This is a genomic window from Amycolatopsis sp. NPDC024027, assembly GCF_040638975.1.
GTDB lineage: Bacteria > Actinomycetota > Actinomycetes > Mycobacteriales > Pseudonocardiaceae > Amycolatopsis.
The window spans coordinates 227039-282954 of record NZ_JBEZYY010000009.1; the positions used below are offsets into that span (position 1 = coordinate 227039).

At 71.7% G+C, this 55916-nt stretch carries 55 protein-coding genes (2 of these 55 running past the window's edge); 23 read left to right on the forward strand and 32 right to left on the reverse strand.

All coding sequences use genetic code 11. The annotated features are described in order from the left end of the window. Positions 1-520 carry the 5' portion of a CbtA family protein gene (locus AB0F52_RS23365; RefSeq protein ID WP_360174590.1) on the reverse strand. The gene continues 233 nt to the left of window position 1, outside the view, so 520 of the gene's 753 nt are visible here — the first part of the coding sequence; the start codon lies at positions 518-520; its stop codon lies beyond the left edge, outside the window. A 19-nt stretch (positions 521-539) separates the two neighbouring features. After that, positions 540-749, reverse strand: a complete 210-nt coding sequence (locus tag AB0F52_RS23370) for a CbtB-domain containing protein (protein WP_003069169.1) — start codon at positions 747-749, stop codon at positions 540-542. A gap of 193 nt (positions 750-942) precedes the next feature. Here AB0F52_RS23370 and AB0F52_RS23375 point away from each other — a divergent pair, with 193 nt between their 5' ends. Then, complete coding sequence (locus tag AB0F52_RS23375; protein ID WP_103337642.1) at positions 943-1839, forward strand: ROK family protein; 897 nt, start codon at positions 943-945, stop codon at positions 1837-1839. A 52-nt stretch (positions 1840-1891) separates the two neighbouring features. On the opposite strand, the gene AB0F52_RS23380 is transcribed toward AB0F52_RS23375, so the two are convergent. After that, a complete protein-coding gene (locus tag AB0F52_RS23380; RefSeq protein WP_360174594.1) occupies positions 1892-3292 on the reverse strand; it encodes a Dyp-type peroxidase in 1401 nt (466 codons plus the stop codon). Positions 3293-3567: 275 nt separating this feature from the next. After that, complete coding sequence (locus AB0F52_RS23385) at positions 3568-4140, reverse strand: helix-turn-helix domain-containing protein (protein ID WP_360174597.1); 573 nt, start codon at positions 4138-4140, stop codon at positions 3568-3570. An 83-nt stretch (positions 4141-4223) separates the two neighbouring features. Here AB0F52_RS23385 and AB0F52_RS23390 point away from each other — a divergent pair, with 83 nt between their 5' ends. Further along, complete coding sequence (locus AB0F52_RS23390) at positions 4224-5096, forward strand: SDR family oxidoreductase (protein WP_360174600.1); 873 nt, start codon at positions 4224-4226, stop codon at positions 5094-5096. A 57-nt stretch (positions 5097-5153) separates the two neighbouring features. Here the strand turns inward: AB0F52_RS23390 and AB0F52_RS23395 are convergent, their stop codons facing one another. Together AB0F52_RS23395 and gltB are read right to left on the reverse strand one after the other, a co-directional pair. After that, the gene (locus tag AB0F52_RS23395) at positions 5154-6605 is read right to left on the reverse strand and encodes a glutamate synthase subunit beta (protein ID WP_360174603.1); all 1452 of its coding nucleotides are present in this window, start codon (positions 6603-6605) and stop codon (positions 5154-5156) included. Beyond that, a complete protein-coding gene (gene gltB, locus AB0F52_RS23400) occupies positions 6598-11148 on the reverse strand; it encodes a glutamate synthase large subunit (protein ID WP_360175031.1) in 4551 nt (1516 codons plus the stop codon). The genes AB0F52_RS23395 and gltB overlap by 8 nt, the downstream gene beginning before the upstream one ends. A 578-nt stretch (positions 11149-11726) precedes the next feature. On the opposite strand from gltB, the gene AB0F52_RS23405 reads away from it, so the two are divergent. Together AB0F52_RS23405 and AB0F52_RS23410 are read left to right on the forward strand one after the other, a co-directional pair. Next, the gene (locus AB0F52_RS23405) at positions 11727-12371 is read left to right on the forward strand and encodes a YigZ family protein (protein ID WP_360174606.1); all 645 of its coding nucleotides are present in this window, start codon (positions 11727-11729) and stop codon (positions 12369-12371) included. A 311-nt stretch (positions 12372-12682) separates the two neighbouring features. Then, positions 12683-15385 carry a GH92 family glycosyl hydrolase gene (locus AB0F52_RS23410; RefSeq protein ID WP_360174609.1) on the forward strand — a complete coding sequence of 901 codons (2703 nt, stop codon included), beginning with the start codon at positions 12683-12685 and terminating at the stop codon, positions 15383-15385. On the opposite strand, the gene AB0F52_RS23415 is transcribed toward AB0F52_RS23410, so the two are convergent. The 3 genes from AB0F52_RS23415 to AB0F52_RS23425 all read right to left on the reverse strand — a co-directional run bounded on the left by AB0F52_RS23415 (position 15376) and on the right by AB0F52_RS23425 (position 16868). Then, on the reverse strand, positions 15376-15975 hold the full coding sequence (locus tag AB0F52_RS23415; RefSeq protein ID WP_360174612.1) for a GNAT family N-acetyltransferase: 600 nt from the start codon (positions 15973-15975) through the stop codon (positions 15376-15378). The genes AB0F52_RS23410 and AB0F52_RS23415 overlap by 10 nt on opposite strands. Positions 15976-16015: 40 nt before the next feature. Beyond that, positions 16016-16273, reverse strand: a complete 258-nt coding sequence (locus tag AB0F52_RS23420; RefSeq protein ID WP_360174615.1) for a hypothetical protein — start codon at positions 16271-16273, stop codon at positions 16016-16018. A 139-nt stretch (positions 16274-16412) separates the two neighbouring features. After that, positions 16413-16868: an Lrp/AsnC family transcriptional regulator gene (locus AB0F52_RS23425; protein WP_360175034.1), complete on the reverse strand. Its 456-nt coding sequence runs from the start codon at positions 16866-16868 to the stop codon at positions 16413-16415. Positions 16869-16948: 80 nt separating this feature from the next. Between AB0F52_RS23425 and AB0F52_RS23430 the strand changes: the two genes are divergently transcribed. Next, positions 16949-18010, forward strand: a complete 1062-nt coding sequence (locus AB0F52_RS23430) for a Glu/Leu/Phe/Val dehydrogenase dimerization domain-containing protein (RefSeq protein ID WP_360174618.1) — start codon at positions 16949-16951, stop codon at positions 18008-18010. Here the strand turns inward: AB0F52_RS23430 and AB0F52_RS23435 are convergent. The 8 genes from AB0F52_RS23435 to AB0F52_RS23470 all read right to left on the reverse strand — a co-directional run bounded on the left by AB0F52_RS23435 (position 17952) and on the right by AB0F52_RS23470 (position 25665). Continuing rightward, positions 17952-19202: an ABC transporter substrate-binding protein gene (locus AB0F52_RS23435; RefSeq protein WP_360174621.1), complete on the reverse strand. Its 1251-nt coding sequence runs from the start codon at positions 19200-19202 to the stop codon at positions 17952-17954. The genes AB0F52_RS23430 and AB0F52_RS23435 overlap by 59 nt on opposite strands. Then, a complete protein-coding gene (locus tag AB0F52_RS23440; RefSeq protein WP_360175037.1) occupies positions 19199-20341 on the reverse strand; it encodes a branched-chain amino acid ABC transporter permease in 1143 nt (380 codons plus the stop codon). Before AB0F52_RS23440 ends, AB0F52_RS23435 begins: the two co-directional genes overlap by 4 nt. Before the next feature lie 7 nt (positions 20342-20348). Continuing rightward, positions 20349-21227, reverse strand: coding sequence for a branched-chain amino acid ABC transporter permease (locus AB0F52_RS23445; RefSeq protein ID WP_360174624.1), 879 nt, complete (start codon positions 21225-21227; stop codon positions 20349-20351). Next, positions 21224-22069 carry an ABC transporter ATP-binding protein gene (locus AB0F52_RS23450; protein WP_360174627.1) on the reverse strand — a complete coding sequence of 282 codons (846 nt, stop codon included), beginning with the start codon at positions 22067-22069 and terminating at the stop codon, positions 21224-21226. The genes AB0F52_RS23445 and AB0F52_RS23450 overlap by 4 nt, the downstream gene beginning before the upstream one ends. Beyond that, entirely contained in the window at positions 22057-22866 is an 810-nt protein-coding gene (locus tag AB0F52_RS23455) for an ABC transporter ATP-binding protein (RefSeq protein WP_360174630.1), read from the reverse strand. Before AB0F52_RS23455 ends, AB0F52_RS23450 begins: the two co-directional genes overlap by 13 nt. 195 nt (positions 22867-23061) lie before the next feature. Continuing rightward, positions 23062-23883, reverse strand: a complete 822-nt coding sequence (locus AB0F52_RS23460) for a PHP domain-containing protein (protein ID WP_360174633.1) — start codon at positions 23881-23883, stop codon at positions 23062-23064. 13 nt (positions 23884-23896) lie between these two features. Continuing rightward, positions 23897-24529 (reverse strand): response regulator transcription factor, encoded by a 633-nt coding sequence (locus AB0F52_RS23465; RefSeq protein ID WP_360174636.1) that lies wholly within the window; start codon positions 24527-24529, stop codon positions 23897-23899. Continuing rightward, positions 24526-25665 (reverse strand): GAF domain-containing protein, encoded by a 1140-nt coding sequence (locus AB0F52_RS23470; RefSeq protein WP_360174639.1) that lies wholly within the window; start codon positions 25663-25665, stop codon positions 24526-24528. Before AB0F52_RS23470 ends, AB0F52_RS23465 begins: the two co-directional genes overlap by 4 nt. A gap of 84 nt (positions 25666-25749) precedes the next feature. On the opposite strand from AB0F52_RS23470, the gene AB0F52_RS23475 reads away from it, so the two are divergent. Further along, positions 25750-28485 carry an FAD-binding and (Fe-S)-binding domain-containing protein gene (locus AB0F52_RS23475; protein WP_360174642.1) on the forward strand — a complete coding sequence of 912 codons (2736 nt, stop codon included), beginning with the start codon at positions 25750-25752 and terminating at the stop codon, positions 28483-28485. On the opposite strand, the gene AB0F52_RS23480 is transcribed toward AB0F52_RS23475, so the two are convergent. The 4 genes from AB0F52_RS23480 to AB0F52_RS23495 are packed head-to-tail and all read right to left on the reverse strand — an operon-like array spanning position 28486 to position 31025. Continuing rightward, positions 28486-29058, reverse strand: a complete 573-nt coding sequence (locus AB0F52_RS23480) for a TetR family transcriptional regulator (RefSeq protein ID WP_360174645.1) — start codon at positions 29056-29058, stop codon at positions 28486-28488. Positions 29059-29102: 44 nt separating this feature from the next. Beyond that, positions 29103-29300, reverse strand: a complete 198-nt coding sequence (locus tag AB0F52_RS23485; RefSeq protein ID WP_360174648.1) for a ferredoxin — start codon at positions 29298-29300, stop codon at positions 29103-29105. Between the two features lie 4 nt (positions 29301-29304). Beyond that, a complete protein-coding gene (locus AB0F52_RS23490) occupies positions 29305-30519 on the reverse strand; it encodes a cytochrome P450 (RefSeq protein ID WP_360174651.1) in 1215 nt (404 codons plus the stop codon). Beyond that, positions 30516-31025: a PadR family transcriptional regulator gene (locus tag AB0F52_RS23495; protein ID WP_360174654.1), complete on the reverse strand. Its 510-nt coding sequence runs from the start codon at positions 31023-31025 to the stop codon at positions 30516-30518. Before AB0F52_RS23495 ends, AB0F52_RS23490 begins: the two co-directional genes overlap by 4 nt. A gap of 175 nt (positions 31026-31200) precedes the next feature. Between AB0F52_RS23495 and AB0F52_RS23500 the strand changes: the two genes are divergently transcribed. The 8 genes from AB0F52_RS23500 (at position 31201) to AB0F52_RS23535 (ending at position 40842) form a co-directional block, all read left to right on the forward strand. Beyond that, positions 31201-32370 (forward strand): hypothetical protein, encoded by a 1170-nt coding sequence (locus AB0F52_RS23500; protein WP_360174657.1) that lies wholly within the window; start codon positions 31201-31203, stop codon positions 32368-32370. Then, entirely contained in the window at positions 32367-33710 is a 1344-nt protein-coding gene (locus tag AB0F52_RS23505) for a hypothetical protein (RefSeq protein WP_360174660.1), read from the forward strand. Before AB0F52_RS23500 ends, AB0F52_RS23505 begins: the two co-directional genes overlap by 4 nt. Before the next feature lie 495 nt (positions 33711-34205). Then, positions 34206-34868, forward strand: a complete 663-nt coding sequence (locus tag AB0F52_RS23510) for a hypothetical protein (protein ID WP_360174663.1) — start codon at positions 34206-34208, stop codon at positions 34866-34868. Further along, positions 34865-35737: a hypothetical protein gene (locus AB0F52_RS23515; protein ID WP_360174666.1), complete on the forward strand. Its 873-nt coding sequence runs from the start codon at positions 34865-34867 to the stop codon at positions 35735-35737. The genes AB0F52_RS23510 and AB0F52_RS23515 overlap by 4 nt, the downstream gene beginning before the upstream one ends. After that, complete coding sequence (locus tag AB0F52_RS23520; RefSeq protein ID WP_360174669.1) at positions 35734-38790, forward strand: CHAT domain-containing protein; 3057 nt, start codon at positions 35734-35736, stop codon at positions 38788-38790. The genes AB0F52_RS23515 and AB0F52_RS23520 overlap by 4 nt, the downstream gene beginning before the upstream one ends. A gap of 96 nt (positions 38791-38886) precedes the next feature. Further along, on the forward strand, positions 38887-40077 hold the full coding sequence (locus AB0F52_RS23525) for a cytochrome P450 (protein WP_360174672.1): 1191 nt from the start codon (positions 38887-38889) through the stop codon (positions 40075-40077). A 3-nt stretch (positions 40078-40080) separates the two neighbouring features. Then, positions 40081-40296, forward strand: a complete 216-nt coding sequence (locus AB0F52_RS23530) for a ferredoxin (RefSeq protein WP_103337614.1) — start codon at positions 40081-40083, stop codon at positions 40294-40296. Between the two features lie 105 nt (positions 40297-40401). After that, entirely contained in the window at positions 40402-40842 is a 441-nt protein-coding gene (locus AB0F52_RS23535) for a hypothetical protein (RefSeq protein ID WP_360174675.1), read from the forward strand. On the opposite strand, the gene mtnA is transcribed toward AB0F52_RS23535, so the two are convergent. After that, a complete protein-coding gene (gene mtnA / locus AB0F52_RS23540; RefSeq protein ID WP_360174678.1) occupies positions 40830-41825 on the reverse strand; it encodes an S-methyl-5-thioribose-1-phosphate isomerase in 996 nt (331 codons plus the stop codon). The genes AB0F52_RS23535 and mtnA overlap by 13 nt on opposite strands. 47 nt (positions 41826-41872) lie before the next feature. Between mtnA and AB0F52_RS23545 the strand changes: the two genes are divergently transcribed. Continuing rightward, positions 41873-42271, forward strand: a complete 399-nt coding sequence (locus AB0F52_RS23545; protein WP_360174681.1) for a RidA family protein — start codon at positions 41873-41875, stop codon at positions 42269-42271. A 253-nt stretch (positions 42272-42524) separates the two neighbouring features. Here the strand turns inward: AB0F52_RS23545 and AB0F52_RS23550 are convergent, their stop codons facing one another. After that, a complete protein-coding gene (locus AB0F52_RS23550; protein WP_360174684.1) occupies positions 42525-43319 on the reverse strand; it encodes a PIG-L family deacetylase in 795 nt (264 codons plus the stop codon). Positions 43320-43393: 74 nt separating this feature from the next. Here AB0F52_RS23550 and AB0F52_RS23555 point away from each other — a divergent pair, with 74 nt between their 5' ends. Beyond that, on the forward strand, positions 43394-43852 hold the full coding sequence (locus AB0F52_RS23555; protein ID WP_360174687.1) for a DinB family protein: 459 nt from the start codon (positions 43394-43396) through the stop codon (positions 43850-43852). On the opposite strand, the gene AB0F52_RS23560 is transcribed toward AB0F52_RS23555, so the two are convergent. Further along, positions 43849-44640, reverse strand: coding sequence for a DNA-formamidopyrimidine glycosylase family protein (locus AB0F52_RS23560; protein ID WP_360174690.1), 792 nt, complete (start codon positions 44638-44640; stop codon positions 43849-43851). The two genes, AB0F52_RS23555 and AB0F52_RS23560, sit on opposite strands and share 4 nt — an antisense overlap. A 15-nt stretch (positions 44641-44655) precedes the next feature. Further along, positions 44656-45807: an MFS transporter gene (locus tag AB0F52_RS23565; protein ID WP_360174693.1), complete on the reverse strand. Its 1152-nt coding sequence runs from the start codon at positions 45805-45807 to the stop codon at positions 44656-44658. 47 nt (positions 45808-45854) lie between these two features. Between AB0F52_RS23565 and AB0F52_RS23570 the strand changes: the two genes are divergently transcribed. Next, entirely contained in the window at positions 45855-47246 is a 1392-nt protein-coding gene (locus tag AB0F52_RS23570) for a PLP-dependent aminotransferase family protein (RefSeq protein ID WP_360174695.1), read from the forward strand. Between the two features lie 7 nt (positions 47247-47253). On the opposite strand, the gene AB0F52_RS23575 is transcribed toward AB0F52_RS23570, so the two are convergent. Further along, positions 47254-47880 (reverse strand): glyoxalase, encoded by a 627-nt coding sequence (locus AB0F52_RS23575; protein ID WP_360174698.1) that lies wholly within the window; start codon positions 47878-47880, stop codon positions 47254-47256. Between the two features lie 249 nt (positions 47881-48129). On the opposite strand from AB0F52_RS23575, the gene AB0F52_RS23580 reads away from it, so the two are divergent. Together AB0F52_RS23580 and infA are read left to right on the forward strand one after the other, a co-directional pair. Then, positions 48130-48828 carry a GNAT family N-acetyltransferase gene (locus tag AB0F52_RS23580; protein WP_360174701.1) on the forward strand — a complete coding sequence of 233 codons (699 nt, stop codon included), beginning with the start codon at positions 48130-48132 and terminating at the stop codon, positions 48826-48828. Then, positions 48828-49049: a translation initiation factor IF-1 gene (infA, locus tag AB0F52_RS23585; protein ID WP_103337604.1), complete on the forward strand. Its 222-nt coding sequence runs from the start codon at positions 48828-48830 to the stop codon at positions 49047-49049. Before AB0F52_RS23580 ends, infA begins: the two co-directional genes overlap by 1 nt. Positions 49050-49119: 70 nt before the next feature. Here the strand turns inward: infA and AB0F52_RS23590 are convergent, their stop codons facing one another. Then, positions 49120-49581 carry a phage tail protein gene (locus AB0F52_RS23590; protein WP_360174706.1) on the reverse strand — a complete coding sequence of 154 codons (462 nt, stop codon included), beginning with the start codon at positions 49579-49581 and terminating at the stop codon, positions 49120-49122. Positions 49582-49636: 55 nt separating this feature from the next. Next, complete coding sequence (locus AB0F52_RS23595; protein WP_360174709.1) at positions 49637-50245, reverse strand: methyltransferase domain-containing protein; 609 nt, start codon at positions 50243-50245, stop codon at positions 49637-49639. Between the two features lie 114 nt (positions 50246-50359). Here AB0F52_RS23595 and AB0F52_RS23600 point away from each other — a divergent pair, with 114 nt between their 5' ends. The 3 genes from AB0F52_RS23600 to AB0F52_RS23610 all read left to right on the forward strand — a co-directional run bounded on the left by AB0F52_RS23600 (position 50360) and on the right by AB0F52_RS23610 (position 53616). Next, entirely contained in the window at positions 50360-50683 is a 324-nt protein-coding gene (locus AB0F52_RS23600) for a YciI family protein (RefSeq protein ID WP_360174712.1), read from the forward strand. Next, on the forward strand, positions 50680-51903 hold the full coding sequence (locus AB0F52_RS23605; protein ID WP_360174715.1) for a sigma-70 family RNA polymerase sigma factor: 1224 nt from the start codon (positions 50680-50682) through the stop codon (positions 51901-51903). Before AB0F52_RS23600 ends, AB0F52_RS23605 begins: the two co-directional genes overlap by 4 nt. Before the next feature lie 84 nt (positions 51904-51987). Further along, a complete protein-coding gene (locus AB0F52_RS23610) occupies positions 51988-53616 on the forward strand; it encodes a hypothetical protein (protein ID WP_360174718.1) in 1629 nt (542 codons plus the stop codon). A gap of 1 nt (position 53617) precedes the next feature. On the opposite strand, the gene AB0F52_RS23615 is transcribed toward AB0F52_RS23610, so the two are convergent. The 4 genes from AB0F52_RS23615 to AB0F52_RS23630 are packed head-to-tail and all read right to left on the reverse strand — an operon-like array spanning position 53618 to position 55499. Continuing rightward, positions 53618-53782: a hypothetical protein gene (locus AB0F52_RS23615; RefSeq protein WP_360174721.1), complete on the reverse strand. Its 165-nt coding sequence runs from the start codon at positions 53780-53782 to the stop codon at positions 53618-53620. 19 nt (positions 53783-53801) lie between these two features. After that, positions 53802-54050 (reverse strand): GntR family transcriptional regulator, encoded by a 249-nt coding sequence (locus AB0F52_RS23620; protein WP_360174724.1) that lies wholly within the window; start codon positions 54048-54050, stop codon positions 53802-53804. A gap of 40 nt (positions 54051-54090) precedes the next feature. Beyond that, positions 54091-54825, reverse strand: a complete 735-nt coding sequence (locus AB0F52_RS23625; protein ID WP_360174727.1) for a phosphatase PAP2 family protein — start codon at positions 54823-54825, stop codon at positions 54091-54093. Continuing rightward, positions 54822-55499, reverse strand: a complete 678-nt coding sequence (locus tag AB0F52_RS23630; protein ID WP_360174730.1) for a dienelactone hydrolase family protein — start codon at positions 55497-55499, stop codon at positions 54822-54824. The genes AB0F52_RS23625 and AB0F52_RS23630 overlap by 4 nt, the downstream gene beginning before the upstream one ends. Positions 55500-55564: 65 nt before the next feature. Here AB0F52_RS23630 and AB0F52_RS23635 point away from each other — a divergent pair, with 65 nt between their 5' ends. Beyond that, a protein-coding gene (locus AB0F52_RS23635) for a TrpB-like pyridoxal phosphate-dependent enzyme (RefSeq protein ID WP_360174733.1) crosses the window boundary here: on the forward strand, positions 55565-55916 show its start. 1001 nt of this gene lie beyond the right edge of the window; only the first 352 of its 1353 coding nucleotides appear in the window; its start codon is at positions 55565-55567; its stop codon lies off the right edge, out of view.

The window sequence follows — 55916 nt, forward strand, 5'->3', positions numbered from 1 at the left end:
CCAGGCGGTCGGCCAGCTTGCGGCCGAACACCGTGGCGAAAATGCCCACCAGCAGGGAGACCGCGACGAAGCCGAAGTACAGCTCGGTCCGGGAGCCGATCGTGCCCGGCTGGCCCACCGCCGGCGGGTTGGCCGGGTACTTCAGGAACGGCACCAGGAACACCACCGTGAACGCGCCCGCCGTGAGCAGCAGCGCCGTCAGCCGGGGGCGCAGCGAGCCGAGCCGTCCCTGGGCGAACGCGAACGCCAGCGACAGCAGGCCGCCGATCGCGACGCCGTAGACGAGTACGCCGGTCAGCAAGCCGAGGGTGCTCTGGATGTCGCGGGGGACGAGCTCTTCCTCTTCCGAGGACGGAGCAGGAGCGGGAGCGTCGCCGTGGGAGTGCGAGTGACCGCCGGACTCCTCGAGGCCGATGGCGGCGTTCACCGATGGCTCACCGAAGGCGTAGGCGAACCCGAACGCGAGCACACCGGCGATCAGGCCCGCGAGCATGCCGCGGACCAGCAAGGTCTTCATCATGGGAGTACGTGCCCGCCGATCAGTGGCAGGGGAAGGCCAGCAGGTGCCGGCCGTCGTGCACGAACTCGTGGACGTACATGTTCGCGAACACCGCCGTGGCGCCCTGCTCGGCGCTCACGAAGTAGAGCGCGATCAGCGCCAGGAGCACCACGAACACCGCCCACGGCACGATCTCACGGATCGGGATGCGGATCGGGAGCGGAACGGCGGGAGCTGCCGTCTGGGTCATGGCGTGGCCTCCTCGGGCTTTCGCGGCCTCATCGGGGTCTCTCACGACGGTCCGGGTCTGGCTTCCCCCTGGCGGGGGTCACAGTGGCGCGACCGCGCGGACTTGCACCGCGTTCCGGAATCCGTCGTCTGGCCGGTTGAGCGTAGGTCCGCCGTTTGGGCTGCGTCAATGTGACAATGCCGCGGTGACTCGAATGGTGGCCGCCCTCGATGTGGGCGGGACGACGATCAAGGCCGCGTTGCTCGACGAGCAGCTGCAGCCCAAGGCGGCACTGCGCGCGGAGACCGCCCGCAGCGCGGACGGGACGGCGCTGGCCGCGCAGACCGCGGACATCGTGGCCGCGCTGGCCGAGCAGGCGGGGACCGGGCGACCGGCGGCGGTGGGGGTGGTGGTGCCGGGGATCGTCGACGAGGAGACCCGCGTCTGCCACTTCTCGGCCAACCTCGACTGGCGCGAAGTCCCCTTCGGGGAGCTCCTGGAAGACCGGCTCGGGCTGCCCGTCGCCTTCGGGCACGACGTCACCGCGGGCGGCATCGCCGAATTCCGCGTGGGCGCCGGGCGCGGCGCGACGAACGCGGCGTTCATCCCGGTCGGCACCGGCATCGCGGCCGCGCTGTTGCTCGACGGCCGGATCCACCGCGCGCACGGGCAGGCCGGCGAGGTCGGGCACATCGACGTCGGGCACGCCGGCAAGTGCGGCTGCGGTGCGACCGGCTGCCTGGAGGCGATCTCGTCGGCGGCCGCGATCGCCCGCCGCTACACCGAGCGCACCGGCCGCCCGGCCGACGGCGCCCGCGAGGTCGTCGAGCTGGCGCGACGCGGTGACGAGGTCGCGGTCGCCGTCGTCCAGGACGCGCTCGACGGGCTGGGCCACGGGATCCGGACGCTGCTGACGCTGCTCGGCCCGGAGGTGATCGTGCTGGGCGGTGGCCTGTTCACCGCGGCCGACTACGTGCTGGAGCCGGTGCGCGAGTGGCTGGCCGCGCACCTGACGTTCCAGCGGATGCCGGAGCTGCGGATCGCCGAGCTGGGCGACGAAGCCGGGCGGCTGGGCGCCGGGCTGCTGGCCTTCGACCTGCTCGACGCCTGATTCCTCCGAAGGCCACCACCGGGCGAACCCGGTGGTGGCCTTCGCCCCCAGCTCAGAGTGACCGCAGGAAGGCCAGCGACGGCATGAAGAAGTACTCGCCGCCCCGCAGTGTCACCGCCTGCGGCACCGGGCCGGCCGTCCGCTGCGCGGAGCCGCCCCACTCCACGGTGTAGTCCGACGAGCCGCGCTCGCCCTGGCCGATCACCGGGTCCAGCCCCGGCGTGACGCCTTCGACGATCGGGAAGCCCGGGTTGTCCGCCCAGACCGCCTGCGTGAACTCGAACTGGTTGCCCAGTTGTGAGTTGAAGGCCATGAACAGCAGCCCGACGCCGCCGCTCGGCCGGGCCGCGGGCGGCACGTCGGCGTTCGGGTCGTCCGGGCGCTCCCCGTACGTGACGCCGCGGCGGGCCATCAGGTGGCGCCGCTCGGCGGCCGGGTCCTGGGCGTTGCCGGAGCCGCGCGGGTTCGTCTTGCGGATGTGCGCCTGGAACGGGCACTTCAGCGCGGCGCGGTCGCTGTCGTAGGTGAAGTTGTTCGACACCGGGCTCTCCGCGCCGTCCTCCCGCTGCGTGGTCAGCGGCGTGCCGTCCTCGAAGCGGCCGATGATCATCGCCCCGGCCCGCTCGCGGTCTTCGCCGGTGAGGCCGAGCGTGTCGGCCAGATCCGCTTCGGCCTGCTTGAACCGCCGGACGTTCTGCTCCAGTTTGCGGAAAACGAAATAGCTGCCGAAATGCACGCCGGGATCCGGCGCCGCGGTGTCGGGAACCAGCACCTGCTCGAGCGGCGCCGCCGGGTTCCACACGTTGATGCCGTCGGTGTTGTTCTTCTCCGCGTCGACGTCTTCGGTCAGGAACAGCGGCTGGCTGCGGCCGTCGACGTACCCGAAGTGCTCGATGCCCTCGCCGCGCGCGTTGACGCGGCCGAGGCCGGTTTCCTCCGCGAGCACGGTGGCCGAATCCGGCAGCAGCCCGAGGATTTCGTTGCGGCGGGCGGTCATCGCCTTGTCGGTGGCGTCCCCGACGAGCACGACGGCGTGGATTTCCCCGCGGTAGCCCGGATCGAACGTCGAACGCGGCGGGTCGTTCAGCTGCTGCCGCGTGCCCGCGGCCGTCATCCCGCGCAGGAACGCCTCGTCCTGCGGCATGTTTCCGTCGACGCCGAGAGCGCGGTAGCCGGCCGCGGTGAGCCCGACGCCGACATACGGCGTGCCCGCGCCGCCGGCGGTCTTGAACGCGCTCACCTCGTCGAGGTGTGCCTTGGCGGACTTCATCTTCCCGGTGACCGAGACGAGGAAGGCGCGCGCCTCCGCCGCGTCGCCGAAGGCGAGGAACAGGGCGGACAGGTGGTCGCGGACGTGGGCCTTGAGGATGTTCGGCTGCAGTTCGCCGAGCATCGTCGCGGCATCGCCGGTCGCCGTGGTCCAGGACAGCGTGGTGGACAGATCGACACTCATTCGGGTCCCCTCCCGTGTGAAAACGCCCGCCTCTCGGCGGGCACCCGGCCGACCGGAATTCCCCCTCGGGCCGACCGGGTCCCCTGAATACAGAGTGCAGTGCCGGAGGCGGGCGATGCCACCCGATTTCCGGTTTCACACGAAAGATTAAGTTGAGCGCGAAACAGTTTCGGGGAGGAAACAAATGGCCCGGCGGCCGGATCGGTGCTCCGGCCCGGTTGGTGTCCACCAGGGAATGGGGAAACCCCGGCGGAAAGAGGGGGCGGCCCGCCGAGTCAGGCCAGTGTGGTGGTCGCCGCCAGCAACTCGGCCAGTGCCTCGCGGACGAGTTCGGCGAACTCCCGCTCGTTGCCCGGCGCGACCCAGCGGGCGAAGCCGGTCGAGAACGCCAGGCCGCCGATTTCGGCGGCGAGGCGGGCCGTCGGGTCCGGGACTCCCCGCGCGCGCAGGGCGTCGGCCATCGCGGCCCGCAACGTCGCGAGCTTCAGCAGTTCTCGCTCGTGCAGGTCGCGGTGGCCGGCGACCACCGCCCGGACCTGGCGCGCCCGCTCCCGGCGCTGCGGCCCGAACGGGGTCGTGGCCGCCGTCAGGGCCGCCGCGACCGCCTCCATCGGGGTCGCCGGGGCCGGGGCCTCCGCGATCGCCTCGGCGAAGATCCGGCTCAGCAGCTCCTGGCCCGCAAAGAGCACTTCGCGCTTGTCGCTGAAGTGGCGGAAGAAGGTCCGCTTCGTCAGCCCGGCCCGCTCCGTGATCTCGGCGACCGTGACGCTGTCGTACCCGCGCTCGCCGAACAGGTCGAGCGCGGCGTCGAGCAGGCGCTCGCGCGTGTTCGGCTCCCAGCGGCTCATGGCCCCAGCCTAGGCGATGACACCTGGTGTCATTACGGTGCTATGGTGATGGCACCAGGTGTCATCATCAAGGGAGAAACCTCATGCGTGTGTTCGTCACCGGCGCGTCCGGCTGGATCGGCCGGGCCCTCGTGCCCGGACTGCTCGGCTCAGGCCACGAAGTCGTCGGGCTCGCGAGATCGGGCGAGGCAGCCGAGACCGTCGCCGCGATGGGCGCCGACGTCCTTCGCGGCGACCTCACCGACCTCGACGTCCTGGAAAAGGGCGCGGAAAGCGCCGACGGCGTCGTCCACCTCGCCTTCGGCCACGACTTCAGCCGGATGGACGCCGCGATCCGGACCGACGCGGCTGCGGTCGGCGCCATGAGTGCGGTGCTGGCCGGCAAGCCCTTCGTCGCCGCTTCGGGGACGCCGATGGTGCCCGGCCGCCCCTCGACCGAGCAGGACGATTCGGTCTTCGCGGGTCCGGTGGCCGGCCGGGGAGACATCGCCAGGGCCGTCCTCGCGACGGCGGAACGCGGCGTCCGCGCGTCCCTCGTCCGCCTGCCGCGTTCGGTGCACGGCGAAGGCGACGCCCACGGGCTCATCGCCCGCCTGGTCACCCTCGGGCGCGAGAAGGGCATCGCCGCGTACGTCGGCGACGGGACGCAGCGTTGGCCCGCGGTCCACGTCCTGGACGCCGCGCACTTGTTCCGGCTCGCGCTCGAGCAGGCCCCGGCGGGAGCCGTGCTGCACGCGGTCGGCGACGAAGGCGTGCGGATCCGCGATGTCGCCGAGGTGGTGGGCCGCCGCCTCGGCCTGCCGGTGAAGTCCGTAGCCGCCGAAGAGCTCGGCTTCCTCGGCGCGATCCTGGCGTTCGACCAGCCGGCGTCGGCGAAAACGACCCGGGAACTGCTCGGCTGGCGGCCCACGCAGCCGGGGCTGCTGGACGACCTCGAGCAGGGCTACTACGACTGAGGGGTGGTACAGCGCCGGCGGAGGTGGCGACGATGACACCTCCGCCGGCGCCGGGTCCTACGCGATCGGCCGGTCCGTCGGCGCGATCGGGCGGGGCAGGACGTCGCGGCCGGTCAGGTACGCGTCGACGCCGGCCGCGGCGCTGCGGCCCTCCGCGATCGCCCACACGATCAGCGACTGGCCGCGGCCCATGTCGCCGGCCACGAACACGTTGTCCAGGCTCGTCTTGAACGCCTTGTCGCGGGCGACGTTGCCGCGCGCGTCCAGTTCGACGCCGAGGTCCTCGATGAGGCCCTTCTTCTGCGGCCCGAGGAAGCCCATCGCGAGCAGGACCAGCTGCGCCGGCAGCTCGCGTTCCGAGCCGGGCACCGGGACGAACTTGCCGCCCTCGTTGCGGACCTCGACCAGCTTCAGCGCGCGCACGCGACCGTCGGCGTCACCCAGGAACTCCTGCGTGTTCACCGCGTAGAGCCGCTCGCCGCCTTCTTCGTGCGCCGAGGACACCCGGTAGATCATCGGGTACGTCGGCCACGGGTGCGCGTCCGAACGCGCCTCGGGCGGCTTGGGCATGATCTCCAGCTGCGTCACCGAACGCGCGCCCTGGCGGTGCGACGTCCCGACGCAGTCCGCGCCCGTGTCGCCGCCGCCGATCACCACGACGTCGAGGCCCGCGGCGTCGAAGGGAGACGCCTCGAGGTCCCCCGAAGCGACCCGGTTGGCCGGCGGCAGGAATTCCATCGCCTGGTGGATGCCGGCCAGGTCCCGGCCGGGGATCGGCAGGTCACGCCAGTCGGTGGCGCCACCGGCCAGCACCACGGCGTCGTAAGACGAAGTCAGCTCGGAAGCGGAAATGTCCACGCCGACGTTCACCGACGCCCGGAACTCCGTCCCCTCGGCGCGCATCTGGTCGAGCCGCCGGTCGAGGCGGGACTTCTCCATCTTGAACTCGGGGATGCCGTAGCGCAGCAGCCCGCCGATCTTGTCGGCCCGCTCGAGGACCACGACGCTGTGGCCCGCGCGCGTCAGCTGCTGCGCCGCGGCGAGACCCGACGGGCCGGACCCGACGACCGCGACCTTCTTGCCGGTGAGGGCCACCGGCAGCTGAGGCTGCACCCAGCCTTCGTCGAAGGCCCGGTCGATGATCGAGATCTCGACCCGCTTGATCGTCACCGGGTCGTCGTTGATCCCGAGCACGCACGCGGTTTCGCACGGGGCGGGGCACAGCGTCCCGGTGAACTCCGGGAAGTTGTTCGTCGCGTGCAGCCGTTCGATGGCCTGCTGCCAGTCCTCGCGCCAGGTCAGCGTGTTCCACTCGGGGATGAGGTTCCCGAGCGGGCAGCCCTGGTGGCAGAAGGGGATGCCGCAGTCCATGCACCGGCCGGCCTGCTTCTGCAGCTTCGTCGTGGCGAAGTCTTCGTAGACCTCTCGCCAGTCCATCAGCCGCAGGTCGACCGGGCGGCGCTTCGGCTCTTCGCGGGTGGTGGTCAGAAAGCCCTTGGGGTCAGCCATGTGCGGCCTCCATGATCGCCTCGTTCACGTCGCGCCCGTCGCGCTCGGCCTGCACCTGGGCGGCGAGCACGCGCTTGTAGTCCTTCGGCATGACCTTCCCGAAGCGGTCGACGCCCGCGTCCCAGTCGGCCAGCAGTTCCCGCGCGACCGCGGATTCCGTTTCGTTGTAGTGCTTCTCCAGCGTCTCCCGCAGGAAGTCCGCGTCCTCGGAGTCGAGCGGGTCGAGGTCGACCATCTCCGGGTTGACGCGGTGCGCGGGCAGGTCCAGCACGTAGGCGATGCCGCCGGACATGCCGGCCGCGAAGTTGCGCCCGATCGGGCCGAGCACGACCATCCGGCCGCCGGTCATGTACTCGCCGCCGTGGTCGCCGACGCCTTCGACGACGGCCAGCGCACCCGAGTTGCGCACGCAGAACCGCTCGCCGACCTTGCCGCGGATGAAGATCTCGCCGCTGGTCGCGCCGTAGGCGATGACGTTGCCGGCGATGATCTGCTCTTCGGCGACGTACTGCGCTTCGCGAGGCGGCCGCACGATCAGCCGGCCGCCGGAGAGGCCCTTGCCGACGTAGTCGTTGCCGTCGCCGATCAGCCGCAGCGTGATGCCCTTCGGCACGAACGCGCCGAACGACTGGCCGGCGGTCCCGGTGAAGGTGACGTCGATGGTGTCGTCGGGCAGGCCTTCGCCGCCCCACCGCTTGGTCAGCTCCGAGCCGAGCATGGTGCCGACGGTCCGGTTCACGTTGCGCACGGGCAGTTCCAGCCGCACCTTGTCGCCGGAGTTCAGCGCACCCTCGGCCAGCTGGATCAGCGTGTTGTCCAACGCCTTCTCGAGGCCGTGGTCCTGCTTCGTCTGCTGCAGGCGCAGCCCGGCCGGGGCCACGTCGGGCACGTGGAAGATCGGCGACAGGTCCAGCCCGGCCGCCTTCCAGTGGTCGATGGCCTTGCGCTTGTCGAGGAACTCGGCGTGCCCGACGGCCTCGGCGATGGACCGGAAGCCCAGCTCCGCCAGGTACTCCCGCACTTCCTGGGCGATGAACTCGAAGAAGTTGACGACGTACTCGGCCTTGCCGCTGAACTTCTCGCGCAGCTTCGGGTTCTGCGTCGCGACGCCCACCGGGCAGGTGTCGAGGTGGCAGACGCGCATCATGATGCAGCCCGACACCACCAGCGGCGCGGTCGCGAAGCCGAACTCCTCGGCGCCGAGCAGCGCCGCGATGATGACGTCACGGCCGGTCTTGAGCTGGCCGTCGGTCTGCACGACGATCCGGTCGCGCAGCCGGTTGGCCAGCAGCGTCTGCTGCGTCTCGGCCAGGCCGAGCTCCCACGGGCCGCCCGCGTGCTTGATGGACGACAGCGGCGAAGCGCCCGTCCCGCCGTCGTGGCCCGAGATGAGCACGACGTCGGCGTGGGCCTTGGACACGCCGGCCGCGACCGTGCCGACGCCGACCTCGGACACGAGCTTCACGTGGATGCGCGCGTTCGGGTTGGCGTTCTTGAGGTCGTGGATCAGCTGCGCCAGGTCCTCGATCGAGTAGATGTCGTGGTGCGGCGGCGGGGAGATCAGTCCCACGCCCGGCGTCGAGAACCGCGTCTTCGCGATCCACGGGTACACCTTCGCGCCGGGCAGCTGGCCGCCCTCGCCGGGCTTCGCGCCCTGCGCCATCTTGATCTGGATGTCGTCGGCGTTGACGAGGTACTCGCTCGTGACGCCGAACCGGCCGGACGCGACCTGCTTCACGGCGCTACGACGCTCGGGGTCGTACAGCCGTTCCGCGTCCTCGCCGCCCTCACCGGTGTTCGACTTCCCGCCGAGGCGGTTCATCGCGATGGCGAGGGTCTGGTGCATCTCCATGGAAATCGAGCCGTAGGAGATCGCGCCGGTGGCGAACCGCTTGACGATCTCCGAGACCGGTTCGACCTCGTCGATCGGCACCGGCGCCCGCTTGCCGTACTTGAAGTCGAACAGCCCGCGCAGGGTCAGCAGCTTCTCGGCCTGGTCGTCGACGGCCTTGGTGTACTCCTTGAAGACCTCGTACTTCCCGGCCCGCGTGGAGTGCTGGAGCTTGAACACCGTCTGCGGGTTGAACAGGTGCGGCTCGCCTTCGCGGCGCCACTGGTAGTCCGCGCCCGTTTCGAGCTCGCGATGAGCGGCCCGGACGCCGTCGGCCGGGAAGGCGTACTTGTGCCGCTTCGCGACCTCGTCGGCGAGCGTCTCGAAGCCGACGCCGCCGAGGCGGGACGTCGTGCCGGTGAAGCAGTTGTCGATGACCTCTTCGCCGAGCCCGATCGCCTCGAAGATCTGCGCGCCGGTGTAGGACGCGACCGTCGAAACGCCCATCTTCGACATCGTCTTGCGGACGCCCTTGCCGAGCGCCTTGATCAGGTTCTGCGTCGCCTGCTTCGGCGTCACCCCGGGGATCAGGCCCTGGTGGGCCATCTCCTCGACGGTCGCCATCGCCAGGTACGGGTTCACCGCGGCGACGCCGTACCCGATGAGCAGCGCGATGTGGTGCACCTCGCGCGCGTCGCCGGCCTCGACGATGAGGCCGACCTGCGTGCGCGTCTTCTCGCGGACGAGGTGGTGGTGCACCGCGCCGGTCAGCAGCAGCGAGGGGATCGGCGCGTGGTGCTCGTCGACGCCGCGGTCGGACAGCACGATCAGCCGGGCGCCGTCCTCGATCGCCTCGGAAACCTCGGCGCGGATCTCGTCGAGCCGCTTGATCAGCGCCTCGCCGCCGCCGTGCACGTTGTAGCGGCCGAGCACGGTGACCGCCTGGAACTCCGGCAGGTCGCCGTCGTCGTTGACGTGCACCAGCTTGGCGAGCTGGTCGTTGTCGAGCACCGGGAACGGCAGCGCGATCCGCCGGCAGCTCGCGGCGTCGCCGACCAGGAGGTTCGGCTCGGCGCCGATCTGCGTGCCGAGCGCGGTGACGAGCTCCTCGCGGATGGCGTCCAGCGGCGGGTTCGTCACCTGGGCGAACAGCTGGATGAAGTAGTCGAAGATCAGCCGCGGGCGGCTCGAGAGCGTCGCGATCGGCGAGTCGTTGCCCATCGAGCCGATCGGCTCCGCGCCGGTGCGGGCCATCGGCTCGAGGATGGCTTCGAGCTCTTCCTCGGTGTAGCCGAACGCCTGCTGGCGGCGGACGAGCGCGGCGTGCAGCGGGACCTCGCGGTCGCGCTCCGGCAGGTCTTCCAGCTGCAGGAGGCCGGCCTCGACCCACTCGTCGTACGGGTGGGCGGTGGCCAGCTCGGTCTTGACCTCTTCGTCCTCGATGATCCGGCCTTCGACGGTGTCCACGAGGAACATCCGGCCGGGCTCGAGGCGTCCCTTCCGGACGATCGTCGCCGGGTCGATGTCGAGCACGCCGACCTCGGAGGCGAGCACGACGAGGCCGTCGTCGGTCACCCAGTAGCGGCCGGGGCGCAGGCCGTTGCGGTCGAGCACCGCCCCGATCTGGGACCCGTCGGTGAAGGCGACGAGCGCCGGGCCGTCCCACGGCTCCATCAGCGTCGAGTGGAACTCGTAGAACGCGCGCCGCGCCGGGTCCATCTCCTGGTGGTTCTCCCAGGCCTCCGGGATCATCATCAGGACGGCGTGGGGCAGCGAGCGGCCGCCGAGGTGCAGCAGCTCCAGGACCTCGTCGAAGCTCGCCGAGTCGCTGGCGCCGCGGGTGATCACCGGGTAGACGCGCTTGAGGTCGCCCGGGATCAGGTCGGTCTCCAGCAGGGCCTCGCGGGCGTCCATCCAGTTGCGGTTGCCGCGCAGGGTGTTGATCTCGCCGTTGTGCGCCACGTACCGGTACGGGTGCGCCAGGGGCCACGACGGGAACGTGTTGGTGGAGAAGCGGGAGTGCACCAGCCCGATGGCGCTGGTGACGCGCTCGTCGGTGAGGTCGGCGAAGAACCGCTCCACCTGGGGCTCGGTGAGCATTCCTTTGTAGACGATCGTGCGCGAGGACAGGCTCGGGAAGTAGACGTCCTCTTCGACGAGCTCGTGCTCGGCGCGCTTGCGGACGCAGAAGGCGCTGCGCTCGATGTGCAGCGGGTCCGAATGCTCCGGCTTCGGGCGGCGCGCGGCGAGGAACAGCTGCGTGAAGTGCGGCATGGTCTCGGCCGCGGTCGGCCCGCAGTGCTCGGTGTGCACCGGCAGCTCGCGCCAGCCGAGGACGCGCATGTCCTCCTCGGCGGCGATGCGCTCGATGGTCGTCATGGCCCGGCCGCGGCGCTTTTCGTCCTGCGGCAGGAAAGCCGTGCCGACGGCGTAGGTGCCCGGCTCGGGGAGCTCGAAGTCCACGACCTCGCGGTAGAACTCGTCCGGGATCTGGATCAGGAGCCCGGCGCCGTCGCCGGTGTCCGGTTCGGCGCCACGAGCCCCGCGGTGTTCCAGATTGCGCAACGCAACCAAAGCCTTGGCGACGATCGCATGATCTCGGCGCCCGGTCAGGTCGGCGACGAAGGCGACACCGCAGGCGTCGTGTTCGTAGTCGCTCCGGTAGAGGCCCGCGGCCTCGGCGTTGCTGAGCTGCTCCCCGGACGGGGGCAGGGAACTGGCACGGTGGGTCACGGCTGGCCGCCTCCCAAGGCGTTGGCGCGACCGGTACTCACTCCATCGAGTGGTTCGAGCTGAACCGGTTAACGAAGTGGTCCGGGACCGCGATGGTCAGTCGAGAACAGTTGCTGTTGTCGGCGTTGTCGAAGTGCAAGATGCCGCGCGGCACCGGCCGAGCGTCGCTGTGTTGGCCTAGTGACGCCGGAAACCGGACGCGGATCATCTGGGAGGCCGCACAACACTGGGCAGCCGAACATGTCGGGTGCTGCGAGCGCGCACAGGCCGGCCACTGTGGTGGGGGCCGTCCGGAGCGCGCGGTGTTACTCCCGGGTTCGCCGGGTCTTATGACGATAGTGTGAATTCGCTGTTATCGACATACGTCGTTGCGCCCGGGTGGGAAATGCCACGCTTGCGTTGACGACACCAGGGGTAGTCCCATATGCCGGGCCGGCTCTCCCGCAGAACGAGCGGTAATGCGCCTGACCTGCGGAAATGTCCGTCCGAAGTGGTCCCAGGTGGCTGCCTAACCCCCGGTCCGGGGTGGCAAGCTGGGTGCATGGCGGACTTGGCCGATGACTGATCGTTATCTCTCCGTGGCTCGTGCGGGCGTCCACGAGATCGAGATCAAGCGCTCCCGGTTCCTCTGCGCGCTCGCTCCGGTGACGTCGGAAGAGGCCGCGCGCGAGTTCATCGCGGCCCGCCGCCGCGCGGATCCGGGTGCACGGCACCACTGTCACGCCTTCGTCCTCGGCCCGGACGGGCGGACGCAGCGGTCCAGCGATGACGGCGAGCCGGCCGGTACCGCGGGCACGCCGATGCTGGAAGTGCTGCGCCGGCGCGAGCTGACCGACACCGTCGCGGTGGTGACGCGGTACTTCGGCGGGGTGCTGCTCGGCGCGGGCGGTTTGATCCGCGCGTACGGTCAGTCCGTTTCGGACGCTCTGGAAGTTGTTGGTGTACTAGAACACCGGCGTCTCAGGCTCGTCGAGGTCGCGGTGAGCTACGACCGCGCGGGCCGGCTGGAGAACGACCTGCGCGCGTCGCCCTACCTGCTCCACGCGACTCGCTTCGACGAGCTGGCCCGCTTCGAGATCGGTCTGGCTCCGGGTGAGGCCGGCGCGTTCCGCGGCTGGCTCGCCGACCTGACGAACGGCGAAGCGGCCACGACCCCACTTGGCGACCACTGGGTGACCTCCGGGCGCCAAGGTCGCGAATGACTCATTCGGGACCTACGACGTCCCGAATGAGTCGTTCGCGACGCTGCCGTCGGGGCTCGGGCTGCCGGGTGGTCCACCGGCGCTGAGTGGTCCGGTCGCGGAACCGGTTGGCGCACAACGAACTTTCGGTGCTTCCGCCGGCGGGTCCTGCCGTGCCACCATGTCCTGCCACCGAGTTCCGGTACCACTTCGATCCCCCTGGACGTTGCCGGCGCGGCGCGAGCCACGCTGACAACGTTGTCACCGCTCGTTCTGCTTGCCCGACAACGATGTCGCCCAGCGGAAAAGGTGCGACAAGGAGAGGAAGGGCCATGTCCAGACCACTGGCCAAACGGGTGTGCGCGGCCGCGCTCGCCGCGGTGTTCGTGGGAGCGGGGCTCGTCGCCCCGGCCGCCGGCGCCGCGACACTTGCCCTCACCCAGTACGTGAACCCCTTCATCGGCACCGACAACAGCAACTCGCCCAACCCGGTGCCCGGTGGCGCCGGCGGCAGCACCTACCCGGGGGCGGTCGTCCCGTTCGGCATGGTGCAGTTCAGCCCGGACACCCCGACCGCGTCCCCGTCCGGCTACCGCTACGGCGACAGCAGCATCGAGGAATTCAGCCTCACCCACTTCAACGGCGCCGGCTGCGCCAACAACGAAGACCTCGGCCTGCTGCCGATCACCGGCGCGATCGGCACCTCGCCGGGCACCGGCTGGACCGGGTACGCGGGCCACTACACCAAGGCGAACGAGTCGGCCGCGCCCGGCTACTACAAGAACAAGCTCGACACCTACAACACGACCGTCGAGCTGTCCGCCACCCAGCGCTCCGGCTTCATGAAGCTGACCTACCCCGGCACGACCTCCGCGCGGCTGCTCGTGAACACGAGCCGCAGCGCCACCGGCAGCCGCAGCGGGTCGATCAGCATCAACGGCAGCCAGCTCACCGGTTCGGTGACCGGCGGCGGGTTCTGCGGCTCGTCGAAGACCTACCAGATCTTCTACGTCATCCAGTTCGACCGCGCGCCCAGCGGGTTCGGCACCTGGCTCGGCGGCACCGTGAACGCCGGTTCGGCGAGCACCAGCGGTACGAACTCCGGCGGGTACGTCACCTTCGACACCACGAGCAACGCAGGAGTGCAGGCGAAGATCGGCATCTCGTTCGTCAGCCTGGCCAACGCGCAGGCGAACCTCGCCGCCGAAAACCCCGGCTTCGACTTCGCCGGCACCCGGGCCGCGGCCGACACGAGCTGGAACACCATCCTCAACCGCGTCCAGGTGACCGGGGGCGCCGCCGCGGACCTGCAGAAGTTCTACACGGCGCTGTACCACGTCTTCCAGAACCCGAACATCGCCAGCGACACGAACGGCCAGTACCGCGGGTTCGACCAGGCGGTGCACACGGCGTCCCACACCGTCTACCAGAACTATTCCGGCTGGGACATCTACCGGTCGTGGGCCGCGTTGATCGGGCTGCTCGCGCCGAACGAAGCGAGCGACATCGCGAAGTCGATGGTGCTGGACGGCCAGCAGGGCGGGTTGCTGCCCAAGTGGTCGCACAACAGCAACGAGCACTTCGTCATGACCGGTGACCCCGGGCCGATCATCGTCGGCAGCATGTACGCCTTCGGCGTCCGCGGCTTCGACACCGCGGCGGCGCTGACGCTGATGGACAAGAGCGCGAGCGGCGGCGCCACGCAGGGGCAGGCGATCCGCGGCCGGGAAAGCGGCTACCTCAGCCGGCACTACGTCTACGAAGACCCGTCGGACTCGCTCGAGTACTCGGCGTCCGACTTCGCGGTGGCGCAGTTCGCGAAGGCCGTTGGGGACACCGCGAAGTACACCACCTACATGCAGCGGGCCCAGTGGTGGCAGAACGTGTTCGGTCCCGACTCCGGCTACATCCAGCCGCGGGGCAGTGACGGGAACTGGGCGTGGCCGGTCGTGCCGTCGAGCAACAGCGGCTACACCGAGGGCAACCCCTCGCAGTACACCTGGATGGTGCCCTACAACTACCAGGGCGTGATCAACCTGATGGGTGGCCGCCAGACCGCCGTCCAACGGCTGGACCACCACTTCACCCAGCTCAACGGCGGCCTCACCCAGCCGTACTTCTACATCGGCAACGAGCCCGAGCACGGCGTGCCGTGGGCGTACAACTACGCCGCCCACCCGCAGGGCACCAGCTCCGCGGTCCGGCGCGTGATGAACGAGTCGTTCACCACCGGGGCGGGCGGCCTGCCCGGCAACGACGACCTCGGCGCCACCTCGGCGTGGTACGTCTTCGCCGCGCTGGGGATGTACCCGGCGACACCCGGCGCCGACGTCCTGGCCCTGCACGGCCCGCTGTTCCCGTCGGCTTCGATCATCCGGCCGTCCGGGACGATCCAGATCACCGGCAGCGGCGCGGGCCAGGGCGCCCAGTACGTGCAGAGCGTGAGCGTCAACGGCGTCTCGACGACGAAGTCGTGGATCCGCTACGGCGACATCGCGGGCGCGGGCACGCTGAGCTACACGATGGGCTCGTCGCCGAGCGCCTGGGGCACGAACGTGTCGGACGTGCCGCCGTCGTACAACGACGGGTTCACGCCGCCGCCCGCCGCCCCGGAGCTGGGCACGAACCTGGCGCTGGGCAAGGCGGCCACGGGCTCGGCGACGTGCAACTCGGCCGAGGGTGCGGCCAACGCGGTCGACGGCAGCCTGGCGAACAACAGCAAGTTCTGCAGCACCGCCGCGACGAAGTACCTGCAGGTCGATCTCGGGTCGGCGCAGAACGTGTCCTCGTTCGTGGTCAAGCACGCCGGCCTCGGCGGCGAAACCACGAGCTGGAACACGGGCGCTTTCACGATCCAGACGTCGACCGACGGCTCGACCTGGACGACGGTCGCGTCCGTGAGCGGGTCCCGGGCGAGCCGCACGTACCACCCGATCACCACCCGATCGGCGCGGTACGTGAAGCTCAACCTGAACACTCCGGCCAACGACGGCAACGGCGCGGCGCGGATCTACGAGTTCGAGGTCTACCGCTGATCCGGTGGCTCGTGAGCGCCGGACGCGGCGCTCGCGAGCCACTCTTCACGGGTGATCGCGTACTCGACGTCACCTTGCTCGCTGCCCGGGGCGCGTTCGTGCTCCGGGAACTCCTCGAAGTAGGTCCGGACGAGCGTCATCCCCAGCTTTTCCATCACGCGCCGCGAGCGCTCGTTCACCACCATGGTGGACGCGGTCACCCGGGTGACCCCCAGTTCGGTGAATCCCTTGGCGAGCAGTGCCGCGGAGCCTTCGGTGCCGTAGCCCTTGCCCCACGCCGTCCGGTGCAGCCGGTAGCCGAGCTCGGGCTCGTCCGGTGGGTCGTCCGGGCGGGGACGGAAATGGAACCACCCCAGGAAGTCGCCGGTGCTCTTTTCGATCGCCGCCCAGAACCCGTAGCCGGGAAAACGCTCGTAGTAGCCGAGGAAGGCGGGGAGATCCAGTGTGACGATCTCGGTGCGGTCCGCCGGCCGTCCCCCATTGAGGTACTTCATCACGGCCGGGTCGTCGTAGAGCTCGAAGAGCGCATCGGCGTCGTTCTCGGTGAACCGGCGGAGGATCAGCCGCTCGGTTTCGAGGAATACCTGCATCGGGTGATGCTGTCAGTGACCCCAGTGTGTGGCAACGCGTTTACGCGGCGGCGGCGAAGACCTCGCCCAGCGCCTGCGAGCCGGCCTCGGTGAGCAGCGCGGGCACGCGCTCGCCGCACTTGCCGGGCCGTGCGGGTGCGATCAGGCCGAGCCGCGCGAGCCGGTGCACGGTGGTCTGGTCGCAGCAGCTCAGGCCGTCGATGAAGAGGTCGGGCTCGCAGCTGCAGCTGATCTCGGCGTGGCCCCCGGCCACGGCTCTCAACGTGGCCCGCTCACGATGGTTCAATGCGGTGATCATGGCGGCGCCTCCTTCCCGTTGTACTCATTAGACGCCCTGCCACCGACAGTTTCCGCCTTTGAGCGTGCGAACCCGGGTATTCCGGGTGTTTCCCTAGGGGTGGCGTGTCGTGCCAGCCAGGGCTAGCCCCCGGATACCCCTAGGGAAGGGGTTCAAGCGTCGTCTTCCGCAGGTGCCGGAAAACGATCGACGTCCGGAACCCGACGATCTCGCGGCGCAGGGCCAGCCGGTCGGTCAGGAATGCGTGCAGCGCGTCGATGTCCGGAGTGGTCACTTCGATCAGGAAATCGTCGCTCCCCGCCGTGACGTACACCGAGAGCACCTCCGGGAGTTCGGCGATCGACCGCTGGAAGGAGTCGATCACCGCCCGGCTCAACGGCCGCACCTGCGCCGTGACGAGCGCCCGGACGCCGCGGTTGAGGCTCGCCAGGTCGACGTCGGCGTGGTAGCCGCGGATGACGCCGCGTTCGCGCAGCAGCCGGATGCGTTCGAGGCACGTCGAAGGCGCGATGCCGACCTTCCGGGCGATGTCCCGGTTGGTCTGGCGCGCGTCCTCCTGCAACAGCCGCACGATCGCCGAATCAAGTTCGTCCAGCACCGGGCCCTCCGCATCCGTACCGAATTTCGTTCGGCAGCCGAGCTTGGCCGCCGACGGTCACTCTAACTTCGGCTCTGATGACCGCACATGAGCAGCTCGTAGTCCGCCGGGGCCGTCGATCCGGCATCACCACGATGGTCGCGATCCATTCGACCGCGCTCGGCCCCGCCGTCGGTGGGTGCCGCTTCAAGCCCTACAGCACCTTGGAAGACGCCATCGGCGACGTCCTGCGCCTGTCGGCCGCCATGACGGCCAAGTGCGCCGTCGCCGGGCTGGCGTTCGGCGGCGGCAAGAGCGTCATCGCGCCCGAGCCGGGCCGCCTGCTCTCGCCCGAGGAGCGCCGGGCCGTCCTGCTCGACCACGCCGACCTGATCGCCGAGTTCGGCGGCCGCTACCAGGCGGGCCCGGACGTGGGCACCGGCCCGGCCGACATGCTGGTGCTCCGCGAAGCCTCGCCGTACGCCTTCTGCACGCCCGAGTCCGCGGGCGGAACCGGCTCCTCCAGCGGCCCGACCGCCGCCGGGGTGCTGGCCGCGCTCCGCGCCGCGGCCGGCTCGGCGGCCATGACGGGACGCCGGGTGGTGATCAGCGGCTACGGCTCGGTGGGCGCCCACCTCGCGGCGAGCCTCCACGCCGCCGGGGCCGACGTCGTCGTCTCCGACATCGATCCGGCCAAGCGGGCCGGCGCCGAAAAGCAGGGGCTGACCTGGGTCGAGCCGGCGAAGGCGCTCACCCTCACCGCCGACGTGGTCATCCCGGCGGCGGTCGGCGGGGTGCTCGACCCGGAAACCGTCGCCCGGCTCGACACGCCGCTCGTCGTCGGCCCCGCGAACAACCAGCTCACCGACGACACCGTCGCCGACGCCCTGGCGGCGCGTGGCGTGCTGTGGATCCCGGACTACGTGGCGAGCGCGGGCGGCATCCTCTACACCCTTTCGCGGGAAGCCGAAGGGCTCGGCCACGAGGCCGCGCTCGCCCGCGTCGAGACGATCGAGCAGACCGTCGCGGGCCTCCTGGTAGCCGCCGAGGCCCACGCGACCACCCCGCTGCGGGAGGCGGCCGCGCTGGCCGGGCGCCGGCTCACTTCTGGTGCGGTGCCACGTACTCCTTCGCCTCGGGCGCTTCGAACAACGGCTTGACGTACTTGACGCCGCCCTCGGCGGAGGCGTCCGGGGTGGCCGCGTACACCTGGCGCGTCGCCGGCGTCCCCGGCTTGGAGAAGTCGAGCGCCGCGACCAGGTCGTCGGTGCTGGCCGACGTCGTCTGCTTCAGGGCCGCCGCGATGCCGTCGCGGGTGAGGTCCTTGTTGTCGCAGGCCTTCTTCAGCACCGCGCCCCAGACTTCGCCCACCGCGTAGCCGTAGGGGACGCCACCGTTCGGCGTTTCCTTGTACGCGGCCTTGAACTTCGCCGCCACGTCCTTCGCCTTCGGCAGGTCCGCGGAGAACGGCACGCTGCTCGCGACGACCGTCAGCTTGTCCAGCGCCCCGGCGGCCGGGCTCTTCAGCAGCACCGGGTCGAACGTCGGGTTGTTGCCCAGCACCGGCACGTTCAGCCCGAGCGCCTTGTTCGCCGCGACGGCGGACCCGGTCTGGGCGGGTGTCGTGGTCAGCGCGATCGCCTTCACGCCGTCACCCTTGAGGCCGGTGACGACGTTCGTGAGGTCGCTGTCGGTCGAGGTGATCTTCACTTCCTTGACCGTCAGGCTGTGCTTCTTCGCGTAGAACTGCGACCCGCGCAGGCCGTTCTTGCCGTACTCGCCGTCGATGTAGACGTGCCCGATCGTGTCGCCGTCCTTGATCAGCCCCTGCTCCCGCAGGTACGACAGGCCGTCGATCATCTCGAGGTCGTAGGTGGTGCCGACGATCATCACGTACGGGTTGTCCAGCAGCTCCGACGACCACGACGCCGGCGCGGCGACGGCCTTGTCGGTGGCCAGGTTCTGCTTCAGCGCGGCCACCACCGGCGAGCCCAGCAGCTGCACGAACCCGAGCACCTTCGGTTCGATCTGCGGGTACAGCGTCTTCGCCGTGTCGGCCTTGTAGCCGTGGTCGGCCTCCTCGAGCTTCACCTGCCGCCCGCACACGCCGCCGGCGGCGTTGAAGTCCTTGGCCCACAGCTCGTTGCCCTGCGTGACGCCGAGGCCGAGGTTCTTGAACACGCCGGACTTGTCGGTCATCACGCCGAGGGTCACCTCGGTCGCCGTCACCCCCTTGCCGGTCTTGACGCCGGAGCTGTCCGAGCCCGGCGAGCCCGAGTCGCCCGCCTTCGTGCTGCACGCCGAGAGCGCGAGGACGGCCACCAGCGCCGCCGCCAGGTGTGTGCGTTTCATGGTTCCTCCGGGGGTTGACGGCGAAGACGGGTGAGCCGGCGGCCGAGCGCGGCGAGCCCGCCCGGCTCGAACAGCACGACGAGGATGATCGCGGCGCCGTAGACGAACGAGCTGACGAGGACGGGGGTCAGCGCGCCGTCGCCGGTGCCGGAGAACCAGCCCAGGTCGGCCGAATACAGGGCGAGGACCTGCGGCAGGCCGTTGACGATCAGCGCGCCGACCAGCGCGCCGGGGACCGAGCCGAGGCCGCCGATGATCACCATCGCCAGGTAGGCGATCGACACGTTGATGCCGTAGGTGCCGAACTCGCTCTCGTCCGGCTTGAGGATGTCGAACCACAGGACGGTCATCGCGCCGGCGAGGCCGCCGTAGGCCGACGAGACGGCGAACGCGCCCGCCTTCGCGCGCAGCACGCTGACGCCCATCACCGCGGCCGCGGCCTCGTTGTCGCGCACCGCTCGCCACGAGCGGCCGACGCGGCCGCGGACGGCCCCGCGCGCGATCACGAACGCGAGCACGGTGAGCAGCAGGAACAGGTACCACATGCGCTCGGCCTGCCGGATCGGCACGCCGAGCAGGGTGATCGCGGGACCGTCGTTGGTGAACGGGAAGCCGAACAGGGAGAACGGCGCGGGCGCGCGCCCGGTCGACGTCCCGCCGGTGAGCTCTTCGGCGGACTGTCCGAAGTAGAGGCCCAGGAACACCAGCGCCAGGGAGGCGACGCCGAGGTAGATCCCCCGCAGCCGGCCGGCGACCGGGGCGAAGGCCAGCCCGAGCAGGGCCGCGACGACCACCGCGCCCAGCAGCGAGAGGCCGGGGTCGAGGCCGAAGCCGATGACGCGGTCGTCCCCGGCGGGTCCGGAGAGGACGGTGTAGGCGGTGCCGCCGGCGAGCAGGAAGAACGCGTGGGCCAGGGAAAGCTGCCCGGCCTGCCCGACCACCAGCGTCAGCCCGATCGCGCCGACCGCGCCGATCATCATGTACTGCCCGGCCTTCAGCCAGGCCGCGTCGAGGTACAGCGGCAAGGCGAGCAGGACGACCAGCAGTGCGAGCCACGCGGCCTTGCGGACCAGGCTCGCCGGGCCGCGGCGCGGCCGCGGCGGCACGGCCGGTTCGGCCGGGGTGTCCACTTCGGACACGGCTTGGTCAGACACGCGTTCGCTCCCTCGTGCCGAACAGCCCGGACGGCCGCGCCACCAGGACGACCAGCATCACCAGGAACACCGCGCTCTTGGAGAAGTCGAACGAGACGTACTGCGCGGACAGCGCTTCCACCAGCCCGACGACCAGGCCGCCGACCACCGCGCCCGCCGTCGAGTCGAGACCGCCGAGGATCGCCGCGGGGAACGCGGCCAGCGCGATCGAGTGCGTCCCGCGGGACAGCCCGGCGCCGGAGAAGTCCTGCGTCGCGATGAACAGCACGGCCACGCCGGCCAGCAGCCCGGCGACGAGCCACGCGGTCGCGGTGACCCGCGAGCTGCGGATGCCCATCAGCGCGGCGGCCTCCCGGTTCTCCGCCTGGGCCCGCATGGCCACGCCCCAGTCGGAGTACTTGAAGGCCAGCCAGAACGCCGTGATGAGCACCGCGGCCACGCCGAGGGCGACCAGGTGCGTGCGGAACAGCGTGATCCCGCCGAGCTGGAACGGCTTCGCGTCCCAGGCGCCGCCGAGGAACGGGAGCGTGACGCCGAGGCGGCGGACGATCTCTTCGGTGACGATCACGTCGACGCCGATGGTGAGCAGGGCCAGGCTGTTCGCGTCGGCGTGCCGGGAGCGCGACAGCAGCAGCCGCTCCACCAGCAGGCCGAGCAGCCCGGCCGAGACGATGCCGGCGAGCGACGCGCCCACCCAGCCCAGCGCGTCCCGCGTCACCACGACGAGGTAGCCGCCGAAGAGCACGAGCGAGCCGTGCGCGAAGTTGACCACCTCGGTGGCCTTGAAGATGATGACGAACCCCAGTGCCAGCAACGCGAACACCGCGCCCTTGCCGAGGCCGTTCACCACGAGCTGCAGGAAAGTGTTCACGCCGCCTCCGTACCGAGGTAGGCCTTGATGACGTCCGGGTCGGACTGGACCTGCGCCGGGGTGCCGTCGGCGATGCGCCGGCCGAAGTCGAGCACCGTGACGCGGTCGGCGATGCCCATCACCAGGCCCATGTCGTGTTCGACGAGCAGGATCGAGATGCCCAGCTCCGCGCGGATCCCGCTGATGGTGCCGGCCAGTTCGGCGGTCTCGGCCGCGTTCATCCCGGCGGCGGGTTCGTCGAGCAGGAGCAGCACCGGTTCCACGGCCAGCGCGCGGGCGAGGTCGACGCGTTTGACCGCGCCGTAGGGCAGCACGCCGACCGGTGCGTCGACGACCGGCCCGAGCCCGAGGAACGCGCAGATCTCGCGGGCCCGCTCGGCGTGGCGGCGTTCGGCGCGGACCGTCCACGGCAGCCGCAGCCCGGTCTCCAGGAACCCGCCGCGGGTCAGTGCGTGCCGGCCGAGCAGGACGTTGTCCAGCACGGTCGAGCCGGGGGAGAGGGCGGCGTTCTGGAACGACCGCCCGACCCCGAGCCGGGCGAGCTTGTGCGGCGCGAGCCCGGTGAGCTCGGTGTCGCCGAGCCTTACGCGGCCGGTGTTGGCGCGGTAGAGGCCGCTGATCACGTTGAAGCAGCTGGACTTCCCGGCGCCGTTCGGCCCGATCAGCGCGTGCAGCGAACCGGGCGCGACGGTGAAGCTCACGTCGTCGAGCGCGCGGATCCCGCCGAACCGCAGGGACACGGCCTCGACGCACAGCTTTTCGGGGGTCCGGGTGGCGAAGCCCCCGGCCCGAGGCGAAGCCTCGGTTGTCGCCGGCAGCTCCGGCGGCGTCATCCGGCCCACCTCGACAAGCTGCGGCCGGCCAGGCGGGCCCGCGCGGTCTCCGCCTCGGCGTCGGCGGCCTCCTGCGACTCGGCGTGCCCGCCGAGGTAGAGCCGCTGGACGTCCTGGCTGGCCGCGAGCTCGGCCGCCGTCCCGGCCAGCGCGACCCGGCCGACCTCCAGCACCACGGCGTGGTCGGCGACGCCGAGCGCCATCACGGCGTTCTGCTCGACCAGCACGACGGCGGTGCCCTGGTCGTGGATCTCCCGGACGGTCCGCGCGATCTGCTCGACGACCTTCGGCGCGAGCCCCAGCGACGGCTCGTCGAGCAGCAGCAGCTTCGGCGCGGCCATCAGCGCCCGGCCGATGGCCAGCATCTGCTGCTCCCCGCCGGACAGCAGGCCCGCGCGCTGCTTGGCGCGTTCGGTGAGCACGGGGAACAGCGCGTCGACCCGCTCGCGGGCCGCGGCCCGCTCGGCCGCGGTCCGGGCGCCGAAGCCGCCGGCGCGCAGGTTCTCCTCGACGGTCATCCGCGCGAAGATCTGCCGCCCCTCGGGCACGCCGGCGACGCCGAGCCGCACGATCCGGGCGGGGTCGAGCCGGCCGAGCGCGTGCCCGGCGTAACGGATCTCGCCGTCGTCGATCGAGCCCCGGTGCATGCGAAGCGTGCCCGAGACGGCGCGGAGCAAGGTGGACTTCCCGGCCCCGTTGCTGCCCAGCACGGCCAGCACGCCGTCGGCGGAGACGTCGAGATCGATCCCGTGCAGGGCGGCCGTCGACCGGCCGTACCGCACCCGCAGGCCACGCACGGTCAGCACGAACTCACTCCGGGACGCAAGAGGCCTCCTCCACTCGTGTGACGTGAGTCACGGTCGGTGGCGGTCATCCTGCGTTCGGCGGGAGTGATCCGATACCCCCACCTGGAGACCCGTCCGGACACAAAACGGACACGGCGGCCGGGGTACCGCGGTGTCGCGAATGACTCATTCGGGGCGCTGGAGGTCCCGAATGAGTCATTCGCGACCTCTGCGTGCGGACTGCCGGAGCGCGGCCAGGACCTCGGGCGCGGTGGTGCACTCGCCGAGCCGGACCGGCTTGCGGTCGCCGTGGAAGTCACTCGACCCGGTGGTGAGCAACCCCAGCTCCGCCGCCACCGCCCGCAGCCGGTCACGGGCCTCCGGGTGCTGCTCCGGGTGGTCCACCTCGACCCCGGCGAGCCCGGCTTCGGCCAGGGCCGCCAGCTGCGTGTCCGAGACCTCCGCCCGCCGCTTGACCGAGCGGGGGTGGGCCAGCACCGCCACGCCGCCGGCCGCGCGGACCAGCGCGATCGCGTCCACAGTGGACAGGACGTGCTTGGGCACGTCGGCGCGGCCGCCGTCGGCGATCCACTCGGGGGTGAAGGCGCCGGTGACGCCCACCGCGGCCAGCGCCGCGGCGATGTGCGGGCGGCCCAGCGGCGCGCCCGCGGCGATGCCCTCGACCTGCGCCAGGGTGATCGGCGCGCCGAGTTCCCGGCAGCGCTGCACCATCCGCACCGCACGACGCCGGCGGTCGGTGCGGATCAGCTCCAGCTCGGCTCCCAGCGGCTCGTGCCCGGGATCGACGAAGAGGCCGAGCAGGTGCACCTCCGCGTCGTCGAGCCGGCAGGAGATCTCGACGCCGGGGACGATTTCGACCGCGGAGGAAGCCGCGGTGGTCTCGGCCAAGCCCGCGAAGGTGTCGTGATCGGTGAGGGCGAGCACCGTCAGCCCGGCTTCGGCGGCCAGCCGGGGCAGCTCGGAAGGCGGGGTCGTCCCGTCGGAGGCCGTGCTGTGCGCGTGCAGGTCGATCGTCACCCGGGGGAGGATCTCACAGCAACCCGGCTTCGCTGGCCTTGCCGATGGCCTCGACGCGGTTGCGGGCGCCCAGCTTGTGCAGGGCCGACTGCAGGTACGTCTTCACCGTGTTGCGGGCCAGGCCGGTCGACTCCGCGATCTCCGGGTTCGTCTGGCCCTGCGCGGCCAGCCGCAGCACCTCGTACTCGCGGCGGGTCAGGCCGCTGCGGGCCAGGGCGTCCGAGCGCTGCCCCGCGTCGGGCAGGATCCGCGGGTCGACGACCCGCTCGCCGCGCAGGACCCGGCGCAGCTCGGTCACCAGCTGCGCGCCCGCGGCGTCCTTGAGCAGGCAGCCGTGCGCGCCCGACTCCAGGGCCGCCAGCACGCCCTGGTGGTCGCCGTGCGCGGTGAAGACCACGATCTTGCCCTCGGGGTGCACCCGGCGCAGCTCGGTGACGACCTCCGGCGCGAGCATGTCCGGCAGTCGCAGGTCGAGCAGGATCAGGTCGGGGGCCAGCGACGCCACCCGCTCGATCGCCAGCCGCCCGGACTCCGCCGAGCCGACCACGGTCAGGCACGGGTCCGAGCGCAGCAGCAGCGTCACGCCGTCGCGGACCACCGGGTGGTCGTCGACGACGAAGACGGTCGCGGGGGTCGTGGGGGTCACCGTCGCACCAGCGGTACCCACGCGCGCAGGGTGCAGCCGTCGTCGTCATCGCGGACCAGGCTGACCCGGCCGCCGAGCCGCGCGGCCCGCCCGGACAGCGTCCGCAGGCCCATGCCGGTGCCGGGGACCGCGTCGGTGCCCGTGCCGTCGTCCGCGACGACCACCTGGACCCCGTCGTCGCTGGGCAGCAGGCTGACGACCACCGAGGACGCCCGGGCGTGCTTCTCGACGTTGAGCAGGCCCTCGCGGACCGCGGCCACCAGCAGGGCGGTGCGTTCGGCGTCCAGCGGCGGCACCGCCGCGAGCTGCACGAACCGGGCCGGCACGCCGCAGCGCGCCTGGAACGAGCGGCAGTGCTCGGCCAGCTCGACCGGCAGCGCCCGCTCCGGGCTGCACTCCGACAGCGCCAGCAGCGACTCCCGCAACGCCCCGGCCGCCGCCGAGACGTCGCCTTCCAGCCGCCGCAGCCGCGCCTCCAGGCCCGGGAGCTCGCGCAGGTCCTCGTGCAGGTCGCGCACCTGGACGCCGATGGAGAACAGCAGCGCGCCGACGGAGTCGTGCAGCGCGCTCTGCATGCGCAGGCGTTCGCCGGCCACCGCGGCCGTGCGGTCGGTCTCGGCGACCTTCGCCAGGTGCAACGCCGTCCCGGCCTCGCGCGCGACCTCTTCCAGCCGCCGGACGGCGTCGTCGCCGAAGTCGGCGGGCTCGCGCATGGCCGCGTAGGCGATGGCGACGGTCTCGCCGCGCGCGACGATCGGGACGGCGAGCATCGCGGCCAGGCCCTCGCCGCGGACCTGGGCGTCGAACTGGTGGGTGATGGCCGGCGAGCTGACGTAGTCGGCGACCTTCACCGGACGGCCCAGCGCCAGCACCCGCCCGCCGATGCCCTGGCCGACGGGCACCTCGAGGTCCTGCAGCGAGTCCGTCCGGGTCCCGGACATCCAGCGGATCACGGCCAGCTCGGGCCGGTCGAGCTCGGCGACGAACCCGGCCTTGGCCCCGACCGTCTCCCGGATCAGGCGCGCGGTCCCGTGCAGTGCGGCGACCCGGTCGAGCGTGCCGAGCAGCTTCTCGCGCTCGCGCAGCAGCTCGCCCAGCACCGCGCTGTACTCGGCGACGTGCTCCTTTGCCGTCACCCGATCACGATGGCACACCGGGTGTGGTTCCGGACATACCCGGCTGGAGAGGTACGGCGGCCTCCGGTCGACTTGAATGGGGGTGTGGAGATCCTCACCGACGCCGCCACGCTCGCGCTGTACACGACCGACGCGTCCAACTACCGCCACGTGCCCCGCGGCGTGGTGCTGCCGCGGACCCTCGACGAGGTCGTCGCGGCGGTCGCCTCCGCTCGCGATCGCGACCTGCCGGTGATCGCGCGCGGCGGCGGCACGAGCGTCGCCGGGAACGCGTGCGGCCCCGGCCTGGTCATCGACACCTCCCGTCACCTCGGCGGGGTGCTCTCGCTGGACCCGGCCGCGCGGCTCGCGCGGGTCCTGCCCGGCACGGTGCTGGACGACCTGCAGGCGGTCGCGGCCCCGCACGGGCTGCGGTTCGGCCCGGACCCGTCGACGCACAGCCGCTGCACGCTCGGCGGGATGATCGGCAACAACGCGTGCGGCTCGCACTCGGTGGCGTGGGGGCGCACGGTCGACGTCGTCCGCTCGCTGGAAGTCCTGCTCTACGACGGCACGCGGCTGCGGGTGGGCCCGGACGAGCCTGCTGAAGGCCGGATCTTCGACGAGCTGCGCGCGCTGGTGCGCGACAACCTGGCGTTGCTGCGCCGGGAGCTCTCGACGTGGCCGCGCCGGGTGTCGGGCTACGGGCTCGAACACCTGTTGCCGGAGAACGGTTTCGACGTCGCCAAGGCGCTCGTCGGCAGCGAGGGCACCTGCGTGACCATTCTCGAAGCGACCGTCTCGCTCGCCGAGCTGCCTCACCGGCGCGTGTTGGCGGTGCTCGGTTTTCCGTCCGACATCGCGGCGGCCGACGCGGTGCCGTCGATCCTGCCGTGGTCCCCGCTGACCGTCGAAGGCGTGGACGCCGAGCTCGTCGCGATGCTCCCCGGGCGGGCCGGTGACCTGCCGCCGGGCGGGGCGTGGCTGTTCGTCGAGCTGGCCGGCGACGACCCGGCTTCGCGGGCGCGGGAACTGGCCGCGTCGCTCGACCTGACGGGCTTCGCGATCGTCGACGACCCGGCGGCGCAGCGCGGACTGTGGCGCATCCGCGAGGAAGGTGCCGGCCTCGCGACCCGGCTCGCGGACGGCTCGGAAGCCTGGCCGGGCTGGGAGGACGCCGCCGTCCCGCCCGAGCGGCTCGGCGCGTACCTGCGCGAGTTCAAGTCCTTGATGCGGGCGCACGGGCGCCGCAGCGTGGTCTACGGCCACTACGGCGAAGGCTGCCTGCACATGCGACTCGACTTCGACCTGCTGTCCGCGTCCGGCGTGGCGGACTTCCGGCGGTTTCTGGAGGAAGCCGCGGACCTCGTCGCGGCGCACGGCGGGTCGCTGTCCGGCGAGCACGGCGACGGCCAAGCTCGCTCCGAGCTGCTGTCCCGCATGTACAGCCCGGAGATGCTGGCCGTTTTCGCGCGGTTCAAGGCGATCTTCGACCCGGCCGGGCGGATGAACCCCGGCATCCTGGTGGCGCCACGGCCGATCGACGCCGACTTGCGGGTGCGGTCGACCTCGCAGTCCATTGAGGACGCTGTCTTTCTCGGCTACCCGGAGGACCGCGGGAACTTCGGCCAGGCGATGCGGCGCTGCGTCGGCGTGGGGAAGTGCCGCAACACCAGCGGTGGCGGCGTGATGTGCCCGAGCTACCGGGCCACCCGCGAGGAACAGCACTCGACGCGCGGGCGCGCCCACCTGCTCGCGGAGATGCTCAACGGCGAGGTGATCAAGGACGGCTGGCGTTCGGCCGAAGTCCGCGACGCCCTGGATTTGTGCTTGTCCTGCAAGGGGTGCCTGTCGGACTGCCCGGTCGACGTCGACATGGCGACGTACAAGGCCGAGTTCCTGCACCAGCACTACCGGCGGCGGCTGCGCCCGGCGTCGCACTATTCGATGGGCTGGCTGCCGCTGTGGCTGCGGCTCAGCGCTTTTGCTCCGCGCCTGGCCAACGCCGTCGGCCGGTCTCGCTTGGCGGGCCTGGTGAAACGACTCGGCGGGATCGCGCCGGAACGCTCCCTGCCCTCCTTCGCTTCTTCCCCTTTCACGTCGTCGCGCGCGGATCTTCGGCGGAAGGCCGCGGGGGAGCGGCGGGTGGTGCTGTGGCCGGACTCGTTCAACAACTACCTGACGCCGTCGGTGCTCGACGCCGCCCACGAGGTGCTCACCGCGGCCGGGTACGACGTCGTGCTGCCGGACCGCGGTGTCTGTTGTGGACTGACGTGGGTGTCGACGGGCCAGCTCGGCGTCGCGCGGCGCGTCCTGGACCGGACGCTTTCCGTGCTGGCGCCGTACCTGGACGACGGCTGCGAAGTGGCGGGCCTGGAACCGAGCTGCACGGCCCTGTTCCGCGGCGACCTGCCGGCGCTGATGCCGGGCGACGCACGTGCCGAGCTGCTGGCGTCGCGGACGTTCACCTTCGCCGAGCTGCTGGCGCGGGCACCGATCCCGTTCGCGGACCTCGACGTCGACGCGATCACGCAGGTGCACTGCCACCAGCACGCGGTCCTCGGCTTCGGCGCCGACGAGTCCGCGCTGGCGGCCGCGGGGGTCCGGAACACCACTTTGGACTCGGGGTGCTGTGGCCTGGCGGGCAACTTCGGCTTCGAGCGCGGCCACTACGACGTCTCGAAGGCGGTGGCGGAGGACCGGATGCTGCCCGCGATCCGCGCGGCGTCGGAGGAGACGGTGGTGGTGTCCGACGGCTTCAGCTGCCGGACGCAGATCGCCCAGGAGTCGGGCCGGACACCGGTGCACCTGGCGGAACTGCTGCGGCGCGCGCTCCCGTGATCATTCGGCGCGCTCCAGCAGCGTCCGGACGGCGGTGAGCACGAGCCGGACGATGGCGTCGGGATCGGCACCGGCCAGCGGCTGCTTGCCGGTGAGCTCGCGGACCACCCCGATGCCCATCAGCCAGGCCAGCGCGAGGTCGGCGCGCAGCTCGGCGTCCGGGGCGTCGGTCAGCGTGGCCAGGATCCGGGCGTACTCGTCGCCGATCTCCTCGCGCAGCACCGCCCCGACTTCGCCGCTGCCGGACGAGCGCAGGTACGTTTCCAGGGTCCGGTTCCGGTCGCCGCCCGGCTCGAGCATGCTGCGCAGCGACGCGCTGAGCAGCCGCTCCGGCGGGTGGGTTTCGAGGTGCTCGCGCCCGCTGCGGGCGATGACCTCCTCGAACAGCGCTTCCTTGCTGCCGAAGTAGCGGAAGAGCAGCGACTGGTTGACCCCGGCCAGGTCGGCGATGTCCCGCACGGTCGTCCGGTCGAACCCGCGCTCGGCGAACAGCTTCGCGCCGGCGTCGAGCAGCGCCTGCCGCGTCGCGGCCGCGTCCCGCTTGCGGCCGGGCTGCTCCGGCTGTTCGCTCATCGAAGCAGGCTAACCGGCAAACCGGACGCGAGCGCGACGGACCCTCAGGCGCCGGACAGGCGGATCGCGGCGGCCGGGCAGGTCAGTTCCGCCTGCCGGACCGCCTCCTCCTCGCCGGCGCCCGGCTCCCCGGTGAGGAGGACGACCGTGCCGTCGTCCTCGTTCTGGTCGAACGTCCCGGGCGCGAGCAGCACGCACTGGCCGGACGAGACGCAGCTTTCCGTGTCGACGGTGATCTTCATCGGCTCACCACTCCACCGGCACGCGCTCGACGCCACCGGCCACGCGGTTGGTGCGCACCGGGATCTCGTCGATCCCGACGGCGAGCCGCAGGCCCGGGAAGCGGCGGAACAGCTTGGGGAACACCGTCCGCAGCTCGGTGCGGGCGAGGTTGGCGCCGATGCAGACGTGAGCGCCGGTGCCGAAGGCGAGGTGCACGTTCGGCGTCCGGTCCGGGTCGAACCCGTCCGGGTCGGCGAACACCGACGCGTCCCGGTTGGCCGCGTCGCTGGAGATGAGCACGGCGTCGCCGCGCATGATCCGCGTTCCGGCGATCTCGACGGTTTCGTGCGCGTACCGCAGCAGGCCGGTGCCGCTGGTCGCGGTCAGCCGCAGGATCTCCTCGACGGTCTGGGCGACCTGGCCCTCCGGGTCGGCGGCGAACCGGTCGCGGCGGGCGGGGTCGCTCAGCAGGAACAGCGTGCCCATCGCGATGCGCGTCGACGTCGTCTCGTGCCCGGCGAACAGCAGCCCGGCGCCCATCCGGGCGAGGTCCTCGTCGGTGAAGGCCGGGTCTTCGGCCTGGACCGCGACCATGTCGGAGATGACGTCGGGCTGCGGGTTCGCGCGCTTGGCGTCGGCCAGCTTCGTCATGTACGCCATGAACTCGGCCATCGCCGCCTGGGCGTCTTCGCCGCCGTCCATCACCGCGATCCGCTCGGACAGCCCGCGGAAGTGCTCCCGGTCGGCGTAGGGGACGCCGAGCAGTTCGCAGATCACCAGCACCGGCAGGGGAAACGCGAGGAAGTCGGTCAGGTCGACCGGCTCGCCGGGGTGCGCGGCGCGCGCGGCCTCGAGGTCGTCGAGGCAGCGGTCGGTCAGTTCCGCGATGCGGTCGCCGAGGGCGCGCATCCGGGGCGCGGAGAACGCGGGCGCCAGCATCCGGCGCATCCGCTTGTGGTCGCGCTCCTCGGTGTCGAAGTCCCCGCTCGGGCCGTCCTGCAAGGCGGCGAAGGAGATCCGCGACGCCTGTTCCGGCGCCGGGTGCGACCGGCCGAAGCGGCGGTCGCGGAAGACCTCCTTGGCCTCCTCGTAGGACGTCACCAGCCAGGCCGGGTCGCCGGCCGGGGTGAGCACCCGGCTCACCGGCGCCTGCCGCCGGAGGGCTTCGTAGTCCGGGGCGATCGCGAGCGCGTTCGCGCGGGCGAAGGGGAGGCGAGGCGTCTCTTCGGTGGTGGTCATGCGTCTTCCCTCGGATCGGTGGTGAGGTCGGCGAGCCAGCGGAGTTCGGCGTCGAACTTCCCGAGCACGTGCTGCAGCGCGGCCCGGCTCCACGGATCGGCCTGCCCGGCGGCGAGCCCGGTGAGCCGGGCTCGCTCGACGGTCAGCGCGGTCGTCCGGGTCTCGAGCACGCGTGCTCGTTCCGCCGGGCGCAGCCAGGCGAAGTTCCCGACGCGGGCCAGGAACTCGGGCTCGTTGAGCGCCAGGTCGGCCGGGAAGTCCGCGAGCATGTCGTGCAGCAGTTCCCGCCCGACTTCGGTGATCGTGTAGACGTGCCGCGGCGGTTTGGCGGCCTGCTCCTCCGCGCTGCGGCTCACCGCGCCCGCGTCGACGAAGCGCCGCAGGGTCGGGTAGAGCGAGTTGTTCGACAGGGTGTGGCCGGTCGAAGCCTCCACGGCCTTGCGCAGCTCATAGCCGTGCATCGGCTCGACGGCCAGCTTCGACAGCAGAAGGATTTCGATCCACACCTAGGTCACCGTAACCTAGGACTCGGTGACCCGGCAATGGCTCACTGTGACAAGTGGACGGAAATTTTCCGTTGCGCCGAGGAGGCAGGCCGTCCGGAAGTCGCCATGACACGAATCGGTCGCGGTCGGTCACACCGCCGCCGAGTCAATCCCTTGTTCAGGCATGGATGCCGACATGAAGCGTTTTCACCAAGGCGGCGCGGTGCGCTCGGTTGCGTTGGCAGTGGTCGCGACGCTCCTCGTCGTCCTGGTCAGTGCCTGCCAGCCGCCGGTCAAGACGGTCGTCGCGGTGGGCGTGACGGCCACCGCGAACGAGCCGGCGATCGCGCTGACCGCCAAGGGCAAGGCCACGCTCCACGAAGCGATCACCCAGGGTGAGACGCGCGTGGTGATCTACCAGCCGGGGACGCAGCAGGCCGTGTTCGACGAGGACCTGACCGTCCGGCGTGGAGAGGAGCAGGAGAACAACGCCAAGCTGATCGAGGACGGATTCGCCGCGAAGCTGCAGGCTGTGCGGTCGGGCCTGCGGAAGGCGGCGGACAACACCGGCCAGCTCGACCTGTTCGGGCTGCTCGTCCAGCTGTCGCACGTCTCGGACGCGCAGAAGCTGCTCGTGTACAGCAGCGGCCTGCAGACGACGGGAGAGCTGAACCTGGTCCCGCCCGGTTCGGACTTCGACGTCGACCGCACGTTGGCGGCGCTTCCCGAGAAGTCCCTGCCGGACCTGACGGGCAAGGAGGTCGTGTTCGCAGGCCTCGGCCAGGTGGCGGGCCCCCAGCGTGCGCTGACCGAGGAAATGCGGCGGAACGTCGAGCGCCTGTGGCTGGGCGTCTGCGCCATGGCGAAGGCCGCCAAGTGCTCGATCGACCCCGATTCGGCCGCGGCCGGCGATCCGGCCGGGGCGAAGCCCGTGCCCACGATCGCGGTGCCCGACAAGGAATCCATCGTGGTGCCCAAGGGCGACGGCGTACAGGAGGTCACCATCCCGGCGGCCGTCTTCTTCCGGCCGAACTCCGCGGACTTCCAGCCGGGCGCCATGGAGGCGCTGAGCGGCCTGACCGGCCTGTTCGGGCCGGGGATCACGGCCACCGCGGTCGGGCACACCGCCACCTGGGGGCCGTTGCCGGGCGCGCAGGACCTGTCGCTCGCGCGCAGCCGGCGGGTCGTCGAGGCCCTGATCGGCTTCGGCGTGGCTCGCGCGGCGTTCACCAGCGTCACCGGGGTGGGGTTCCACCCGGTGATCGAGCCCGACGTCGACGCGCGGGGGCAGCTGATCCCCGCGGCCGCGGAACGGAACCGGGTCGTCGTGCTCACCATTCACCCGCGAAACGAGGAGTCGTCATGATCCACCGTGGACTCGTCCCCAGGGTCAGCTGGTGGCTGTGGCTGCTGCACCCCATCCAGGCCTACTGGATCACCTTCCTGATCCGCGAGGCACACCGGCACGAATCCGAAAACGTCCGGCCGGACGCGCTGACGTGGGGCGAGAAGGCGTTGTTCGTGCGGGTCCAGGCGCGGATCCGCACGTCGGTCGCCGCGGCGGCGGCCAGGATCAACGCCTTGGCCGCCGAGCAGCAGGCTGCGCTCGCCGCCGCCGCCCGCAACCGGCGGCAGGCGGTGAACGAACGCACCCGGCTCCGCACGCCCGACTCCGAGGTGAAGACGGTGGCGGCGGGACCGATCACCGCGTCGGCCGCGCAGGAACTGCTGAGCCGGCAGCAGGCGAAGGTGGAGAAGGAGGTCGAGCAGGGCGAGACTCGGCACCTCGACCGGCCGTCCAAGCTCCGCCGGGGATTCGCCTACGTGCTCATCTCGGTCGACGTCGCGGCCATCTTCAACGCGTTCGCCATGCTCTACAACGTGAAACTCGCCGATCCCAAGGTGACGGACCTCGTTGCGGTCGGCGGGTTCTCGGTGATCGCCGCCGGCGTGCTCGGGCACCTGGCGCACTCGACGGGACACACGGTCTGGGAAGCGCGGGCCACCGGGCGCCCGGCCCCGCCTCGGACCGGCGCCGGCGGAATGGAGGAGCAGGGTGGCGCGGCACCCGCGGCACCGTGGCCGGGTGAATTCCCGCCGCGCAAAGCGACGCTCATCGCGAAGATGCTGGGTCTGTTCGTCGTGAGCGTGCTCAGCGGGCTTTCGATCCTCACCCGGGTGGTCGAGGAAGCGACCCGGATCGACAATCCCGTTCTCGGCTGGGTGCTGGGCATCTTGGTCGCGTCCGCCGCGGTGCTGGCGCCCTGGCTGGTCGTCATCGACCAGATGCGCTCCGGTTCGCTGGAAATCCGCACGATCGACGCACTGACGAAGATCGTCCAGGAATCGAGCGACGCGGTCCTGAAATCCGAAGAAGCGGCGGCGAAGGACCAGGAACGGGCGGTTTCGCTGTACGCGCAGGCGAAGAAGGTCGGTCAAACGGAAGGGAGTGCCGTCGACAAAAAGGCCGCGTTCGTCGAAAAGGTCGTCACGATGGCGCGGAGCCTGCACCAGCGGTCGGGGCGGCTCGCGCTCCTCCCCGATTCCGCCGAAGGTCAGGGCGGTGTCGCTCCCGAGACGCTCGCCGGCGCGATCAGAGCCGACAAGTCGGCGATCGACGAGGCGTTGACGCAGTTGTTCCAGCCGGAAGAGCCCGGCGAACCGGAACCCGATGGTCCGGACGGACCATGGGGCGCGGTCGCCTGACGGAGTAACGATGGGGTGTCGACATCCACCGGATGCCGGCACCCCTGTTGCGTCCGGTGGCGGGTGAACGACCACCTGGCGTGATTCATGCGATCCGATTCAACCGGTTTCCGGAATTCCCCCGCGGCGCGTCACACACGCGCCGCTTCGAACCGTTGTCAGGGGGTGGAGACCCAGACCCGCTCGGTGTGGCACCTTCGGCCGGCCTGCCGGCTGAGTGCGGTGCGCATCGCGCAGTACGTCGAGTCGATCCCACAGTACGGCCGGATCCCGGTGCCGCGGTGCCGCCGATGCGTGGGTGAGCTCGTGACCGAACCACGAAGCGTCCCTGACGAGGAAGACCCGTCGCCGGCCGGGATCGAGCCGCGGCAAGAGGGTGCGGCCGGTACGCCGGGAGCCGACGCCCGGAGCCTCCGGCGCCGCTTCGAGCACACCCGGCCGCGCCCGACGCGCGCGCGGGAAGTGCTGGGCCTGGTGACGGCGCGGGGGTGGGCCGTGCTCGTCCGGCAGGCCAAGGCGAAGCTGGGAGCGCACCGCAGGCATGCGGAAGACATCGTCCAGCAGGCGCTGCAGGTCGTGCTGGCCAATCCGAGGTTCGACCCGGATCACGACGTCGAAAAGGTCATGGCGTTCGTCTCCCAGCAGGTCGGCTGGCAGGTGGCCGAGTTCTTCAAACGCCGGCAGCCGGATCTGCTCGGCGATGCGGCGGAGGAAACCGACGTCCACGCCTTCGGGGTGGCGGCCACGGCGGACCCGGCCGACGAAGTGCTCGCGGAAGGCTTTCTGCGCGACGTGCTGGACCGCGTCGGCTTGACCGACACCGAGCGCGCCATCTTCGAGCGGCTCCTCTCCAGCCCCGGCATGTCGATGCAGGACATGGCCGTCGCGGAAGACCCGGCTCGGGACGGCGAGTCGGCCAAGACGCGCGCGACGAGTCTCCGGCAAGCGAAGGTGCGGGCCATCAAGCGGTTCCGGACGGCGGTCGGGTGGACCAAGGAGGAAGCGGATGTACTCAAGACCGTTTACGTCGAGGGGCTGGCCGGCGGAGCTGAGACCGCCGGACCCGCTCTGGCGCCCGACGAGTTCGAGAAGGTCTATGTTTCCGCCGTGCGCAAGCTGCAGGTCTTCCTCTACCGGGACGGGACTGATGTGTCATGAGCGATGACCGCGGGGAGAACCTCCTCGATCTCTTGCTCGTGCGCGCCTGGTGGCGGGCGAACGCGACCGTCGAGATCGCCTTCCGGCCGGAAGCCGACGCTGTGCTCATCGGCTTCGTCGACGCGCCCGCCGCGCACGAACTCGACCACGGCAAGTTCGTCTCGGCGGGCTTCGACACCGCGGACCCCGGGGAGGAACCCCACCTGACTTCGCTGTGCGTCGTGCACCCCACCGGATTGCCGCCGGAGGACGAGGCGTGGGTGTGCGCGCTGGTCGGCGAACCGGTCTGGGCATTCGCGCGCAGGATCGCGGCCGCCGGGACGGTGTCGGCCGAGACGAGCGTGCCGGCCGGGCAGATCGGTTCGCTGGTCGCCAGGTGGAGCGGGCTCTTGGCGGAGAGCGGCGACGACCGGCGCGTCTCCCTGGCGAGCTGGACCGGGCAGCTCGAGCTGTCCGGCGCCGGTACCCGTGGCGACGTGGAGGAGCCGTGGCCCATCGACGCGACGCGCGTGGTGGACGACCTGGTGTTCTTCCGCGAGGCGTTCGGCCGGGATCCGCGGCGGGCGGAATCGTGGCCGGAGATCCAGGTTTCCCTGAGCCGGTCCGACCGCGTCGATCTGCTCAGCCTGGAGATGCCGGTGCCGGACCTGCCCGTTCCCGGGCGGCACATCACCGCCGTCGTGATGCAGAACGCGGGTCGCTGGGACGTTCCGCTCGACCCGAAGCCCAAAACCTGCGAATCGCCGACCGAGTTCGTCCGGGGCGCGCTCGAACTGCCCCACGGCAGCTTGAACGCCGCACCGATGGACGTCAAGCTCACCGTCGTACGGCGAAGGTCCGGTACGGAGCCACGGCTCCGCCATCCATGACCGCTCGCTCGGAGTGGTCCGAGGTGCTCGCGGCAGCCGAGCGCGACGGCGCGTCCAGCACCCTGGCGATGCTGTGCGTGGCAGGCGACGACATCGTCGCCGACCACGTGTTCAGCGAGTCGGTCGAGGGCCGGCCGGGCGGCCGGCCGGCCAGGTGGACCGTGCGCCGGGCGGCGGCGATGCTCCTCGATTCCCCGGAATCCACGCCGCACCAGAAGGTGATCGGCTTGATCGCGCGGTACGCGTCGCCGAGCCGGGGGCTGACCGCCGGTGCCCGCCTCGATCTCGACCTCGCCGCGTTCCGGGACTCTTGCGAAAAGGCGGTCGTGGCCGCCAACGCCCTCGGCGCCCCCGAGCTCATCGGCTGGGCGCACTTCCGGGCCGGGAAAGCGGCCTACGGGCAGATGAGCTGGGACGACGCCATCGCCCACCTCGAGTCGGGTGCGGCGTGCCTCGAGCACGCGCTGGGCCCGGTGTCCCGGCCGGCCGGGACGATCGCCGCCGCGGCGGGCGGCCCGAGCTGGCTGCCGCCGCCGGAAGTCCTGCTCCGCACCCTGGTGTGCAAATGCCTGCACCTCCTGTGCCGGGTGGCCGAATCCACCGGCCGCTACGACTTCTGGGCCGCCGCTTGTGAGCGGTTCCGCCGGCACGCCGAACCGCTGATCGGGGCACGGGCCTCGCTGTACTCCGAAAGCCTGATGCACCGGGCCGCGATCGCCCGCGCCCAGGGTGACCGGGACGCGTTCCGCCGGCTCGAGGCCGAGCTGGGCCGGGTGTTCCCCGACGAAGGCGGGCTGCCGCACCCGGAGGTCATCCGCATGCGGATGGGCAACGCGGAAGCACTGGGGGACTGGGACCGGGTCATCGAACTCGCCCAGGACTGCATCGGGACCATCGCGGCCAGAGCCGGGAGCCCGTTCGGCACCACGCCGCCGTCGCCGTCGGAGGTCCTGACGTTCGTGGCCGGCCTGCACGCGGCCGGCGCCCGGCACCGGCTGATCGCGGTCGGCAACGCCGCCTACGCGCTCGCCAATGCCGGCTACCGCAACTGCAGCGCGGAGGTCGAGCCGGCGGCGTGGCTCGACGTGGCCGAGGCGTGCTGGCACCAGATCGGCATCAACGCCCCGTGCGCGGTCCAGCTGTCCAGGCTGCGCCTGCTGGCGCGCGATTCGGCCGGCACCGAGCTCGATCTCGTCATCGCGAAGATGGTGGCCGTCAGCCGGATCGGTCTCCGGTACGCACTGCGGCGCAACGCGGCACTCGATGCGGCCCGCCTGTGCCGTCCGGGTGACCCCGTTCCGCGTGATCGGCTCCGGGAGATGCTGAAGGCCGATCCCGGCGCCGGGATCGGGCACGCCGCCCGGCTGCGCGGTGCTCTGGCGCTGTGGCAGTTCCGCGCCGCCGAAGCGGCGGTCCGCACCCCGAAGAGCGTCCAGCGCTGGAAACGGGTCGAGAAGAGGGCGCGCCAAGCGGCCGTGGAACTCGAGCGGCAAGGCGCGATGATCGACCCCGGACTGGCCGCCGAATGCTGGTCCGCGGCCGCCTCGGCGGCCGCCCGGCTCGGGACGGCGGACGACGACCACCGCCTGGAATTGTTGATCAACGCGGTCAACTGCGTTGCTCAGCGGCTGGTTTCCCTGTCGACGCAGGCGGAACGCGGCCGCGCCATCGAGCGGTACGGTCCGGTTTTCGAGGAGGCCGCGGACCTCGCGCTGCGCCGGGACCACGCCGCCGCCCTCGACTTCGTGCTGGAGGCGTCCCGGCGCGACCGGGTCGGCGTTCTCCTCGCCAACCTCAGCAAGGAGGAGTTCGTCAGCGCGACGGTGCGCTCCGCCGCCGAACAGGTCCAGGCGACCAGCGTCGCCTTGCACGGCTCGGACGCCGCCGGCGTCTTCACCGCGACGCTGCCCGTCTGCTCGGGCGACCGGTTCGGTCGCTCGGCCGAGGCACTGGCGCATCGGCGGCAGCGGGCGATCGCCCGTGCCGAGCAGGTGATCGGGCCGCTCGTCGCCCAGGCCGACGTCAAGATCTCGGAGTCGTACACGGCGGCACAGGTCCTTCGGGACGCCAGGCCCGCCGGCGAGTTCGTGATCCTGCAGTTCGCGCCCGCGGGGCTTCCGGCCGGTGGCCGGCTCGAGTTCTACCGCCGGCTCAGCTGGCAGACCGAAGCCGGGACCGTCGGCGAAGAATCCGTGCGCATCGCGATGACGGCCGACCTCGTGAACGTCGATCCGAGCCGTCCGGACTACTTCGCCGCCCGCAGGCTGGAGGCCCTCGGTGCGCTGCTGCTCCCGCCGCGGCTGCGGGCGATGCTGGCGAAACCGGGCACTGATCCGGTCCGGCTGGTCGTGGTGCCGACCGGGCTCTTCCACGTCCCGTTCGAGGCGTTGCCCCTCGACGAGGACAGCTGTCTCGTCGACCGGGCCGTGCTGAGCCTGCACAGTTCGCTCAGCACCGCCGCCTCCCTGGTGTCGGCCGAGCCCAGCGCCACGGTGGGGGCCGTCGCCACCTACGACCCGTCGCTGAAGTTCGCCGCGGCCGAGCTGGCCGCTCTCCGGAAGGAGATGGACGTCGAGGAAGCCGACACCCGCGCAGCACTGGAAATCGCCCTCGGTGGGGGTCCCACGGCCTACGAGATGCTCGTCCTCGGCCTCCACGGCGACGACGACCACGACGGCTGGGGCCAGACCAAGTGCTTGCCGGACGGGACGTCGATCGCCGCCGCCGACGTGCTCGGCTGGACGGTTCCACCGCTGTGCGTGCTGGCGTCGTGCCACTCCAGCATCAAGATCCGCCCCGGCGGGGAGCTGGCCGGGTTCCCCCTCGCCCTGTTCCTGCGGGGAGCGAAGACCGTCATCGGCGGTCTCTACGCGATCGAAGACGAAGCAACGAGCCAGATCCTCAGCCTGTTCTGGCGGTGCTACGCGGAAACGCACAACCCGGTCTTGGCGCTGCACGCCGCGAAGGCCGAATGGCTGGCGGCCGACCCGGACCGGCGGCGTTATCCGCGTCGCTGGGCCGGCCTGATCGTCTACGGTGGCGCCCAGCACTGATCCACTCCCGGTGATCGGACAGGTGCTCGACGTGAGCGCGGTCTCTGTGTAGCGTTGTAAGCGGCTGCTTACAACCAGGAGCACGGGGGTTTCCGGATGACTGCCACCCACACCGAACCGCTCGCCTACCCCTTCAACGAGGAGGCCGGGCTCGACCTGAACGAGGCGTACGCGGCGGCGCGGGAAGCCGACGGCCTGGTCCGGGTGAAGATGACCTACGGGGAGCCGGCGTGGCTGGCCACCCGCTACGCCGATGCCCGGCTGGTGCTGGGCGACCGCCGCTTCTCGCGGGCGATGGAGAAGGAAAAGGACGCCCCGCGCCGCTCGCCGGTCGTGCGCGACGGCGGCATCCTGCAGATGGACCCGCCCGACCACACGCGGCTGCGGACGCTCGTCGCGAAGGCGTTCACCATGCGCCGCGTCGAGCAGCTCCGGCCACGCGTCGCCTCGCTCGCGGCCGAACTGATCGCGGAGATGAAGGCCGCCGGTGCGCCCGCCGACCTCGTCGACGCCTACGCGTTGCCGATCCCGGTCGCGGTGATCTGCGAGCTGCTCGGCGTCCCGGTCGCCGACCGGCCGAAGTTCCGCGTCTGGAGCGACGCGGCGCTGTCCACGAGCGGGCTGACCCCCGAGGAGTTCGAGCGCAACCGCGAAGAGCTGCGCGACTACATGCGCGGCCTGATCGCCGAGCACCGCGCGCGGCCCCAGGACGACCTGATGACGGCGCTGATCGAAGCCCGCGACGTCCGCGACCGGCTGACCGAGCTGGAGCTGGTCGACCTGTGCGTCGGCATCCTCGTCGCCGGCCACGAGACCACCGCGAGCCAGATCCCGAACTTCGTCTACGCGCTGCTGGACCAGCCCGCGCAGTGGGAGCGGCTGTGCGCCGACCCGGACCTGATCCCGGCCGCGGTCGAGGAGCTGCTGCGGTTCGTGCCGCTGGGCGCCGGCGCGGGCTTCCCGCGGTACGCCACCGAGGACGTCCCGGTCGGCGGTGTGCTGGTCCGGGCGGGCGAGCCGGTGCTGGTCGCGGTCGGCGCGGCCAACCGCGACCGGCTGCAGTTCGCCGACGCGGACGAGCTGCGCTTCGACCGCCCGGACCAGCACCACCTGGGCTTCGGCCACGGCGTCCACCACTGCCTCGGCGCGCCCCTGGCCCGGCTGGAACTGCAGGAGGCGCTGCGCGCGTTGGTCACCGAGATGCCGGGGTTGCACCTCGCCGGCGATATCGTGTGGAAGACGCAGATGCTCGTCCGCGGACCGCGGTCGATGCCGATCGGATGGTGACGCATGAGCTGGCACGTGGAAGTCGATGAACACACCTGTATCGGGTCGGGGATGTGTGCGGCCCTGATGCCGGAGCTGTTCACCCTCGACGGCCCGGTGGCACACCCGGTGACGTCGTCGGTCGACGCCGACGAGACCGTCCTCGACGCGGCGGACTCCTGCCCGGCGATGGCCATCACGGTCACCGACGGCGGCCGCGAGATCGGCCCACGCCCCTAGGGAACTGGTCCGTTCGAGTGGAGGTCGCCGGAGGAGTCAACCGGGGGCCGGGAACCGGCGTGAGGAGCACCGTCCTTGTGGTGAGAACGACGGAGGGTGCACTTCATGCGGAAAATTCTGTCCTCGGTGCTGGCTGTGCTGAGCATCGTGCTGACGGTGGGTGTGGTGTCGGCGGCGCCGGCGAGCGCGGCGGTGTCGTGCTCGGGAACGGTCACCTACGACTACACGGTCGCCGGCCTCGGTGAGTTGACGATCTACTACAACTCCACGAACGGCGGAACGAACAGCGCCTGCTTCTACCACCGGGGTGCGGCCTACGGCGTGGCCGCGCCGACCTACGTCCGGGCGTATCGCTGCTTCGAGGCCAGCGGCGAAGGCCAGCCGTGCACCGTCGACATTTCGTCCACCGCGGATTTGGGCAACTTCGCCTACCACGCGGGGCCTCGAGGCGTCACCGGCACGGCCAACCGCTGCGTGGCGGCGTACGGCTACATCGACTGGGGTGGCAGTCGCTACTACGTCAGCAGCGGGCGTCAGGGCTGCTGATGCCTGGCCGGCCTCTCGGCCGGCGAAAACCGGCCGTGCTCGGTGACCACGGCCGTGACGAGTTCGAACGGGGTGACGTCGAAGGCGGGGTTGAACACCCGCGCGTCCGGCGGCGTGATCGGCACCCCGGCGTACCCGGTGAGCTCGCGGGCGTCGCGTTCCTCGATGGCGATGCCCGCGCCGTCCGCGAGTTTGCTGTCCACAGTGGAGGAAGGCGCGACCACGACGAACGGGATTTCGTGGTGCCGCGCGGCGATGGCGAGGCCGTAGGTGCCGATCTTGTTGGCGACATCGCCGTTCGCCGCGATCCGATCGGCGCCGACGAGCACGCAGTCGACCATCCCGCGAGCCATGGCGGCCGCGGCGGCGCCGTCGGGCTGCACGCGGTAGGGAACCTTCTCCTGGGCGAGCTCCCACGCCGTCAGCCGGGCGCCTTGGAGCAGCGGGCGCGTCTCGTCGACGAGGACTTCTTCGACGAGCCCGCGTTCGTGCAGGTGCCAGACGACACCGAGGGCGCTGCCCCAGCCGACGGTCGCCAGGCGCCCGGCGTTGCAGTGGCTGAGCAGCCGCAGGGGCCGTCGCGGGCATTCGGCGAGCACGATCTCGGCGGCGTGCTTCGAGGCGGCCTTGTTGAGAAGTTCGTCCTCGTCGAGCAGGGCGAGCGCTTCGGCGAGGACGGCGTCTTCGCCTTGGCCGAGTTTCCCGAGCGCGCGCTCGACGCCCCAGGCGAGGTTGACGGCGGTGGGCCGCGCGTGCGCGATGAGCTCGGCATCTCTCCGGACGTCGCTGTCTAGGCGCGCGGACAGGGCAACACCGAGCGCCCCGGCGGCCCCGAGAGCGGGCGCGCCCCGGACGGCGAGCCGTTTGACGGCGTCGACGAGCTCCCCGACGGTCCTCAGCTCGAGGAGCCGGTACTCGCCGGGCAGCGCGGTCTGGTCGATGACGACGATGGCGCCGTCGGCCCAGTCGATGGTCCTGCGCACGAGCCCTCCTGGGGTTTTCCGCTTGCCCGGCCGGTGAAGATGGGGCGGTGACCATTGAACGGCAGAACCCGCCCGGCTTGCACGCAACACCGGGCTACCACCACGTGACGGTGACCTCGGCACCCCGGACGGTGTACCTGGCGGGCCAGTGCCCCCTGACCCCGGACGGCACACTGGCCGAGGGCGGCGTCCTGGCCCAGACGGACCAGGTGGCAGCCAACACGGCGGCGGCCCTGGAGTTCGCGGGAGCCACCCCATCGGACGTGGTCCGCACGGTGATCTACGTGGTGACGGCGGACCGCGCGGTGCTGTCTTCGGTCTGGGACCGCTTGACGGCGTCCGAAATCGGCCCGGCGTTCACCACGGCGAGCACGTTGCTGGGGGTCGCCCGGCTCGGATACCCGGGCCAGCTGGTGGAGCTGGACGTGACGGCCGCCCTGACCTGACCCGGGATGCCCCGCCAGTCACGCGAGATGCCTGCTGATCACGCGAGTGCGGTGTACCCGGAGGGTCGACTCGCGTACCTGGGCGGACGACTCGCGTACCCGGAGGGTCGGGTTGGCGTGATCGGGGACGGATCTCGCGTGATTGGAGGGCGATCTCGCGTGACTGGAGGGGCATCTCGCGTGATTGGCGGGTCAACACGGGCCGGTTGATCACTCGCGCTCGCTGATATCTCCCATCCGGGCCCCGGGTGGGTCAGAGGCCGGCCATCAGGTCTGTCTCGGTGATTCCCGGGCCCTCTCCCCACCTGATGAACCACTCCGTGCCGAAGGCGAAGGTGAATGCGTCGTCCGGCATGGCCAGCATGAACATGTCCTCGCTGATCTGGCTCGGGTGCGCGCGCATCGCCGCCCGCTTGACCGGCGCGTACTTCGACACGTCGACCGCCGCGGTGATCTCCGCCTCCGGCTTGCCGAACTCCACGTTCTCCGGCGGCTTCGGCGCCGCCTCGGGCGGCATCAGGCCCTGCTCCACCGCCGCTTCGAAGCCGCGCTGCATGAACTCGCGGTTGAACGTCGCCTGGAACACGCGGGCGGTGCCGGCCAGCTCGGCCGCGCGGAGGCCGACGCGGTGGACCTGGATGTGGTCCGGGTGGCCGTAGTCGCCGTTGTCGTCGTACACCGTCAGGACGTCGGCCGACTCCTCGCGCAGGATCGCCGCGAGCTGCTCGGCCGCCTTTTCGACGTCGGCGCGCCAGAAGCAGCCCGGCTCGTCGTTCGTCGGCTCGCCCATCATCCCCGAGTCGCGGTAGCCGAGGAACTCGACGCGTTCGACGCCGAGGATCTCCGCCGCCGCGTACGACTCCTGGACGCGCCGGTCCTCGAGCTTCTCGCCCTCGGCGAGGAATCCGTCGGGTACCTCGCCGACCTCGCCCTTGGTGGCGACGACGAGCACGACCCGGTGCCCGTCTTCGACGGCTTTGCGCATGACGCCCGCGGTGCGGAGGCACTCGTCGTCCGGGTGGGCGTGGAAGGTGACCAGTGTTGCCATGTCCGCGACGTTACCGGCTACCCCCGACAAAAACCGCCCTCGAAGATGCGCTCCCGCCGCTAGGGTCCGCGGTCGTGACCGAAAAGAGCACGTTGCTGACGTTCCTGCGGGCCCAGCGCGCGGTTGTCCTGGCGATCCTCGACGGCCTCGGCGAGGAAGCCCTGACGAAGGCGGTCCTCCCGTCCGGCTGGACCCCGCTGGACATGGTGGAACACCTCGGGGACGCGGAATGGCACTGGTTCCAGGAGATCGTCGCCGGCGCCGCGGGTCCGCTGCTCGGCGAACACGCGCCGCGGACCCCGGCGGCCGTCTTCGCCTACTACCGCGAACAGTGCCGCCGGTCCGACGAAATCTTCGCCGCGACGCCGCTGTCCGCGACGCCGCGAGGGCGGCACCCCGGCCCGCTCGGCGACGAAATCACCGATCTGCGCGGGGTCGTGCTCCACGTCATCGAAGAGACCGCGCGGCACGCCGGGCACCTGGACGTGGTGCGCGAGCTGCTCGACGGCCGCACCGGACTGGGCCCGCGCTAGGACTGCTCCTTCGAGCACCACCAGGTCGACCGGCCGCCGACCGTCCCGTGGCGCATTTCCGCGCCGCAGCGCGGGCAGTGGTCGCCCGCGCGGCGGTGGCCGATGATCTCGCCGGTGTGGACGCCGCCGTGGCGGATGGCCGCGCGCAACGCCTTCCGCAGCGCCTTGTGCAAGTGACCGAGGTCGTCGGAGCTCAGCTCGTCCACCGGCCGCGCCGGGGAAAGCGCCGCCTGCCAGAGGGTTTCGTCGGCCAGCAGGTTCCCGATCCCGGCCACCACCGACTGGTCCAGCAGCCGCGCCTTCAGCGGCGCCCGCCCGCGGCCGACGCGCTCGGCGAAGTCACGGCGCGAAATCTCCCCGGCGTCCGGGCCGAGCGCGTCGAGATCCGGGTCGAGCCGCACCCGGCTGAGCCGCCGCGTGTCGAACAGGCGCAGCTGTTCGCCATCGGCGAAAGTGATCCCGAACCGGAACCACTCGGGTTTCTCCACCCGATCGCGAGCCCGTCCGGGCGGTCCGCTCTCGCCGGCGAACCGCAGCTGCCCGGCCATCCCGAGGTGCAGGCCGAGGTTCGGGCCGGGCCGCCCGTCGCCGGCTTCCGTTTCGCACCAGAGCGTTTTGCCCCGCCGATGCGCTCCCACCAGCCGCCCGCCCCGCAACGCCGTGGCGATGTCCCCGGGGGCGTGGGGGCGGCAGACCCAGTCGTCGTGGTCGTCGACCGAGCGGATCTTCCGGCCGAGCGCACCGGCGAGGACCTGCCGGGCGAGTTCCACTTCGGGGAGTTCGGGCACGCGAACCAGTTTGCGTCAGGGACGCCGGTCGCGCCGCGCCAGCAGCAACGCCGGCAGGATCGCCACGGCGGTGAGCGCGAACGTCGCCGGGTACCCGGCGGAGCCGATCAGCAGCCCGGCGCCCAGCGCGCCGGCCGCCATGCCGAGGTCGTAGGCCGCGTTCCAGATCGCGCTCACCGCGCTCTCGCCGCCGGCGGGCACCCGGGCGTACATCAGCGACAGCGTCGCGTTCTGCAGGGCGCCGAACCCGGCGCCGAACACGAACGCCCCGCCGATCACCGCGGCCGGGGTGCCGATGAAGACGAGGCCCGCCACACCCGCCGCGGCCAGCAGCAGCCCCGGCACCAGCAGCCACGCCGGGCCGTGGCGGTCGCCGATCCGCCCGGCGGCCCAGCGCGCCGCGGTGGCCGCCGCGGGCTGGGCGAGCAACGCGCTGGCGGCGACCCAGGCCGGCTGGTCCGCGGCGGCGAGCGGGAGGAACGTGACCAGGACGCCGGCCGCCGCGGCCGACACCGCGAAGAGCGTCGCGGGCCGGGTCAGCACCGGGTTGCGCAGGCCGGCCAGGACGCCGTGGTCCGTTGCGGTGGCGGAGAAGGAGTGCCGCGGCAGGCCGGGCACCGACAGCAGGGCGAGCAGGGTCGCCACGGTCGTCACCACGAACACCGGCGCGTAACCCCAGTGCGCCGCCGCCCACACACCGGCCGGCAACGCGAGCAGGCTGGGGATCCCGCCGACGATCCCGACGAGCGCGAGGCCCTCGCCGCGCCGGTCCGCCGGGATCAGCAGGGCGGTGACGGCCCCGCCGGCCACCACGGCGATGGCGTACCCGATCCCGCGCACCACGCTGACCGCGATGATCACGCGGATGTCGTCGCTGAAGGCCAGGACGAGCGTCGGCACCCCGAGCAGGACCAGCCCGGCGGCCAGCGCCCACCGGTAGCCGACGCGGGCGACGAGCCGCGGCGTCACCAGCTCGGCGGCCACGGTGGCCAGCAGCAACGCGACCGTCGCGAGCCCCGCGGCGGCTTCCGAGCCGGCCTGCTTCGCGAACAGCGGCACCACCGAAAGCGGCAGGAAGAAGCCGATCGCCGAGCCGATGATCGAGACGAAGCGCACCAGCAGGGCGCGGGACACCAACCGGGGGCGGAGCTGCAGGTCGACGGTCATGCCGAGAACGCTAGAAGCGAACCGGGTCACCGGTAAGGTCCAGTTCCATGGCTGTGGAGTGGGCCGGTTCGGGTCCGGAGCTGCTGTTCACGATCGACCGCGAGAGCGGGGACGGGCTCCGCGCGCAGCTGGAGCGGCAACTGCGTGACGCCATCTGCGGCGGCCGCCTGGCGGGCGGGGAGCGGCTGCCCTCGTCCCGCGCCCTCGGCCTGTCCCGCGGCCTGGTCCAGGACTGCTACGCCCAGCTGCAGGCCGAGGGCTACCTGACCAGCCGTCCCGGATCGGCCACCCGGGTGGCGGCGGTCGCCCGCCGGGCCGCGCCACCCCCGCCGAGCCCGCGGACGCCGCCGCGGCCCGCGATCGCCGACTTCCGCCACGGCGTGCCCGACCTCCGCCTGGCGCCCCGCGAGGACTGGGCGTGGGCGGTCCGCGAGGTCTGCCGCACCGCGCCGAACACCGCGTTCGATTACGGCGACCCGATCGGCGAGCGGCAGCTGCGTGAGGTGCTCGCCGCGTACCTGCGCCGGGTGCGGGCGGTCGCGGCCTCGGCCGAACAGGTCGTCGTCTGCACCGGGATGGCGCAGGCGCTCGGGCTGGTGCTGCGGGCGCTCGCGGCCGACGGCGTCACCCTGGCCTTCGAGGACCCCGGCGCCGTCCGGTCGACGACGAGCCAGGCGGCCGCCGCCGGCCTGCCCGTGGTGCCCGTCCCGGTCGACGAAGACGGCCTGGACGTCGAGGCGCTCGACCGCAGCGGGGCGCGGGCCGTGCTGGTGACCCCGGCGCACCAGTGGCCGACCGGCGTGGTGCTCGCCGGGCACCGCCGTCAAGAGCTGCTCGCGTGGGCGCGCCGGTGCGACGGCCTCGTCATCGAAGACGACTACGACGCGGAATTCCGCTACGACCGCGACCCGGTCGGCTCGCTGCAGGGCCTCGACCCCGGCCACGTCGTCTCGCTCGGCACGGTCAGCAAGTCGCTCGCCCCGGCCCTGCGCCTGGGCTGGCTGGTCGCCCCCGAACGGCTGGTTCCCGTGCTGGCACACGACAAGGCCGTCACCGACCGCGGGAGCCCCGGCCTCGACCAGCTGGCGCTGGCGCTGTTGATCGAGTCCGGGCGCTACGACCGGCACCTGCGCCGCGCCCGCGCCGAGTACGCCGCCCGGCGCCGGACGCTCGTCGACGCGCTGGCCGTCCACGCGCCCGGCCTCCGCGTCACCGGGCTCGCCGCCGGGTTCCACGCCGTCCTGCACCTGCCGCCCGGGGCCGGCGAGGAGCAGGTGATCGACCAGGCCCGGCAGCGGGGTGTCGGCCTCTACGGCTTGGCCGGCCTGCACGCGATGCCGGGGCCGTGGCCGCCGCGGCTGATCCTGGGGTTCGGCGACACCCCGGACCACGCGATCGCGCCCGGCATCGCCGCCGTCGCCGACCTGTTGCGCGGCTGAGCGATGATCAGGAGAGGCTCGCGGAAGCGGTGCTCTCCCAGGCGAACCCGTCCGGGTCGGTGAACGCCGCGGGCGCGCCGCCGACCGCGATCCGGTGCGAGCCGCTGCCCTCGGGGGCGACGCCGGCGTCCTTCGCGAGCGCCTTGCGGCGGTACAGCGCCAGCTTGACGGGGCTCTCGCCGGCGTCGAACTCGACGTACATCTTGCCGAAGCTCTTCCCGACGGTCAGGCCGCGGTCGAGGTAGAACTTCTTGCTGGCGGCCACATCGGCGGCGCCCAGCAGGAGCACGACGGCGTCGATCTTGCGGGTGGCCGGGCCGGTGTTCTTCTTGGCGGAGGTCGCGAGCTTCCAGATCGCCCCGTCCGGCGCCCGGACGGTGCCGCCGTAACCCCACATGGACTTGGTTGCGGGCTTGATCGTCGTGGCCCCGGCCTTCAGGGCGGTCTCGATCAGGGAGTCGACGTCGGCGGGCTGCGGCACGGTGAGGGAGAGGGTGTACCCGCGGAAGCCGTCGCTCGGCGCGTCCGAGACCCGGAACCGCAGCTGGGTGGTGAGCCCGAAGGCGTCGGCGTAGAAGCGCTCGGCGGCGGCGGTGTCGGCGACTTCGAGGGTGATGGTTTCGATGTTCGTCATGCCGGTAACGCTAGGTCCGGGCCGCTGACCGGCGCTTCTCGATTCCTGATCGGTCTGGGCGGGCCCGTGCGGAAAAGGAGTGGGCGGGACGCTCGCGGGGCTGGTAGCTTGCCGTTGACCGTGACCCGGCCCGAGGAGGTGAGACCCGTGAACGCTGTACGCAATGGGTGCTCCCCCTCGTCGTCACGGGCGGGCGGCTGACGCAGGTGTCGCCGGGAGCGCTTCGACCGTCTCCCGAAAGGCGACACCATGGATTATCTGCACCAACGGCCGGACGTGGCCGGCCGCGGGGAAGTGTTCCGGCGACCGGACGGACGCCTCTTCCTCAGCATCGACACGTGGGACCCAGCGGACTTCGCGCTGCTCGCGGCCGACATGCTGCCCGCACTGCCGAGGCCGCTGTACACAGTGGTCGACGAAGCCGACACCGATCTCCGGTCCTGCTGGGAATCGGCCGGTTTCACCACGCGACGCCGTGAGTGGGAGTACGTGGTCCCCGCGGCACCGGGCACGGTTCCCGCCGTCCCGGGTGTGACGATCGGGCCGCCGTCCGACGAGCGGGCCCTGCGCTCGCTCGACGACGCGATCCGCGCCGAAGTCTCGGCGACGGTGGGCTGGCCGGAGATGCCGGCGGAGATCCTTCCCCGGCCGGATGTTCCGGACCTCACCAAGTACACGGTGGCGGAGTCCGGGGGTGACTACGTGGGCCTGCTCAGGCTGGCGGCGCTGCCGCGGCAGCCGCGGATCGGCCTGCTCGCGGTCCGCGCGGACCGGCAGCGATCCGGGATCGGCCGCGCGCTGCTGACCCACGTGCTGGACGCGTTGCACCGCAACGGAGTTCAGGCGGCCACGGCCGAAGTGAACGAAGCGAACCCGGCGGCCGTCGCGTTGGTCGAGGCCGCCGGAGCCCGCCGGGTGGGCGGCAACGTCGAGCTGGTGCTGCGCTGATGGCGAACACAGCGGGCATCGAAGTCGAGGGCACGGTCGTCGAGTGCCTGCGGAACGCGACGTTCCGGGTCGAGCTGGAGAACGGGCACAAGGTTCTCGCGCACATCAGCGGGAAGATCCGGAAGAACTTCATCAAGATCCTGCCGTTCGACCGGGTCCTGGTGGAGCTGAGCCCGTACGACCTGAACCGGGGACGGATCCTGTTCCGCTACCGGACGTAGTACGGGACCTCGGAGGCCGGGGCCGGAGCTTGCCGTCGCCAGGTCCGCCGGACCTGGCGACGGCTCGCCGTCAGTATTCGTTCTTGATGACGAAGTAGGAGCCGCGGATGGTGCCGGCCAGCTTCGACTTCTGGCGGGCGAACTTGAACGACGACAGTTCTTCGGGGATCTCCATCCCGTCGGAGAGCTTGAACCCGACGGCCCGCTTCCCGCCGTCGTCCACGGTGTACAGCACGTTGATCGACAGGCCGTTCTCGTAGAACACGTACGTCCACCGGATGTTCTCGACCTGGAAAGCGGTCGCCTCGAGCGGGCGGGAGGCGATGACGATGCCGCGCTCTTCCTCGAGGATGCGGTGCACCCAGTCGATGGTGGGCCGGACGTCGCCGGCGGGCTCGACCGTGAAGACGTGGTCGTACTTGTTCTTGAAGTACCGCGCCTCGTTGGCCCGCAACCCGGCGAGCGCGTCCGCGACCGGCGACGACTCCAGGCCGGCTGTCGATACGGTCTCGAAGTCCACGGTGTGGGGCATGGCGATCCTCCGCGTCGGTGTCCTGACCGGACTTCAGCCTAGGCCGTTGTGCCGGTTACGGCCTCCGGACGCGCAGGACGCCGGTCAGCAGCGGGAGGACGAACTCGCCGCGCCGGTCCGCGAGGTGGGCGCGGATCCGGTCGAGGGTGGCCTCCCGCTCTCGCGCCGGCATGACCAGCACCCCGGCGAGGGTCGCGACGAGGGAGTCGGCGGTGCGCCGCTGTCCGTGCGGGAACTCGGCCTGCTCCGGTGCGCCGAACCGGCCGGCCAGGCCGGCCGTCGCGGCGCGCCGGCTGCTGAACGTGTCGCGGGGGCCGATCACCGCGGGGCCGCTGATCCGCTCCAGCCCGGCCACCCAGCCGATCCGGTCGTCCAGGACGTTCCACAAGCCGGCCAAGACGCCGCCGGGGGCGAGCACCCTGGCCATTTCGGGCCCGGCGACGGCCATGGCGAACCAGTGCAGCGCGTTGCCGGCCAGCACGGCATCGACGGAGGCGTCCGGCAGCGGGATCGCCTCGGCACCACCCGCCAGGGCGCGGACGGCCGGCAGGGCGCGCCGCAGCTCGGCCAGGTACTGGACCTCGGGGCCGGTACCGGCAAGCTGACCGGCACGCGCGTCGCCCTCGGCGCCGACGTCATGCTGCCGTGGCGCGTCGTGTTCCACAAGGCACCGTAACCTTCGAAAAGAATCCGGGCGAGGTTGTCGGATCGGGCCGGTGGCGTTCGTGGCAAGGGTGAAGCCACCCACGAGGGGTGGCCACCGAGAGAGGATTTCCTGATGCAGTACCTGGTTTCCGTGATCGACGACAAGAGCAGTCCCGGCAGCACGGACCGGCAGCCCGCCATCAGCGAGTTCAACGACCGGCTGATCGCCGAGGGCTACTGGGTCTTCGCGGGCGGGCTCGCGGACACCGACGCGGCCACGGTCGTCGACCACCGGGGCGAGCAGGCGGTGATCAGCGACGGGCCGTTCATCGAGTCGAAGGAGTACCTCGCCGGGTTCTGGGTGTGGGAGGTCCCCGATCTGGACGTGGCGCTCAAGCTCGCCGCCGAGGCGTCGAAGACCTGCGATCGGAAGATCGAGGTGCGACCGTTCCGGTGAGCGACGTCGAGCAGGCGGTGACCCGGGTGCACCGCGCGGAGTGGGCCCGGGTGGTGGCCGCGCTGACCAGGCGTTTCGGCGACCTCGACCTCGCCGAGGAGGCCGCCGCCGAAGCGTTCGCGACCGCCGTCGAGCGGTGGCCGGCCGACGGCGTGCCCCCGAACCCCGGTGCCTGGCTGACCACCACCGCCAACCGCAAGGCCATCGACCGGATCCGGCGCGAGAACAAGCGCGACGACAAGCACAAGGAGGCCCGGATGGTGTACGACGACACCCCGCCCGAGCCGTCCGGCGCGATCGACGACGACCGGCTGCGGCTGATCTTCACCTGCTGTCACCCCGCGCTGGCGGCCCAAGCCCGCGTCGCGCTGACGCTGCGCCTGGTCGGCGGCCTGACCGTGCCCGAGATCGCCCGCGCCTTGCTGGTGCGGGAGTCTGCTTTGGAGCAGCGGATCACTCGCGCGAAGGCCAAGATCAAGGCCGCGCGCATCCCTTACCGCGTGCCGGCCGCCGAGGACCTCCCCGCACGCGTGTCCGGGGTGCTCACGGTCCTGTTCCTCGTCTTCAACGAGGGCTACCTGGCCACCGGTCCCGGCACCGACCCGATCCGGCACGAGCTGACCGCCGAGGCGATCCGGCTCACCCGCCTGATCCACGCACTCCTCCCGGACGACGGCGAAGTGACCGGGCTGCTGGCGCTGATGCTGCTCACCGAGGCCCGCCGCCCGGCCCGGGTTTCGGCGGGCGAGCTGGTCGCGCTCGACGAGCAGGACCGCGGCACCTGGGACGCGGCGCTGATCGCCGAGGGACACGGGCTGGTGCGCGAGCGCCTCGCCGCCGGGGTGGCGCCGGGCCGCTACCAGATCCTCGCGGCGATCAACGCCGTGCACACGTCCGCCCGCGACATCCGCGACACGGACTGGTCGCAGGTCGTCGCCCTCTACGACCAGCTGGTCCGGGTGGACGCGTCCCCGGTCGTCGCGCTCAACCGGGCGATCGCGGTCGCCGAGCTCGACGGCCCGGAGGTGGCGCTGGCGGCCGTCGACCGGCTCGAGGAGCAACTGGCCGGCTACCACGCCTACCACGTGACCCGCGCCGACCTGCTCAGGCGGCTGTCGCGCAGCGCGGAAGCCCGCGCGGCCTACGGCAAAGCCATCGAGCTGGCGGGCAACACCGCCGAGATCGCGTACCTGACGCGCCGGCGGGATCAGCTGGGGTAGCCGGAACCTGACTCACCGCACCCGGACCCGATCCGGGGCCGAGCCGTGTCGCGGTCGTGATCACGGCACCGGAGGCTGTACCAGATGCGAACTGGGGTCTTTCTGCGCTGGGCGGCGCATCCGCTGACCGTCGGCGCCGCGGCGGTCCTGCTGCTCAACGACCACCTGCTCAAACCGGCGTGGCCGGGCCTGGTCACCGGGAAGCTCAGTGACGTGGCCGGGCTGGTCGCGGCCCCGCCGGTGCTCGGGCTGCTGCCCGGCCTGTTCCTCGCCCGCCGGTTCGCCGCCGCGGCCGCGGTGGGAGTGACCGGAGTCGCGTTCGCGGTGGTCAAGCTGACCACCGCGGGCGCCGGCGTCGCTTCGGCGGCGTGGTCGGTGGTCAACGGGCCTTCGGTGATCCTGGCCGATCCGACCGACCTGGTCGCGCTGCCCGCACTGGGTCTTTCCTGGTGGGTCTGGCGCCGGGTGACCGCGGCCCCGCCCCTGCCGGCGGACCTGGTGTTCCGGGTGCGGGTGATCGTCGTGGTGCCGTTCGCGGTGCTGGCGATCACCGCCACGTCGGCGGCCCAAGACGACACTCCGGCGGTCGAATCCGTGCGGACCGGGGGCGCGCAGGTGGTGATCGAGGCGGCCGGGGGGATCTACAGCTCCTCCTCGGGCGTCGACGGCTGGAGGTTCCTGTCGCAGGTGCCGCCGACGAACTGGTCGACGACGGGGCCGACGCCGGAGCGGCAGCTGCAGGTCCAAGCCTGCGTGCCCGACGTGGCGGCACACTGCTACCGGGTGCGCGGCACCGCTGATCTCGACAACGAAGGGTTGCTGCCGAGCGGTGGCCGCCCGCCCGGCGTCGACGAGTCGACCGATGCCGGCCGGACGTGGCACACCGCCTGGGAGACGCCCGCCGCCCGGTGGCAGTTCATCTCGCGCCAGCACCCGTTTCCGTCCGGGGTGGTCAACCTGCCCAAACTGTCCAGTGTGGAAGTCGTCGTCCGCGCCGTCCCGGGCGGGCACGAGGTGTTCGTGGCCAACGGGGTGGAAGGGCTGGTGGTCCGCGGCGCCGACGGTGCCTGGCGCCGGATCCCGGTCGTGGTCCCCGAAACCGGGCTGGCCATCCGGCCGGCGCCGCTCACCGCGTTCGGCCGGTTCATCGGGGACGACGTCAACTACGCCGGCTTGCTCGCCGTGCTCGCGCTGCTGATCGGGACGACGCTGGCGGCCGCCCGGGTCCGCACCCGGCTCGGCCGCGGGCTCACCGCCGTGGTTCCCCTCGTCCTGCTCATCGTGCTGGGTCTCCCGGTCCTCGGCGCGGTGGCCTTCTTCACGGAGGGCTCCGGGATGTCGACCGGGCCCTGGCTGGTGGCTTCTCTCTGCCTGGTCGGCACCGGCGCCGCTCTCGCACTGGCTCAGCCGCTCCTGCACCGGCCGCGCATGACGGCGGTCGTCGCGGCCGCCGTCCTGACCGGACTGGCGTACGTCGCGCCCGCGCTGGGCTGGACGCTGGGCCACCCGCAGGAGCACGCCCCGGCGGCCGGACTCGGCCTGATCCTCGCCGCGGCTTGCCTGCCGGTGGTCGCCGTGGCCGGCTGGTGGGCCGGCGCGCGCGACCCGGCCGCGCTGCCGGGACCACCCTGGCCGCCGGATCCGCCGTGGCCGCGCGAGCCGTCCGGGCCGCCTTGGCCGGTGGATCCGCCCGTCCCGAGGCAGCAGTCCTAGCTCAGGCGGACTTCGCCTCGTGGACGATCGTGACCAGGGCGTCGGGGTCGGGGACGGTGATCGTCACGGTCCGGCCGGTGTGCATCACCAGTCGCAGCGCGGGGCCCGTCCGGAGCGTGGAGAAGGCGCTGTGCGGGGTCCACCAGAAGCCGAGGGCAGGCGCCACAGGGACGGCGAAAGGCCGGTCAGGTCGTGGCGCCCCAGGCCGTGCCGGCGGGCCACGGCGACGAGCGCCTGTGCCGCATCGGTGACCGGAGCCGGCTCGGTGACGCGGACGCGACCCGTGCCCCGCGGCCCCGGCGGAACTCCAGCACGCCCTCGTCCCGCAGCCGCCGGTAGGCGGCCGGCACGGTGTTGCGGTCAACGGACAGCGCCCCGGCCGGCTCGGCCGCCGGCGACAGCTGCTCGCCGACGGCGAGTTCTCCCGAAGCCACGCCCCGCCGTACGCAAGCCACGATCCGGAGTGACAGTCGGCTATGCGGGCGCGGTTCGCCAAGACTCGGCGAGCCGCCCGCACCAGGACGCCACGAGTACCGAGACGGTCAGCAGCGCGACGCTGCCCGCGATGTCCAGCACGTAGTGGTTCGCCGTGGCGAGCACGTCCGCCATCATCAGCAGCGGGAACGACCACGCCGACCACGCCAGGCGTGGGTGCGTGCCGCGCAGGGCGGTCCACACCGCGTACGCGCACCACAGCGACCAGCCGACGTGCATGCTCGGCATCGCCGTGTAGTGGGTGGGCTTCGTCCAGCTCTCCACACCCAGGAAGTCATACCTGGCCACGATGTCCACCGCGCCCGGCAGCGCGAACCGCGGTGGGGACATCGGCACCGCCCAGTAGACCGGCAGGACCAGCGCCGTCATCGCGACCATCGTCCGGCGGACGTGGCGGTAGGCCTCGGCGCGGCGGACGAACACCCACAGCAGCACGCCCGCGACCACCACGTAGTACAGCCGGTACAGGTACACGGCCAGGTGGCCGAGGACCGGCCGGCCGGCCAGCCAGTCGTTCGCACTCCGCTCGATGTCGAGGTGTGCCAGGTGTTCCAGGGACTGCAGCGCCAGCGCATGGGCGTCGGCGGCCGCGAAGTCCTTGCCCACCGCCGCGTCGAGCCGCGCGAAGAGCAGGAACCAGAGCAAGAGGAAGACCGGTTCGACGAGCACGCCGGGGCGCCCGCCGACGCCCCGGAAGAGCACGGCCGCCTTCACGCCGGCAGGGCCCGCCGCAGGAACTCCGTCGTCAGCTCCCACGCCCGCGCCGCCGCTTCGGGGTGGTGGAACATCGGGGCCACGTGGTTGTGGAACGCGTGGCCCGCCTCCTCCTGGACGTGGATCTCCGCCCCGGGATGCGTGGCCACCGCGGCCTCCACCACGGCCACATCGGACCGCGGGATGTAGGGATCCGCCCCGCCGAAGTGGAACTGGATCGGGCATTCGACGCGGGAAAGAGCGTCGATCTGCTGCGCCACCGTCGAACCGTAGAACGACACCGCCACGTCCGGGTCGCCCTCGGCCGCCGCGGCGAAGGCCAGCGAGCCGCCCAAGCAGAAGCCCAAAACACCCACGCCGCCCGTGACCGACGGCAGGGACCGGAGGTGGCCGACCGTGGCCAGGACGTCGGACAGCCCCAAGGCCGGGTCGAAGGCGGACATCACCGCCATCGAAGCCGCGACACCCGCTTCGTCGTGGGTCGACGACCAGCCCGGTGCCGTGCGCCAGAACAGCTCCGGGACCGCCACCACGTACCCCGCGGCGGCCAGGTCCGCCGCCACCGAACGCAGGTAGTCGTCCAACCCGAAGATTTCCTGGACCAGCACCAGGCCCGGACCGCGGCCGGCGGGCGGGTGCCACGTCGGGATGTCGTTCAGGACTGAATTCCTCACCCGGACACCGTACTGGTTCCGCGGCCGGGTGCGTCCTAAGTTGAGGTGCCGACCAAGGAGGCGTGATGGCTGAACAGACCAAATACGTCCTGGACGAAGCCGATCTCCCTGCCCAGTGGTACAACGTCATCCCCGATCTGCCCGAGCCGCCGCCGCCGCCGCTGCACCCCGGCACGCGCGAGCCCGTCGGCGCGGACGACCTCGCGCCGCTGTTCCCGCAGGCGCTCATCGCCCAGGAAGTGACGACTGATCGCTATGTCGACATCCCGGAGGAGGTGCGGGAGGTCTACCGGCTTTGGCGCCCGTCGCCGCTGTTCCGGGCGCGCCGGCTGGAAAAGGCGCTGGGCACCCCCGCGCGGATCTACTACAAGTACGAAGGCGTCAGCCCGGTCGGCTCCCACAAGCCGAACACCGCTG

Bases quoted from the DNA above. Each gene is read 5' to 3' on its own strand.
- AB0F52_RS23370 (WP_003069169.1), bottom strand. From the start codon at position 749: ATGACCCAGACGGCAGCTCCCGCCGTTCCGCTCCCGATCCGCATCCCG.
- AB0F52_RS23375 (WP_103337642.1), top strand. From the start codon at position 943: ATGGTGGCCGCCCTCGATGTGGGCGGGACGACGATCAAGGCCGCGTTG.
- AB0F52_RS23380 (WP_360174594.1), bottom strand. From the start codon at position 3,292: ATGAGTGTCGATCTGTCCACCACGCTGTCCTGGACCACGGCGACCGGC.
- AB0F52_RS23385 (WP_360174597.1), bottom strand. From the start codon at position 4,140: ATGAGCCGCTGGGAGCCGAACACGCGCGAGCGCCTGCTCGACGCCGCG.
- AB0F52_RS23390 (WP_360174600.1), top strand. From the start codon at position 4,224: ATGCGTGTGTTCGTCACCGGCGCGTCCGGCTGGATCGGCCGGGCCCTC.
- AB0F52_RS23395 (WP_360174603.1), bottom strand. From the start codon at position 6,605: ATGGCTGACCCCAAGGGCTTTCTGACCACCACCCGCGAAGAGCCGAAG.
- AB0F52_RS23405 (WP_360174606.1), top strand. From the start codon at position 11,727: ATGACTGATCGTTATCTCTCCGTGGCTCGTGCGGGCGTCCACGAGATC.
- AB0F52_RS23410 (WP_360174609.1), top strand. From the start codon at position 12,683: ATGTCCAGACCACTGGCCAAACGGGTGTGCGCGGCCGCGCTCGCCGCG.
- AB0F52_RS23415 (WP_360174612.1), bottom strand. From the start codon at position 15,975: ATGCAGGTATTCCTCGAAACCGAGCGGCTGATCCTCCGCCGGTTCACC.
- AB0F52_RS23420 (WP_360174615.1), bottom strand. From the start codon at position 16,273: ATGATCACCGCATTGAACCATCGTGAGCGGGCCACGTTGAGAGCCGTG.
- AB0F52_RS23430 (WP_360174618.1), top strand. From the start codon at position 16,949: ATGACCGCACATGAGCAGCTCGTAGTCCGCCGGGGCCGTCGATCCGGC.
- AB0F52_RS23435 (WP_360174621.1), bottom strand. From the start codon at position 19,202: ATGAAACGCACACACCTGGCGGCGGCGCTGGTGGCCGTCCTCGCGCTC.
- AB0F52_RS23480 (WP_360174645.1), bottom strand. From the start codon at position 29,058: ATGAGCGAACAGCCGGAGCAGCCCGGCCGCAAGCGGGACGCGGCCGCG.
- AB0F52_RS23485 (WP_360174648.1), bottom strand. From the start codon at position 29,300: ATGAAGATCACCGTCGACACGGAAAGCTGCGTCTCGTCCGGCCAGTGC.
- AB0F52_RS23490 (WP_360174651.1), bottom strand. From the start codon at position 30,519: ATGACCACCACCGAAGAGACGCCTCGCCTCCCCTTCGCCCGCGCGAAC.
- AB0F52_RS23500 (WP_360174657.1), top strand. From the start codon at position 31,201: ATGAAGCGTTTTCACCAAGGCGGCGCGGTGCGCTCGGTTGCGTTGGCA.
- AB0F52_RS23505 (WP_360174660.1), top strand. From the start codon at position 32,367: ATGATCCACCGTGGACTCGTCCCCAGGGTCAGCTGGTGGCTGTGGCTG.
- AB0F52_RS23515 (WP_360174666.1), top strand. From the start codon at position 34,865: ATGAGCGATGACCGCGGGGAGAACCTCCTCGATCTCTTGCTCGTGCGC.
- AB0F52_RS23520 (WP_360174669.1), top strand. From the start codon at position 35,734: ATGACCGCTCGCTCGGAGTGGTCCGAGGTGCTCGCGGCAGCCGAGCGC.
- AB0F52_RS23525 (WP_360174672.1), top strand. From the start codon at position 38,887: ATGACTGCCACCCACACCGAACCGCTCGCCTACCCCTTCAACGAGGAG.
- AB0F52_RS23530 (WP_103337614.1), top strand. From the start codon at position 40,081: ATGAGCTGGCACGTGGAAGTCGATGAACACACCTGTATCGGGTCGGGG.
- AB0F52_RS23535 (WP_360174675.1), top strand. From the start codon at position 40,402: ATGCGGAAAATTCTGTCCTCGGTGCTGGCTGTGCTGAGCATCGTGCTG.
- AB0F52_RS23550 (WP_360174684.1), bottom strand. From the start codon at position 43,319: ATGGCAACACTGGTCACCTTCCACGCCCACCCGGACGACGAGTGCCTC.
- AB0F52_RS23565 (WP_360174693.1), bottom strand. From the start codon at position 45,807: ATGACCGTCGACCTGCAGCTCCGCCCCCGGTTGGTGTCCCGCGCCCTG.
- AB0F52_RS23570 (WP_360174695.1), top strand. From the start codon at position 45,855: ATGGCTGTGGAGTGGGCCGGTTCGGGTCCGGAGCTGCTGTTCACGATC.
- AB0F52_RS23575 (WP_360174698.1), bottom strand. From the start codon at position 47,880: ATGACGAACATCGAAACCATCACCCTCGAAGTCGCCGACACCGCCGCC.
- AB0F52_RS23580 (WP_360174701.1), top strand. From the start codon at position 48,130: ATGGATTATCTGCACCAACGGCCGGACGTGGCCGGCCGCGGGGAAGTG.
- infA (WP_103337604.1), top strand. From the start codon at position 48,828: ATGGCGAACACAGCGGGCATCGAAGTCGAGGGCACGGTCGTCGAGTGC.
- AB0F52_RS23590 (WP_360174706.1), bottom strand. From the start codon at position 49,581: ATGCCCCACACCGTGGACTTCGAGACCGTATCGACAGCCGGCCTGGAG.
- AB0F52_RS23600 (WP_360174712.1), top strand. From the start codon at position 50,360: ATGCAGTACCTGGTTTCCGTGATCGACGACAAGAGCAGTCCCGGCAGC.
- AB0F52_RS23610 (WP_360174718.1), top strand. From the start codon at position 51,988: ATGCGAACTGGGGTCTTTCTGCGCTGGGCGGCGCATCCGCTGACCGTC.